Origin of the sequence: Pseudomonas protegens CHA0 (assembly GCF_000397205.1) — a bacterium.
Classification (GTDB): Bacteria; Pseudomonadota; Gammaproteobacteria; order Pseudomonadales; family Pseudomonadaceae; genus Aquipseudomonas; species Aquipseudomonas protegens.
This window is the reverse complement of record NC_021237.1, coordinates 6,730,405-6,785,417: the sequence shown is the minus strand read 5'-3', so window position 1 is coordinate 6,785,417 and position 55,013 is coordinate 6,730,405. Positions and strand designations below refer to the sequence as shown.

The following is a 55,013-nucleotide window of genomic DNA, read 5'->3' as shown; positions in this document are numbered from 1 at the left end:
CAACTACTCGATCAAGCGCAAACCCGAAGAGCTGGCCCTGGCCATCGCCGCCGCCATTGCCGCCCACGCAGGCCTGTGAGGAATAAAACAATGTCCAAGAAGATTCATGTAACCGACACCATCCTGCGCGACGCCCACCAATCGCTGCTGGCGACCCGCATGCGCACCGACGACATGCTGCCGATCTGCGACAAGCTCGACAAAGTCGGTTACTGGTCCCTGGAAGTCTGGGGCGGCGCCACCTTCGATGCCTGCGTGCGCTTTCTCAAGGAAGACCCCTGGGAGCGCCTGCGCAAACTGCGCGCCGCGCTGCCCAACACCCGCCTGCAGATGCTCCTGCGCGGCCAGAACCTGCTGGGCTACCGCCATTACAGCGATGACGTGGTCCGGGCCTTCGTGGCCAAGGCGGCGGTCAATGGCATCGACGTGTTCCGCATCTTCGACGCCATGAACGACGTGCGTAACCTGCGGGTCGCCATCGAAGCGGTGAAAGCCGCCGGCAAGCACGCCCAGGGCACCATCGCCTACACCACCAGCCCGGTGCACACCATCGAGGCCTTCGTGGCCCAGGGCAAGCAGATGGAAGCCATGGGCTGCGACTCCATCGCGATCAAGGACATGGCCGGCCTGTTGACCCCTTACGCCACCGGCGAGCTGGTCAAGGCGCTGAAGGCCGAGCTGTCGCTGCCGGTGTTCATCCACTCCCACGACACCGCCGGCCTGGCTGCGATGTGCCAACTCAAGGCCATCGAGAACGGCGCCGACCATATCGACACCGCCATCTCCAGCTTCGCCTGGGGCACCAGCCACCCGGGTACCGAGTCCATGGTCGCAGCCCTCAAAGGCAGCGAGTTCGACACCGGCCTGGACCTGGAACTGCTGCAGGAAATCGGCCTGTACTTCTACGCCGTGCGCAAGAAGTACCACCAGTTCGAAAGCGAATTCACCGCCGTGGACACCCGGGTGCAGGTCAACCAGGTGCCGGGCGGGATGATTTCCAACCTGGCCAACCAGCTCAAAGAGCAGGGCGCCCTGAACCGCATGAACGAAGTGCTGGCCGAGATTCCACGGGTCCGTCACGACCTGGGCTACCCGCCGCTGGTGACCCCGACTTCGCAGATCGTCGGTACCCAGGCGTTCTTCAACGTCCTGGCTGGCGAGCGCTACAAGACCATCACCAACGAAGTGAAGCTCTACCTGCAAGGCGGCTACGGCAAGGCTCCGGGGGAAGTCGACGAGAAACTGCGGCGCCAGGCCATCGGCAGCGAAGACGTGATTGACGTGCGTCCCGCCGACCTGCTGAAGCCGGAAATGACCAAGCTGCGTGGCGAAATCGGCGCCCTGGCGCATTCCGAAGAAGACGTGCTGACCTACGCCATGTTCCCGGACATCGGGCGCAAGTTCCTCGAAGAGCGTGAGGCCGGCACCCTGGTTCCGGAAGTGCTGCTGCCGATTCCTGAAGCGGGCGGCGTGAGCAAGCCGGGCGGTGAAGGCGTGCCCACCGAGTTCGTCATCGACGTCCACGGCGAGACCTACCGCGTCGACATCACCGGCGTCGGGGTCAAGGCCGAAGGCAAGCGCCACTTCTACCTGTCCATCGACGGCATGCCGGAAGAGGTGGTGTTCGAACCTCTCAACGAATTCGTCGGCGGTGGTGGCAGCAAGCGCAAGCAGGCGAGCGCCCCGGGCCATGTCAGCACCACCATGCCGGGCAACATCGTCGATGTGCTGGTCAAGGAAGGCGACACGGTCAAGGCCGGCCAGGCGGTATTGATCACCGAAGCCATGAAGATGGAGACCGAAGTCCAGGCAGCCATCGCCGGCAAGGTCGTGGCGATCCACGTGGCCAAGGGCGACCGGGTCAACCCGGGCGAGATCCTGATCGAGATCGAAGGCTGAGTTCAGGCCTTCATCTGCAACGCTTTACCTCGGGGAGGCTACGGCCTCCCTTTTTTTGTCCACGATTTGCCTGAGTGCATTTTAGTGCACTTATTGTCTGCAAAAATTGGCTGTATCTGCATTACAATGCATTTCGCAGAGGTAATGACGCACCAAAAGTGCATTAAATTGCAGGTAATGAATGCTACAGCTGACTTTACAGGTCCATCGCGCCGGGACGTGGAGCGATGCGATGACCCTGATTTTCGAGCATCCCGAGCAGGGCTTCACCAGCCCTTGCCGTCTGGGTTATGAGCAGTCGTACCTGGCAGGCAATCTGGAAGCCTTTGCCACGCCGCTGGCGGGATCGGTGAGTGTGCGTCTGCCGCTGACCTGGGAACTGCTGCGCAGTCCGGGCGCCCCGGCGTTCCTGTATGACATTGCGCCGACGCTCACCATGCAGCGTTTTTTGGCCGAGCGCTCGGTGGACGCGCGCCCCGCCGGCATTGCCCCCGACTTGTTCCTGCTGGCCCGATCCAGCGCGGCCCCCATGGGCAATCTGCGGATCAAGGAGTCCCTTGCCGCCATGAATGAATGGCCGCTGCTGGGGTTCTCCCGGGCCGAGGTCAGCGCCCGCGACAACCGCTTTCTTGAATACGCCCATGAACAGGGAGCGGCAATGAGCGGTGCCACCGGTGCCGTTGGCGAGGCGACGAAGCTGCTGCTGACCCAGGGGCGAGACGGGTTGCTGTACCCCGATGCGCTGTTGGAAGACAGGTTGGCGGCGTGCCACTGGCTGGTGAAATGCCCGCCAGAGCAGGCGACGCCAAATGACTGCGACATGCTCAGAAGCGAGTTCCACTACTACCGGGCGCTGCAGCAGCTGGGCATCGATACGGTTCCCGCCCAAGGCCTGGCCCTGGAAGAGGAGCGGCAGCCGAGCCTGTGGATGCGACGCTTTGATCGTCGCCTGCACGGGCAGGGTGTGGAACGGCTGGCGCTGGAGTCCATCTATTCCCTGGCGGGGTTGCCCGGCCAGAGCCTGGGCATGCGGCACACCAAGGTCCTGGGGCTGCTGGCCGAACTCTGGCGAACCGCCGGGCAGGCCTCGGCGATCCCGGAGCTGGTGGCCGACTACCTGCGTCGGGACCTGCTCAACAAGATCCTTGGCAACTCGGCCAACCATGGGCGCAATACCTGGATCATCCGTCACGAGGGCCAGGTGCAGTTGGCGCCGATCCACGATCTGGCGCCGCGAGTGATGGATGACAAGGGCATTACCCGCAGCACCAAATGGCCCGGCCGGATGGAAGTGGCGGGTGATATCGACTGGCGCCAGGTGTGTGCCAGCCTCAAGCCGCTGATCGATCCCGATGCTGCGCTGACGCGCCTGCGCGAAGATGCCGAACGGCTACGGGCCCTGCCGGACCTGCTGAGTGCCGGGGGCTTGCCCGAGGCCACCCTGAATCACCCGCGCATTTACCTGCGTGACCTGGATCGACGCCTGCAGGAGTGGGGTTTGCGATGACTACGACCCTGGAACAGCGCGGCCTGCTGATCGATAACATCCGCCAGGAACTGGCCGCTGGGCGTTTGTCGGTTGGTGATGCGGTCAAGCGCCTGCGCACTGAAGTCACCGGGTTGCATCAGAGCCAGTTCGCCAGGATGTGCCGGATTTCCCTGCGTACCCTGATCCATATCGAACACGGCGACGGCAACCCGACCCTCAAGTCGCTCAACGCGGTGTTCAAGCCTTTCGGCCTGCAGATGGGAGTGGTTTCCCTGCGCCCTTGAGCTTCACCCGCGCTGAACGTAACCCTTGCCGTAATGCCTTTCCATCCGCGCCTGGATCAGTTCCAGGCCGATGGACAGCAGCCAGTAGATCAGCGCCGCGGTGCTGAGCATTTCGATATAGCGGTAGCTGGAACGGCCGTAGGACTGGGCCAGGAACATCACTTCCCAGACCCCCATTACCGAGATCAGCGACGAGTCCTTGAGCATCGAGATGAACTGGTTGGTGGCCGGCGGAATGATGGTGCGCATGGCCTGGGGCAGGGTCACCTGCCAGAAGATCGCGCTGTCGCTCATGCCCAGGGCCAGGGCGGCCTGGCGCTGGCCTTGGGGCACGCCGAGGATGCCGGCGCGGAAGATCTCGCTGAGGTAGGCGCCGTAGTTCAGCGACAGGGCGATGATCCCGGCGGTAATGGCGCCCGGCACCACCCCCAGTTGCGGCAGGCCGAGGTAGATCAGCAGGATCTGGATCAGCAGCGGCGTGCCGCGAAAGAACGAGGCGTAGAAGCTGGCAATCCCGAAAGCCACGGCGCTTGAAGACAGGCGTGCCAGGGCGGTGATGAAGCCCAGCAGCGACGAAGCGACGATGGAGCAGGCGCAAAGGAACAGGGTCAGCGCCGCGCCCTGGAGGAAACCACTGGGGGACAGGTGCAGGCCCAGCAGGTTCGGCAGCTTGTCGAGGATGATCGAGAACTTCAGGTCGAAGCTCAGGAAGAAGCTGGCGAACAGCACCAGCAACGCGGCCCAGGTCAGGTACAGGCGGGTGCGAAAGCCCAGCAGGCGCTTGAGCAGCGGTGCAGCCACCGATTGTGGTGGCTGCGGCGGTGGCGTGTAGGCGGTCATTGGCTGATGTCGGCGCCGATCCATTTCTGCGACAGCTTGCTCAGGGTGCCGTCCTGCTTCAGCTGGGCGAAGACTTCACGCACCTTGGCATTCCACTGGGCATCGCCTTTCTCGATGGCCACCGAGTTGGGCTCGGCGTACAGCGGCTCGCCGGCCAGCTTGAAGCGCGAGTCCTGGGTCAGGCGCGGCTGGGCGGTGACCAGGTTGGTGAGGATCGCATCCAGGCGCACGCCCGGGCCCAGGCCGAGGTCCTGGAAGGCCACGTTGTCGGTGTCGTAGGGAGCGATCTGCACATTCTCGAAGGGGTATTGCAGGTGGGTGTCCTCGGCGCCTTCGATCACCAGGTTCTTGTTCAGGTAGCCCTCGTAGCTGGAGGCGGCGGTGAGGCCGACCTTCTTGTCGCTCAGGTCCTGGGCGCCGTGGATCCGTTCATCCTTGGCGTTGACCACGATTACCGCCGGCGAGGCGTAGTACTGCACCGGGAAGTCGAAGACCTCGGCGCGGGCCTTGCTCGGGGTCATGGAGCAGATGCAGATGTCGTAGCGCCCGCTCCAGCGTCCGGCGGCGATCACATCCCAGGACGGGGTTTCCAGGCGCAGCTTGACGCCGAGCTTGTCGGCCACGGCCTTGGCCACGTCGACGTCGAAGCCGTCCAGCTGGTTCTGGTCATTGAGGAACGAGAAGGGCGGATAGCTTTCCATCAGCACTCCGACCAGCTCCTTTTTCTGCTCGATACGTTCCAGGGTGGCGCCGGCGAAGGCTTGGGAAGAGGCGGCGAGAAGGGTCAGGCCGAGGGCCAGCAGCGGTTTGAAATTCATCGGAATCCTGACTGAAAAAGAGTTGTTATTAACCGAATGGTGCGTATTTAATAGTTATAAGAACGACTCCGGTAGTGAGTTATTTTCATAAGCATATGAGTAAAAAGCATATGGGCGCAGGCAATACGGTAATTCTCGATGGCGGTATGGGGCGTGAACTGCAGCGTCGCGGGGCGCCGTTCCGGCAGCCTGAATGGTCGGCCCTGGCGCTGAGCGAGGCGCCCCAGGCGGTTGAGGCGGTGCACGCGGCCTATATCGACAGCGGTGCCAACGTGATCACCAGCAACAGCTACGCGGTGGTGCCGTTTCATATCGGCGAGGAACGTTTTGCCGCTGAAGGCCAAGCCCTGGCGGCTCTGGCCGGTGAGCTGGCGCGCCGCGCAGTAGAGGCCTCCGGCAAGCCGGTGCGGGTCGCGGGTTCGTTGCCGCCGCTGTTCGGTTCCTATCGCCCGGACCTGTTCGATGCGTCCCGGGTCGAGGAAGTGCTGAGCCCGCTGGTCAAGGGCCTGTCGCCTTTCGTGGACCTGTGGCTCGCAGAAACCCAAAGCTCCATCGCCGAGGCGCGGGCTATCCACGCCGGCCTGCCCAAGGACGGCAAGCCGTTCTGGCTGTCCTTCACCCTGAAGGACGAAGAGGTCGACGAAGTGCCGCGCCTGCGTTCCGGCGAACCGGTGGCAGAAGCGGCGGCAGCGGCGGCGCAGTTGGGCGTGCAGACCCTGCTGTTCAACTGCAGCCAGCCGGAAGTGATTGGTGCGGCAGTGGATGCGGCTCGTGAAACCTTCGAGCGCTTGGGGGTGCAGATCCATATCGGCGTGTACGCCAATGCCTTCCCGCCGCAGCCCGAGGATGCCACCGCCAACGATGGCCTGTGCCCGCTGCGTGAAGACCTGGACCCGCCGGGTTATCTGCAATGGGTGGCGGACTGGCACCAGCGCGGTGCCAGCCATGTGGGCGGTTGCTGCGGCATTGGGCCGGAGCATATTGCGGTGTTGGCGCAGAAGCTCGGTTGAGTCCTTCGCCGGCAAGCCGGCTCCTACACAGGCCTGTAGGAGCCGGCTTGCCGGCGAAAATCCCGCTTACCCGCGACACTCCGCCAGCGACTTGAGCTGCCCCGAGCCGCTCTGGTTCTCATCGCTGAGCCATTGCTCGAAACCCTTGGCAATCACCGGCCATTCCCCATCCAGGATCGAGAACCACGCGGTATCGCGGTTCTCTCCCTTGGCCACCATGTGCTGGCGAAACACCCCTTCGAAGCTGAAACCCAAGCGCTGTGCGGCACAGCGCGAGCGCTCATTGGCGTTGTTGCACTTCCACTCCAGCCGCCGGTAACCCAGGGCGAAAGCTTCCTTGGCCAGCAGGTACACCGCTTCCGTGCTCTTTGGCGAACGCTGCATGGGGGAGCCGAAGGTCACGTGGCCGATCTCGATGCGGCCCTGGGCCGGGACGATGGACATCAGGCTGATGATGCCCTGGGCCTGGCCGCTGGCGCGGTCGATCACGGTAAAGAAATACGGGTCGCTGGCGGCGGCATGGCCACTGAGCCAGGCATCGAACGCTGCGCGCTCGGGGAAGGGGCCGTAAGGCAGGTAGTTCCACAGCACCGGATCGGCGCCCGGGCCTTGCAGCACCTGGAACAGATCGTCGCCATGGCGCGCCGGGTCGAGCCTTTCCAAACGGATGAAGCGCCCATCAAGCAGGGTGGCCGAGGGGGCGGGAACGCCTTTCCAATCGGCGAGTGAAATCGACATGCAGTGGCTCCTTGGCAACTCAGAGGGGTTTGCGGAACTGGATGAAACCCGGGCGCTCGGCGATGCGCTCATACAACTGGATGGCCGTGGCATTGGTTTCGTGGGTCAGCCAATGCACCTTGGCACAGCCGTCCTGCTTGGCCTGGGCGTAGACGAACTCGATCAGCTGGCGGCCCACGCCGGTCCCGCGTTGGTCCGGGGTCACCAGCAGGTCCTGCAGGTAGCAGGAATTCTCGATGCTCCAGTTGGAGCGGTGGTAGATGAAATGCACCAGGCCCACGGCGCGCTCGCCGTCCCAGGCCAGGGCCGCGTGGGTGGGTTCGCTGGGGTCGAGAAAGCGCTGCCAGGTGCTCTGGGTCACGGCATCCGCCAGCTCGGTCTCGTAGAAGCGCAGGTAGGCCTGCCACAGGGGCAGCCAGGCGCTGTGGTCGGCGGCGGTAACGGGGCGGATCTGGATCTGGCGCATGAAAGCTCCTTTATTGTTCTGGACGAAAACCTAGCTCATCAGTCGGGACAGTTGCTGGTCGCGCAGGTCGGCGCTGGCCGCGAGGCCTTCGCGCACCCCGGCGATATCCTCGGCGCTGCGGTTCTGGCTGAGCTTGCGCTTGCCTTCCAGCCGCTGGATCGGCAAGGCAAAGCCGACGATTGCCCGGAGCATGCCCTCCAGGTAGTCGGCGGGGGCATCTGTCACTTGCCAGGGTTGGGGGCGGCCGGCTTCGTGACGCTCGGTCAGGCCCCCCACCACCTTGAGCAGCCGCTCCGGGTCGCTGAATACCTCAGGCTGGCCATAGGCGTGCACTGCCACGTAGTTCCAGGTCGGCACCACTTTGCCGTGCTCGGCCTTGCTTGGATAGAACGAGGGGCTGACGTAGGCATCCTCGCCCGTGAAGATCACCAGCGCCTCGGCGCCAGCGGCCAGTTCGGCGCATTGCGGGTTGGCCTTGGCCAGGTGCCCGTAGAGGGTGCCATTGGCCCCCTGTCCGGGGTCCAGCAGCAGGGGCAGGTGGCTGGCCTGCAGGCCCAGGGCGCCCCAGGTCACCAGGGTCGCCAGGCGGCTGCCCAGGATCAGTTGCTGCAGGCGGGCGAGGTCTTCATCGACGAAAGCGCGGGGTAGGTACATGTAAAAAAATCCTTGGCGAGTGGCTGCATCCTAGGCAGGCTAATGGTTCGTTGTAAGAGCCATCTCTGGTCTATTTTTTAGGTCCAATTGCCCGGGTGAACCTCGATGAACAGTGCCGTACCCCCGTTGTCCTTCAATCCGGCCGGCATCGAGCTGGACCGCCGCCAGGGCCTCAGTCGCCAGCTGTACCAGGCCTTGCGACAGCGGGTGCTGGACGGGCGCCTGGCCAGTGGTACGCGCCTGCCTGCCAGCCGCGACCTGGCCGCCGCCCTGGGGATTTCCCGCAACAGCGTGGTGCGGGCCTATGACCAGCTGTACGCCGAGGGTTTTATCGAAGGGCGGGTCGGTGACGGCACCTATGTGGCGCAATTGCCGGAAACCCGATTGCCGATCAAAAAACTATCCACAAAACTATCCACAGGGTTTTCAACAGGCTTACCCACAGGGTTATCCACAAAACAGGCAGAAATGGCTGGTGATTTATCCAGTAAAGTTATCCACAGCAGCGGCTGGCAGCGCCTGCAAACCCATCATTTGAGTACCCCGCCCAAGGGGCCGCCACGGGCTTTTCGGGTTGGCGTGCCAGCCTTCGATCTGTTCCCGTTCGAGGTCTGGGCCAAGCTGAATGCGGCTTTCTGGCGCAGGCCCGACCTCGGGCAATTGTGCTACGGGGACTCGGCGGGCGATCCGCGGCTGCGCAGCCTGATCGCCGCCTACCTGCGCAGCGCTCGGGGCCTGAACTGCACGGCTGAACAAATTGTGATCACCAGTGGCGCGCAGCAGGGCATCAGCCTTTGTGCACAGCTGCTGGTGGAGCCCGGCGACCGGGTGGCTGTGGAAAACCCCGGCTACCGCGCCGCGGGGCATGCCTTCGCCCTGGCGGGTGCGCAGTTGCAGGGCGTGGCGGTGGACCAGGAGGGCATCGACTGCCGCCAGCTGGAGCAGCTGGACAGCTGCCGCCTGGCCTATGTCACGCCGTCCCACCAGTACCCCACCGGGGTGATCATGAGCCTGGCCCGGCGCCTGGAGCTGCTGGCCTGGGCCGAACGCAGCCAGGGCTGGATCATCGAGGACGACTACGACGGCGAGTACCGCTACAGCGGTGCGCCCCTGGCCCCCCTGGCGGCGTTGGACCGCCAGGGCCGGGTGATCTACGTCGGGACCTTCGGCAAGGTCGCCTTTCCGGCCCTGCGCCTGGGCTACCTGGTGCTGCCGCCGACCCTGGTCCAGGCCTTCGCCCAGCGCCGGGCGGTGGACGTGCGCCATTCCGAGGTCAGTACCCAGGCGGTGATGGCCGAGTTCATGGCCGCCGGGCACTTCCAGCGGCATATCCGGCGCATGCGCCGGGCGGCCCTGAGCCGGCGCAACACCTTACTGGCGGCCTGGCCGCAGGCGATCGGCGGCGTCGGGCCGCTGCCCGGCGTGGCGGCGGGGCTGCACCTGACGGTGCGGGTGGACAGCCTGGCGCGGGAACAGGAACTGCTGGCCCAGGCCGCGAGTGTGGAGGTCGAGGTCGCCGGCCTGAGCAGCTACTGGCTGCCGCAAACCACCTTGCCCGAAGACCAGCGGGCCGGGCTGGTGCTGGGCTTCGCGGCTGTGCCGGAAGCCGACATACAGGCTGCGGTAAGCCGTTTGCGCCAGGCCTGGCGGGCCTGACGCGGTATACTCGCGAGCATTTCCCGCGCGAGAACCCCCATGAGCCAGACCCTCTCCCTGGCGCCTGAACGCAAGTTCGGCGCCCCGCTGTTCGCCTTGCTGATGCTGGTGGCCGGTGCTCTGTTCCTGCAAGCCCAGGTGGGTGCCCGCCAGGTGCTGCTGTTGCTGCTGGGCGCTGCCCTGGGGCTGACCCTGTACCACGCGGCCTTCGGCTTCACCTCGGCCTGGCGGGTGTTCATCCGCGACCGGCGTGGCGCCGGCCTGCGAGCGCAGATGGTCATGCTGGCCCTGGCGGTGCTGCTGTTCTTCCCCGCGCTGGGGGCGGGCAGCCTGTTCGGCCAGCCGGTGGTGGGGCTGGTGGCGCCGGCCGGTGTCTCGGTGATCTTCGGTGCCTTCATCTTCGGCATCGGCATGCAGCTGGGCGGCGGTTGCGCCTCGGGCACCCTGTTCACCGTTGGCGGCGGCAATGCGCGGATGCTGGTGACCCTGGCGTTCTTCATTTGCGGTTCGCTGATCGCCACCCATCACGTCGACTGGTGGTTTGCGCTGCCGTCGCTGCCGCCCATCTCTATCGTCCAGAGTTTTGGTGTAGGCCCGGCGCTGGGCCTGAGCCTGTGCCTGTTCGCGCTGATCGCGGTGCTCACCCTGACCCTGGAAAAGCGTCGTCATGGCAGCCTTGAAGCTCCGGTCACCAGCGAGCACCAGGGCTGGCGCCGGCTGCTGCGCGGCCCTTGGCCGCTGGTCTGGGGCGCGGTAGCCCTGGCTCTGCTGAACTTCGCCACCCTGGCCCTGGCGGGGCGCCCATGGGGCATTACCTCGGCGTTCGCCCTGTGGGGCGCCAAGGTTGCCAGCGGGCTGGGGGTAGACGTAGGCAGTTGGGTGTTCTGGCAGGGCGCGGCGAATGCCAAGGCGCTGGCGGCACCGGTGTGGCAGGACATCACCAGCGTCATGGACATCGGCATCGTCCTGGGTGCCTTGCTGGCGGCAGGGCTGGCGGGGCGTTTTGCCCCCAACCTGAGAATCCCCACCCGTTCCCTGGTGGCGGCGGTAATCGGCGGCCTGCTGCTGGGCTACGGTTCGCGCCTGGCCTATGGCTGCAACATCGGCGCCTACTTCAGCGGCATCGCCTCCGGCAGCCTGCATGGCTGGCTGTGGCTGGTGGCGGCCTTCATCGGCAACGGCGTGGGCGTGCGCCTGCGGCCCTGGTTCTTCGCCGAAGAGCGCAGCCCCCAAGGCCTCACCGGCTGCTAAACGCCACTGTGTAGGAGCCGGCTTGCCGGCGAACAGCGGCGACGCGGTCTATCACCCGCCGCGTCCTCGTCGTTCGCCGCCCACCAGAACACCGCCCGTGTGCTTGCGCCGGATCAGGTTCCGGACTTGATCTTGGTCCAGGCCCGGGTCCGCGCCCGCTCTGCATCACGGGGCAACGGCTGCAGCGTGTACAGGGTGCTCATGGCCGCTTCTGTCGGATACAGGTTGGGGTTATTGCGGATCGAAGGGTCCACCCGCTCGGTGGCATCCTTGTTCGGGTTCGGGTAACCGACAAAGTCGCTGACCGGGGCAATCACCTGGGGCTGCAGCAGGTAGTTGATGAAGGTGTAGGCATCTTCCGGGTTCTTCGCGCCCTTGGGGATCGCCAGCATGTCGAACCAGATCGGCGCGCCTTCCTTGGGCAGGCGCATGTCCACGGTCACGCCGTTCTTGGCTTCCTTGGCCCGGTTGGCAGCCTGGGAGAAGCTCCCCGAGTAGCCCACCGCCACGCAGATATCGCCATTGGCGATGTCGGCCATGTACTTGGACGAGTGGAAGTAGGTGATGTACGGCCGGATCTTCATCAGCAGCGCTTCAGCCTTCTCGTAGTCCGCCGGCTTCTTGCTGTTGGGGTCCAGGCCCAGGTGCTGCAGGGCCAGGGGCAGGATTTCCGACGGCGAATCCAGCAGGGCCACGCCGCACTGCTTGAGCTTGCTGATGTTCTCTTCCTTGAAGATCAGGTCCCAGCTGTCCACCGGCGCCTTGTCCCCCAAGGCGGCCTTGATCTTGTCCGGGTTGAAGCCGATCAGGATGGTGCCGTACATGTAGGGCACGGCGAACTTGTTGCCCGGGTCGTTGGCCTCGATCAGCTTCATCAGCTTGGGGTCCAGGTGGTTCCAGTTGGGCAGCTTGCTGCGGTCCAGGGGCTGGAACACCCCGGCCTCGATCTGCTTGGCCAGGAACACGTTGGACGGCACCACCACGTCATACCCGGAGTTGCCGGTGAGCAGCTTGGCCTCCAGGGCTTCGTTGGTGTCGAAGATGTCGTAGACCAGCTTCACCTGGCTGTTCTGGGCCTTGAAGTCTTCCAGGGCCTTGGGGGTGATGTAGTCGAACCAGTTGTACACCCGCAGGGTGCGTTCTTCGGCGTGGGCGGCGGTCCCCAGCAGGCTGGCGCACAGGGCGGGGATCATTAAGCGTTTGAGTCTTTGCATGATGCGAATCCCTCACTGGGCGCTTTGGAAGCCTTCGAGAACGTTGACGGCGTTGATGCCGATTTCCTCTACCGCATAACCGCCTTCCATGACGAACAGCGTCGGCTTGCCGAGGGCGGCGATGCGCTTGCCCATGGCCAGGTAGTCCGGGCTGTCGAGTTTGAATTGCGAGATCGGGTCGTCCTTGAAGGTGTCCACGCCCAGGGACACCACGATGATGTCGGCGTCATAGCGCTGGATTTCGTTGCAGGCCTGTTCCAGGGCCGCGCTCCACGCATCCCAGCCGCTACCGGCGGCCAGTGGGTAGTTGAAGTTGAAGCCTTCCCCGGCGCCTTCGCCGCATTCGTCGGCATAGCCCAGGAAGAACGGGAACTCGGCTTCCGGGTGGCCGTGGATCGAGGTGAAGAGCACGTCGCTGCGCTCATAGAAGATCGACTGGGTGCCGTTGCCGTGGTGGTAGTCGACGTCGAGGATCGCGACCCTCCTGTGGCCCTGATCGAGGAACGCCTGGGCAGCAATGGCGGCGTTGTTCAGGTAGCAGTAGCCGCCCATCAGGTCGCCGGCGGCGTGGTGTCCCGGTGGCCGGCACAGGGCGAAGGCACTGTGGGCGCCATTCTGGATATGGGCCTGGGCGGTCAGCGCCACCTGCGCCGCGCTATAGGCCGCCTGCCAGGTGCCGGCGGTGATCGGCGCGCCGCCGTCGAAGCTGTAGTAGCCGAGCTGGCCGTGGAGGCTGGTGGGAATCACGCTGCGCAAGGTACGCGCCGGCCAGGTGTAGGGCAGCAGGTCGCCGTCGATGCCCTGTGCCGCCCAGCGCGCCCAGGCGCCCTTGAAGAAGTCCAGGTAGGCCCGGCTGTGGATGCGCTCGATGGGCTCCAGGCCGAAGTCCTTGGGTGCCTCTACCGGCCCCAGGTTTTGATGTTTCACCCGATCCAGCACGTGGTCGGCCCGGGAAGGCATTTCGAAGCAGGGCATCAGTTGCCCGTCGATGAGTTCGCAACGGCCGTGGTGCAGGTGGTGATCGTCCGAGTAGATCGTCAGCATTTTCTTGTTCTCCGCAGGCTGATTCGGTGGATCACAGTCTTGCGGGGCGCGGGGTTTGGGAGAACGGCAGGAGCGGCCAAAAGGGGATTGATGTGGCCAAAGTGTTTGACCGAAATTCGCCCCTTAAAGAGGCATGGCGCCCCGTTGCGGGGCGCCATCCGGTTTCAGCTGGCAGGCGGGGTAGGGGCGTAGCGCTGCAGGACCTTGAGCATGTCCTCGCGTTTTTTCCGGGCAATGGCTTCCAGCAATATTGCGTAGCCCTTTTTCTCGCAGTGCTGGCCGACATTCGGGTCGGCGCCTTTCTCCAGCAGCAGGGTGAACATCTCCAGGGTGTCCTGCTGGCTGACGGAGGGCGACTGGGCGTCGGCGGAGGTCTTGTCGGCGACCAGGGTCAGCAGGCTTTCGCCGACGGGCTGGTTGTTGCAAACGGCACGGCCGTAGCTCAGGTTGAGGTTGGCGCCGGCCGCTATCAACTGCTTCATGGCCACGTAGTTGTTGCCCGAGAAGGCCCGGTACAGTGCGGTTTCGCCGTCATTCTTGTTGCGCAGGTCGAGGTTCTGCGGGTACTGCAGCAGCCAGCTGAAGCCTTGCAGGCTGCGCTTGTTCTCGGCCATCTGCATCAGTGGCGTCACGCCCTGGCTGTCGGGTTCGTCGATGGCCACGCCAGCCTCGATGAGGAACTTCAGGCGCCCGCCCTGGCTCAGGTCGGGGCTGTCGCCCAGGTCGCGGCGCATGGCCAGGGTCGCCAGGGTGGTCCAGTTGTACAGGCCGCTGGTGTGGGCGCCGTGCTCCAGCAGCAGCCGGGCGATATCCAGGTGCGGTGCGTCCAGGGCGTGCAACAAGGCGCTGCGGCCATCGTCGGCCATGACCTCGCCGCTGATGCCACTGGCCAGCAGGCGCTGCACTTCGCTCAGGTCGCCGGTATCCACCGCGTCCACCAGCGGCCAGAAGGCCTGGCAGTCCCGGGGATTGGCGGCGTTAAGGCCCAAGCGCTGCAGCACCCGGGGCGGGATGCTCATCTGGCGCTTCAGGCGCAGGCCGCAATACACCCGGTAGCCCTCGATGGCCCGGCCCTGGTGGATGTTGTCCTGCGTGCGTTGTTGGTAGATCGCCCAGTCCAGGTCCGCCAGGTTGAGGTAGGTCGGCATGCGCCCCGGGTCGCGGCGCAGCACCTCCTTGAGCCAGGGGCGGGCGGTTTGCAGCTGCCCGGCTTCGCTGGTCCAGTAGGCGATGTCGTTGAGCAGGCCGGCGTATTCACGGCGCTCGGTGGCGATGCTGCGAAAGTCATGGGTGACGAAGAAGTCTTCCACTTCGCGGATGCCCGGCAGTTTGTCCTTGGCCGTGCGCAGTTGTTCGTGCAGCGCGCGGAACTCTTTCCACAGGCTGTCCGGGGTCGAGGCTGGCGCTGGCACAAAGGCGTTGACGGTGATCGGCCCGCTGCCTTGGGTGAAGGGGCGGAACCACGGCGGGAAGGTCTCCAGGGCCTGCAACCACTGCCGCCCGGTTTCCTCGCTGATGGGTTGCAACGGGGTGAATTCCATCTGGCCAAGGTCCTGGCGGTGACTGATGGCCAGCAGCGGGTGTTGCGGATCGCGCTGGTCGATCAGCAGGTAGCGCCCGCTAAGTTGCCACTCGGATGGCTCCTTGCACTGGAAGCTCAGGGGCGTCAGGGTGATGCCGGGGACCAGGCTGTTGCTCGTGGGCCAGATGTCGTTGACCTGGATGTCATCGCCCGGGGACACACAGGCCCGCAGCTCTTCAGGGCTGAACAGAGCCATCGGCGGCGACTTGTAGACCCGCTGCCGGTACTGCAGGTCCTGATAGGCATTGAAGTAGAACAGCCCGCGGTACTGGCTCAGGACAATCCGCAGCGGCATCCGCGCCAGGCCCGGCAGGGGGAACGGCTTGAGCTCCAGGGTGGCGGTTTCCGGGTAGTCGAGGACGAAGTTGCGGCGCATTCCCGACCATTTGAACCAGGCCAGGTCCAGGTCGAAGGCCTGGGCCACGGGAGTGGCAGCCAGCAGTGTCAGCGCCAGGCCAAGCCCGCGAATGCCGATGCGCCGGGCGATGGCGCCTGAGAATAGCTTCAACGTTGCAGTCCCTTGCCGATAGAAAGCTCGGCAATGTAATGCAATCGGCACTGTTGTGCCGGGCTTTGTTTCAGAGGCGCAGCGGGTTCGGCGCCACGCCTCAAAGACGAAACGTCGTCGCCGGCGGTGGCGGCGCAAAGCCTTGCAGCACCTTGAGCATGTCGTCGCGCTTGCGCCGGGCCATGATCTCCAGCAGCCAGGTGTAGCCGTTGTTCTTGCAGTAGCGGCCGACGTTGGGGTCGGCGCCACGTTGTAGCAGCAGGGTGAACATGTCCAGGCTCTCTTGCTGGCTGACCCAGGGATTGATGACTTCGGGCGAGCCCTGTTCGGCGACGATCATCAGCAGGCTTTCGCGAATCGGCTGCTGTGCGCAGAAATCGCGGCCGTAGCTCAGGTTGAGGTTGGCACCGGCCGCCACCAGTTGCCGGGCAGCAGCGTAGTTGCCTCCCTTGAGCGCCAGGAATAGCGCGGTTACGCCGTCTGGCCCGCTGCGTTTGTCGAGGTCCTGGGGGTGCAGCAGCAGCCAGTTGAAGCGCTCGATGTCCTCGCGGTTTTTCGCCATTTCCTGCAGCGCGGTGCCACCCTGGGCGTCCTGCTCATCGATGGCGGCGCCGGCCTGCAACAGGAACCCAAGGCGCTTGGCCCGGTTCAGGTCGGGGTTGTCCTTGAGGTCGCGGCGCATGGCCAGGACCACCTGGGTTCGGCCGTTGTACTGGCCGTCGGGGCGGGCGCCATGGGCCAGCAACAGCCGGGCGATGTCCAGGTCTGGCTTGTCCAGCGCGTGCAACAGCACCGGGCGCCCGTCGGCGGCGATGACGTCGCCGCTCAGGCCGTTCTCCAGCAGGCGCCGGACTTCGCCCGCGTCACCCTGGTCCACCGCCGTCACCAGCGGCCAGGCGCTTTGGCAGGCCGGTTCGCTGGGTGCCTCAAGGTCCAGGCGTTGGGTGACCCTGGCAGGGACCCCAAGTTGGCGTTGCAGGCGCAGCCCGCAATACAGCCGATAGTTCTCCATGGCCCGGCCCCGGTGCCGGGTGTCCGCGGGCTGCTGTTCGTACAGGCGCCAATCCAGGTCCGCCAGATTGAGGTAGGTCGGCATGCGCCCCGGGTCGCGACGCAGCACGTACGCCAGCCAGGGGCGGGCGCTCTGCAACTGGCCGGCCTCGGTGGCCCAATAGGCGATGTCGTTGAGCAGGCCCGGGTAGTTACTGCGCTCGGGGGCGATCGCGCGAAAGTCATGACGGCTGAAGAACTCTTCCACCCGGGCGATGCCCGGGGCCTTGTCTTTGGCATCGCGCAATTGCGTGTGCAACTGGCGAAATTCTGTCCAGACCTGCTCCGCGCTGGGCGGCGGCGCATAGGGCTTGACGCTGAGCTGGCCGCTGCTGGCGTCAAAGGGTTCCAGCAGCTTCGGGTACTTCTGCAGGGCTTGCAGCCATTGCTGCTGCAGTTCGGGGCTGGTCGGTTGCTGCGGGGTGAAGTCGATCCGTGCCTCGCCCTGGCGCTGACCGATGGCCAGCAACGGCCGCTGGGGATCGCGGCTGTCCACCAGCAAGTAGCGATTGCTCAACTCCCAGCCTGGGCTCTGGCAGTCGAAACTCAGCTTGGTCAGGCTCAGGGCGGCTTCCAGTTGCTTGCTCGGCGGCCAGTTGTCGGTGGCCTCAACGGGTCGCTGCTCGGGCACGCAGACCTGTAGCGCCTGGGCATCGAACAGCGGCAAGGGCGGCGACTTGTAGACTCGCTGCCGGTACTGCCCATCCGCATAGCCATTGAGATAGAACAACCCTTGGTATTGGCTGAGGATCACTCGGGCCGGCGCCTGGGCCAGCCCGGGCAGGGGAAAGGGTTCGAGTTGCAGCGTGGCGGTTTCCGGGTCGTCCAGGAGGATGTCGCTCTGCATCTCCCACCAGCGGATCTTGGACAGGTCGAACGCCTGGGCGACGGGGACGCCAGCCAGCAGCACCAGTGCCAGGCAAAGCCTGCGAATGCCGATGGCGTCTGTGAATAGGTTCAAGCGTGCAGTCCCTTGCCGGTAGAAAGGTCGGCAATGTAATGCAATCGCCAGCGTTGTGCCGGGGTTTTTGTCAGGGCCGGAACTGGCTCGGCGCCACGCCGCTCCAGCGGATGAAAGCATGGCGAAAGCTCGCGGTTTCGCTGAAGCCCAGGGCCTCGGCGATGCGGTAGATGGGCATCTGGTCTTCGCAGAGCATCTGCTTGGCGCGCTCGAAGCGCAGCTCGTCCAGCAGTTCCTGATAGCTGCACCCCAGGTCCCGCAGGTGGCGGCGCAGGGTCCGGGCCGAGCAGTTCATCTGTTCCGCCAGCCCTTCCAGGCCCGGTGCGGCGTCCAGCTGCGCCGCCAGCAACTGGCGGATGCGCCCCAGCCAGGCCTGGCGCCCGGTGAACTCGGTGTTCTGCTTGCGGCAGCGTTCGGCCATGGCCTGGTGGGTGATCACGTCCGCCAGGGGCAGGGGCTGGTCCAGCCAGCGCTGGTCGAAGGCGAAGGCGTTGCTGCTGGCGTTGAATTGCAGCGGGCAGTCGAAAGGTTCGCGGTAGCGTTGCTGATAGTCCGGGGCCGGGTAGTCGAAGCGCGCGCCCAGTAGCGGCAGGGCGTGGCCCAGCAGGTCGTCGCAGATGACCTTCAGCGACACCAGGCAGAACTCGGTATTGAACGCGGCCAGGGCCGGGCTTTCGCGGTAGTCGGCGGCGGTCAGCCAGATGCGCGAACCGTCGGTTTCCAGGCTCAGTTCGAAAAGTGTTCCCATCAGCGCCGGATAGCGCAGCGCCAGGCGCAAAGCGTCACCTAAGGTGGCACTGGTGAGCAGGGCATAGCCGAGCATGCCGTAGGAGGAAACGTGCATGCGCCGGCCCAGTTCCAGGCCGATGTCCCGTTGCAAGGCCACGGCGTTGGCGCACACCAGCATTTCCTGGTTGGTGGTGATGCGAGTGTCGGCGCGGCTCAGGTCGGCGGGGTTTATACCGCTGCCGGCCAACAGCGCGCCGCCGGCCTGGCCCTGGTCCTTGAAGGTGTTGAGGATCAGGGAAACCGCATTGAGGGTGGTGAGGTGCGAGTGCAGCATGCGCAGATTCCAGCCTGGGAAAGACCCTTAACCGGAGCAAGTTGCATGCCGCCCGCGATCAGGCCTGCGGTTTGCCGGCCAGCGACATGCGGCATTCCCGGCGTTGTGTGGCTAGTGACTTGGCGCATTGATTGGTGCAACCTGCCTGCCATTCACCGCCTGAGGTGGCGGTGCAGCAACCCCGATAAAGGACTATGTATGACCCTCATTCCTGCGCGTTCCCTGCTTCTGGTCTCCGGCTTGCTCCTGAGTTCGCTGTGCCTGGCCGAGGCTGAGCCAGGCAGCGAAAGCACCATCAAGGACTCTGCCAAGTCAGCCGTCTCGTCAGCCATCTCGGCAGGCAAGAACCTCTTGGGCGGCGTCAGCGAAGGTGTGCTCGACGGTCGCCAATCGGCGCAAGGCGTCGACGGTGCCTCGATCATTTCCTCTCGCGAGCAAATGAAAGGCCGCGTCGACGTTCAGGTGTTGAAGACTGAAGCCGTCGGCGACAGCTTCAACGTTACCCTGGGCTTCAAGAACAGCAGCGACAGCCAGTTGCGACTGATCAACCTCAAGCAGACCGGCGCCCTGCTGGCGATTGACCAGGACGGTTACGCCAACAATCTGACTGTCAGCCTCGACAACCCGGACGAAGTCACCATCCCGGCCAAGGCGGCAGTGCGGCAGAAGTTCGTGTTTGAAGGGCCGATCGAGAGCTCGAGTTCGGTGCGGGTCTGGGGCCAGGATTACTCGGTCAAAAAGTAACCTGACAGCCACCCTCTGCTCGCCGTCGAGCCGGCAGCTACCGCAGTAGCCACCGGCTCCCGAGCGCGAGCTTCAGCTCAACTCGCCACACAGATCGAGTTCCACCAGGCGCCGCACTTCGGCGCTTTCCAGCCCGGCACCGAGCAGCGCATTGAGCTTGCCGAACGCCGCTTCGCGGGTCATGCCGCCACCGGACAGCACGCCCACGCCGCGCAGGCGGCTGCCGGCTTCGTAGATGTCCAGCTCCACACCGCCTTCATGGCACTGGGTCACCGCCACCACCACGATGCCTTGCTCCTGTGCGCGCTTGAGACTGGCCAGGAACGCCGGGTTGTCGCTAGGACCGGTGCCGCTGCCGAAGCATTCCAGGACCAGGGCCTGGATGCCGCTGTCGAGCACGCCGTCCAGCAGCTCGGCGCCGATGCCGGGGAACAGCGGCAGTACGCCGACCTTGGCCAGTTGCCTGGCTTGGCGGTAATCCAGCCCGGCGGGAATCGCCTCGGCCCTGGCGCCGCCGCCATTGCGCTTCAGGGCGGCGAACGGGTGACGGCCGAAGCTGCGGATTTTCGCGCAGCGGGTCGGTGCCAGCAGCTCGCCGTGGAAGTACAGGTGCACCCCCGGGGCCAGGCCCTGGCCCAGGGCCGACAGGGCGCCGCTGAGGTTTTCCCAGGCATCGCTGTCGGGCACACCCGCTGGCAGCATCGAGCCGGTGAACACCACGGGCGCCGGCAGGCCCAGCAACTGGAAGCTCATGGCGGCGGCGCTGTAGGCCAGGGTATCGGTGCCATGGAGGATCAGCACGCTGTCGCAGCCCTGGTCCACGGCTTCGACCACCGCTTCACGCAGGCGCTGCCAGTAGTCGGGGGTCATGTTGGCGCTGTCGATCAGCGGCGCCATCTCGCGAAAGCGCCAGGCCGGCAGCACCAGCCCGGGCTGGCTGTCGAGGTAGGCGCGCATGCGCACGTCGAAACCCGAGGCCGGGGCCAGGCCGTCGGCGCTGGCCTGCATGCCGATGGTGCCGCCGGTGTAGAGCACCATGACGTGCTGGGCGCCAGGGTAGGTCGAAGGGGTCATGGGATTCTCCGAAACGGTGAGTACCTGTGGGAGCGGGCAAGCCCGCTCGCACATTTATCGCACTGTAACCGACGGGTGCAGAGGATGCGCCCGTCGTTCACCCGTCAGCGTTGCGCTGCGGGCACGCCTTGCGGCTCGGCCTCGGCGGTGGCCGAGGGTTCGGCGGGCCAGGCCTTCAGGTCCAGGTCCAGATCGGCGAACTTGCGCGAGTCGAACACCGGCTGGGCGACGCCGGCGCGGCGCTGCTCGTCGTAGTCGCGCATCACCCGCAGGCCGACCTTGAACAGCATGGCCAGGGCCACCAGGTTGACGAAGGCCAGGCAGGTCATGGTGATGTCGGCGAAGGCGAACACGGTCGAAAGGTCCTGCATCGAACCCCATACCACCAGCGCCAGCACCAGGCCGCGGAACAGCATCAGCACGGTGCGGTTGCGGGTGAGGAACTGCAGGCTGTTCTCGCCCAGGTAGTAGTTGTAGAGGATGCAGGTGAAGACGAACAGCGACAGCGCGACGCTGACGAACAGGCGACCCCAGTCACCGACCACGGCGGCCAGCGAGTTCTGGGTCAGGACGATGCCGTCGCCTTCGAAGCCCGGGGTGTAGAAGCCCGACAGCAGGATCAGCAGCGCGGTGCAGGTGCAGATCACGAAGGTGTCGAGGAACACGCTGAAGGCCTGGACCACGCCCTGGGCGCCCGGGTGCTTCACGGCGGCCACGGCGGCGACGTTGGGCGCACTGCCCAGGCCCGCTTCGTTGGCGAACACGCCACGCTTCACGCCCATGACGATGGCGCTGCCGAGCAGGCCGCCGAAGGCCGGGTCGAGGCCGAAGGCGCTCTTGATGATGGTCTCCAGCATGGCCGGCACTTGTTCGATCTGGGTGCCGATCACGTACAGGGTCACGGCGATGTAGGCCAGGGTCTTGATCGGGACCAGCAGGTCGGACACTGCGGCGATGCGCTTGATGCCGCCGATGAAGGTAATGGCCAGCAGCACCGCCAGGACGATGCCGGTGTGGCTTGGGTCGAAGGCAAAGGCATCCTGCAGCGAGTGCGTCACGGTGTAGGACTGTAGGCCGATGAAGGCGAAGCCGTAGGTGACCAGCAGCAGGATGGAGAACACCACCGCCATGCCTTTGCGCTTCAGGCCGTGCTCGATGTAGTAGGCCGGGCCGCCGCGGTACAGGCCGTCGCCGTCGGCGCGCTTGTAGACCTGGGCCAGGGTGCATTCGAAGAAGCTGCTGGACATGCCGACCAGCGCGGTCACCCACATCCAGAACACCGCGCCCGGGCCACCCAGGGTCACGGCGATGCCGACGCCTGCAATGTTGCCCGCGCCGACCCGGCCGGCGAGGCTGAGCATCAGCGCCTGGAACGAGCTGAGCTGGCCGCCGCTGCTTTTCAGGCTGTCGCGGAACACCGCGAACATGTGGAGGAAGTGGCGCAATTGAACGAAACGCGAGCGGATCGTGAAGTAGCTGCCGAGCCCGACAATGAGCACGATCAGCACTTTCCCTGAGAGGAAGTCGTTGATGACTTCGAGCATGGATTATTCCTCGCTGTTTTTTGTGTAGGCAAAAGCAGAGCAGACGGAAACATTCTGTTACACCGCTGACTGCACGCACGGCAAAGCGGTGGGGCGATTGTTCGTCCCGGTTCTCTATTCGCGGGTTGTTATTAGTTCGGGTTTCCCATGGGTTTGAGCCTCGTTACCGACGGCTGCCCACGTGAAGAGGGGGCGCACTATACCGGTGCGCGGGCTCGCCGTCTGCATGTAGCGCGTCGAGCCGAGGAACGGCAGGCTGGACGGGAGGCTGAATCGGTTCTTGTCACGCCCCGCAAAACCCCGCGAACAGAGGCCCGCATCATCCCTTTGATATCGCTGCCAAGCCGTAGGAGCTGGCTTGCCAGCGAAGGGGCCCGTTTGAGCGGCGCCGGTCTTGAGGGCCTGTTCGCCGGCAAGCCGGCTCCTACGGGATTACAGCCAGAATTCCTCTCGGCGTTCTTGGAAGTCGTGCATTTCACCTTGCTCCAGCAACTGGCGAATCCACGGCCCGAGCAGATCCAGCGAGCTGTCCAGAGGGGTGGGCCGGTGCCAGCGTAGCGGCACCGTGGCAAAGCGCTGCTGGTTGGCGCTGACTTTTTCCAGGATCTGCCGGTCCTGTTTGAGGATCACCTTGAACAAGGGTTGCAGCACAGCGCGCTTGAGCCAGCCCGGCAAGCGGCCGCGGGCCGTGGCGATGCGCGCGAACAGGCGCAGTTCGCCCTCGGCAGTCGGGCTGAGCCAGGCGCTGACCAGCAGGTTGAGCCGGCCCTGGCGGTCGCGGTATTCGATTTCCGCCAGCCCCGGCAGGCGAAAGCGCCCCATGCTGAGGCCGCGTTCGCCTTCGAACAGCCGCGATATCAGCCCGGATTGGGTGCCTTCTTCGCTGTACTGCGCTTCGACCCCGTCTTCCAGCTGATGCACCCAGGCACGAATCCGCTGGCGCTGGCGGTCGTGGCGGATCCAGCCGGCGTGCACGAAATGGGTGTGGAAGCCGTCGAGGAAGTTCTCCGCGGCGTCCTGCAAGCTGCACTGCACCCGGTCGCTGATCCAGAACACATCCAGGGCCTGGGCCTGCTCGGCGGCGGCCACCGGCGGGGCATTCGGCCGCTCGCTGGCGAGGCTGGCCCACACCAGCCCCTGGGCTTCGCAGCTGTGCAGCGGTTGCAACAAGGGCTGGCTGCACCGCTGCTGCTCCTGGCCGGGCAGCTGAGTACAACGGCCCTGGGGGTCGAAGCGCCAGCCGTGGTAGGGGCACTGGAGCTGCCCGTCGCGCACCCGGCCGGCGCTCAGTGGCGCAAAGCGGTGGGGGCAGCGGTCCGGCAGCACGGCGGCGGCGCCGTCGGCATCGCGAAACAGCACCAGCGGTACGCCGTGCAGGGTGCAGGCCAGGGGCTGCTTGTGCAGCTGCCGGCTCAGGGCGACGGGCCACCAGCCCGCGTGACTGTTCACAGTTTGAGCTTCCTCATCAGCGGTACGCCGATTCGTTGCAGCAGCAGGCCCATCAGTTGCCACACCAGGCGCCGCGACCAGGGCAGGTGGGCGACGTGGATCAGGCTGTATTCGATTTCGGGCTGGCCGCCGCGCAGGCGCTTGAAGGCGGCGGCGCCGGAGCTGAAATTGAGCACCTGACGGCGGTTCACCGCCTCTTGCAGGCACAGCCTGGTCAGTTGCCGGTACAGGCCGGCGCGCTGGGGCAGGGCGGTGTCGTAGCCGACGATGGGGGTGCTGATCAGCGCGCTGTTGGCGAACCAGCCCAGGGCGCCGTCAATGCGCCCTTCGGCGTTGCGCAGGGCGCGCACATCCAGCCAGCCTTCGGCCTGCCCGCGTTGCAGCCATTGGGCGCTGTAGTGGGGGTTCAGGCGGCTGTATTTGTCCAGGTAGAGCAGGTTGTACAGCTGCTCGATGCGCTGGAAGTCGGCTTCGCTCAATTCGCTGCCGGGCACCACCGTATAAGGGCTGCGGCGCAGCAGGGTGGCGTCCAGGCGGGTGTTGTGGTGGCGCAGGAAGGCTGAATGTTCGCCCTCGCGGCCGTCGAACAGGTACACCTGACGGCTGGGGATCGCCAGGTAGCCCAGGGCTTGCAGGCGCTTGCGCAGTTCGAGGTTGCTGAAGTCGTTGAGCGAGCGAAAGCCAAAGCCGTGGTCGGGAAACTGCCGGCGCAGCAGTTCGGTGATCGCCGGCAAATCCGAACCATCCCAATCGGCGGGGTAGAGGTTGGTCGACAGCAGCCAGTTGTTGACCTGCACCAAACGGTCGACCTTGGCCGCGCTCAGTAGCCGGTCCACGCCCTGGGTCAGCAGCTTCAAGGGCCACGCCAGCCAGGGCCGTTTCAGGCGCTGCAGTTCTTCCCGGGCATAGCCGCTGTAGGCGGTTTGCGGAGAGACCACGTAACAGTTATCCACAGGGTCGTGGCCGTGGTTGATGCTCACCGGGAACTGCTGGCGGCCGGTGTCCAGCAGGGCCAGGGCGGTGCTGACATTGCCGATCAGCGCGCCGCCGGCGCAGGTGCGCACGTACTGCCGGGCGTGGCTGTCGCCAATGCTCGGGGGCTCAAGGGCCAGTTGCTCGGGCAGCAACAGTTTCATCGGCGCGGCGCTCCCAGGGGCTGGCCGTTCCACTCGATATCGGCGGTGGAGGCGGCCAGCAGCCCGCAACGGCGGGTCAGGGCGCGGCCGATGATCTCGCTCAGGCTCAGCAGCTGGGCGGTCAGCGGGCCGCGATCGCCGTCCTGGACGATCACGTCCCGGGCTTGTTGGTAGTCGTGCCAGAACGTGCGGCTCAAGGCCCGTTGCGGCGCCGCCAGAAGCAGCATGGCCAGGGCGATCATCCGGGGTTCCAGGGTCGCCTCCAGCGCTGCGTCGGCTTCGCTGCCCAGCGCCGCTACCAACTGCACGCGCTGGTCGTCGAACAGGTGCACGCCGCTGGTGGCCCTGGGGTTGCACTCCAGGACATGGAAGCGGCCCTGCTGGTCTTCGATGAAGTCGAAACCCACCTGCCCGGTGTAGCCGGTGGCCCGGCCGAACTGTTCCAGAAACGCACGGATCGGCGCCGGGGCACAGCTGTGGAAGTAGATCCCCGAGCCGCGCCCGACCCGGTAGCGCGGCTGGTAGCTGCTGTGGGCGCGCAACTGGCCGTCCATCAGCACGCTGAAGCTGCAGTACTCCTGGCCGGGGACAAACTGCTGGGCCACCCAGGGCGCCTCGGCGCTGGGCTGGACCTTGGCCAGTTGCGCCGGGCTCGGGCGGATCAGGGTCTGGGAGGCGAAGCGCGAATAGGCCGGCTTGAACACCAGGGCATCGTGCTCTGCCGCCAGTGCTTGCAACGCGGCCGGGTCATGCAGCACCCGGGTCGGCGGCGCGGCCACATCCCAGCCCTGGGTCATGGCGGCGAAATCGCCCTTGTGATGCAGGCGGTGCAGCAGCTCGAAGTCGCTGGTGAACACCCGACACAAAGGCCGCAGGCGCTCCAGGCCGTGGGCCAGGTAGAACACCTCTTCGCAGGTGGGCAGCAGCAGGTCGATGGCCTGTTGGCGGATGACCCCCGCCAGGGCTTCGATCCAGGCCTCGGGGTCGTGGCGGGGTTCCGGCAGGCGCACGAAGTGCTCGGCGGCGCGGCTGAAGCGGCTCAGGGGTTGGGCCAGGGAATCGGCCACGGTCACCGTCCAGCCGGCTTGGCTAAAGGCCCGGGCCCACTCCAGGCAGGCCGGGGCCCGGGCGCCGAGAATCAATACACGCATGGCAGTCCCTCGGGTAGTTGCAGCATCAGCAGGCGGCGTCTTTTTGTTTGTGGCGGTGGTGCCTGCCAGTGGCCGAAGCTCAGCTGCGGCGCCTGCAGCCCTTGTTGCGCGCAGAGTTCGGCCAGGGCTTCGCTCAAGCGCTGGCACAGCCCGTGGTAGTCGCCCGAGGTACGCAGGTTGGCCTGCCAGAGCAGCCCGCGCTGGTGAATCTGGTATTCCTCCAGTTCCGCCCCCAGCATCAGCAGGGCCCGGCGCAATACGTCAGGGTAGAGCGGTGCCAGCTGCTGGCCGTCGAGCCGGGGCAGCCAGAGGATCTCGTCGGCGCGGCCTTCCACGGCGGCGATGGCCCGCTCCGCACGGCCACAGGGGCAGGGCGCGCTGGCCACCCGCAGGATGTCGTTGAGGCGATAACGCACGATCAGCTGTGTACGCCGGGAAAAGTCGGTGATGATCGGCTGGAAGCGCGTGCGCTCAGGGTCCAGCCATTGCGGCTCGATGTGCAGGTGGCTTTCATTCAGGTGCAGGGTGCCGGCCTCGCAGGTGTAGCCGAGAAAGCCTTCACTGGCCTGATAGATCTGCTGCGGCTTGCGCCCGAAGGCTTGCTGGACCAGCTCGGCGTCGGTGCTTTCCAGCACTTCGGCCACCGACAGGATGTGCCGTGGGCGGATCGTCAGCTGCCCGGCCAGGGCCGCCTGGGCCAGCCCCCGCAGCACCGTGGCCGGGGCCACCAGCACGTCCGGGTTCTGCTGGTTGAGGCGTTGCAGGGACGCGGCCAGGCCCAGGGTCAGGTCATGAAAGGCGAAGTCGATGCGGCGGCTGGCCAGGGTGGTGTACAGGCGGCTGTTGGCCCGCAGGAAGAAGGCGATCCGCAGCGGCGCCAGCCAGGGGCACAGCAGCCGTGGCAGCAGGGCCCGGGGCAGGGTGCGCGCCAGCAGGATGCCGGCCCAGCGCTGGCGTTCCACGCTGCTGACCAGGAACACCCCCTGGGCCCCCGAGGTGCCGCTGGACAGGCCCACGGTGATGTCCCCCAGGGTCGGGCTGAAGTCCCGGGAACGCTCGGCCTGCAGGGCCACCGGCAACACCTGCTCCAGGCTCAGGGCGCGGGTGTTGAAGGCGGCGAAGTCGCTCATCAGGGCGGCTTTGTCCATGAGCGGCAAGCTGTGCAGGCCGTCTTGGGTCAGCCCGTTGAAGCGCTGGCCACGGGGCAGGACTTTGGCCATGAAGTGCCGCAGGCGCCGGGCCTGCCAGGCTTCCAGCCGCTCGCGGCGGCGAAAGCGCAGGGCGTAGCGGCTGAACACGAATGAACCGATGCTGCGCAGAGTGCCCAGCAGGCGCTCACTGTTCATTGGCGAACGCCTCCCAGGCCTGGGTGCAATGGGACGGCAGCACCGCCACCGCCGGTTCGCGGCGAATCAGCTGGCCCAGGCCGCTGTAGGTGCGCACGTATTGCTGACGGTCGGCGCTGGCAAACCACAGTGCCGGTGCAGCGGGCAGGCGCTCGGCGCGGCAGGCCGGCACCGACCAGCAGGCGTCGGCCACCAGGAACACCGGCCGGCCCTGGGCGTCGGGGATGAACAGGCCCAGCTGGCCGGCGCTGTGCCCCGGCAGCGGCACGCCGATCAGGCTGCCATCGCCGAACAGGTCCAGGCCTTGCTCGAACGGCGCCATCCAGCTTGGCAGCGCACAGCTGGGACTGGCTTCGGCCAGGCGCAGGCGGGCGCTGAAGTCGTCCGGCAGCAAGCCCGGCAGATGGCCGCCAAGGGTGGCGCGCCAACGCTGGCCGCGCAGGCTGTCGATATGCCGGTAATCGGCTTCCAGGGCGATAAAGCGCGCATTGGCAAAATCCCGCAGCCCGGCGATATGGTCGGCGTGGAAGTGGGAAATGATCACGTAGCGGATATCCCCCGGGCCGATGCCCAGCTCATGCAGCTGCGCGCCCAATTGCTCGACCACCGGCAACTGCACCGGCACCGCACTGCGGTACAGGCGCTCGGGCAGGGCCCGGGTGGCCTGGAAGAAGTGCTCGGCGTAGCCGGTGTCGTACAGAATCCAGCCGTGGTCCGGGTGCTGGATCAGCCCGCACAGCGCCGGAAATTGCACCGGCGCCAGGCGCCCGCCACGGTCGGCCATGCATTCCAGGTGCTGGCACCAGCCGGCCCGGAGGATCTTCAAGCTCACGCTGCGGCTCATGGTTTTTGTCTCTGTTGGGCCAGCCACCATTGGGCGTGCTGGGCAATGCCCTGGTCCTGGCTGATCACTGGGTGGTAGCCCAACTCGCGCTGGATGGCGCTGATGTCCAGGGTCTGACTGAAGGCCAGGACGCCTGCGCCGTAGCGGGTGATCAAGGGTTCGGCGCCGTTGCCCAGGCGTGCCTTGAGCTCCAGCAGGCGCGCTAGGCCATGCACCAGGGGCCAGGGCAGGCGACGGGTGCGCAGGGGCAGGCGAAAGTGCTCGGCCATCTGTTGCAGCAGGTCCTTGAAGGCCAGGGGTGTGCCGTTGCTCAGGTTGTAGACGCACAGCGGGCGCGGCAGGGGCCGGGTCAGGGCCAGCCACACCGCGTGCACCAGATTGTCGACGCAGGTCAGGTCCAGCTGTGCCTGGCCGCCGCGCATCAGCGGAATCGCCCCCCGTTGCATCACCCGCAGCAGGCGCGGCATCAGGGTTGCGTCCCAGGGGCCGAACACCGCCCGGGGGCGCAGGATCACGCATTCGGGCAGCTTGGCGTCTGCCAGCAGGGTTTCGGCCTGGGCCTTGCTGCGGGCGTAGTCATTCACCGGTGGTGGCAGCGGCTGGTCTTCGCGGATGCCCAGGCGATCACTGAAGTTGAAATACAGGCTGGGGGTGGAGATATGCACCAGCCGCGGGATGCGGTTCTTGCCGCAGGCGTGGATCACCTCGGCGGTGGAGTCGAGGTTGGCCCGGGCAAACGCTTGGGGCGAACCCCAGGGTGAAGACAAGGCGGCGCAATGCACGATGGCGTCATGCTCGCGGCTGGCATCGGCCAGCAGGCGTTTGGCCAGCGGGCTGCCGTGCTCCAGGGGCAGCCAGCGCACGGGCGCCGGGCTGTGGGCAATGACTTGCGCCGCCGCCTCGGGGTTGCGCCCGCTGAACTGCACCTCGCAGCCTTCGGCGGCCAGCTTCCAGACCAGATGCCGTCCGATAAAACCGGTACCGCCGGTGACCAGGATCTTCATCAGTACTCCAGGATCATGCCGCCGAGGGACAGGCCCGCGCCGGTGCCGATCAGCATCAGGGTTTGTCCGCGTTGAATGCGCCCGTCGCGCACCGCGATGTCCAGAGCGGTGGGCAGCGAGGCCGCCACCTGATTGCCATGCTGGGCAAAGATATCGACGACTTTCTCCGGCCCCAGGCTCAGGCGTTTGGCCGCATGCTGCATGGCCTGCTGACTGGCTTGATGGGGGATGATCCAGTCGATCTGCGCAAGGGACAGTGCGGCTTGCTGCAGCAAATCGTCCATCAGTTCGGGCAGGTGCTTGGCCGCTAGGCGGAACACGCCCTTGCCCTGCATGGTGAAACTGGTCAGGGGCTCGAACGGCACCTGGATGCGCCGCGGATGAAAGCGCGAACCGCCGGCGGGGATCTGGCACAGCGCGGCGCCTTCGGCGTAGGTCCTGAGGCGCGAGGCGAGGATCTTCGGGCCGCCGTCGCCCGCTTCCAGCACCACCGCTGCCGCGCCGTCGCCGAAGATGCCGCAGACTTCCACCTGCTGCCAGTCCAGGCCGCAGGAGGCAATGTCGGCGCACACCAGCAGCACGCGCCGGTAATGCCCGGCCTGGATCGGCCAGGACAGGGTGTCCAGGGCGGCGATAAAGCCCAGGCAGCTGGCGTTGATGTCCATGGCCGCAATGCCCGACTGCCCCAGGCCCAGCTCCCGTTGCAGCAGCGCGGCGTTGCAGGGCATGCCCTGGTCCATGGTGCCGCTGGCGCAGACGATCAGGTCCAGTTGGCCAAGTTCCAGGCCCGCCGCGTGCAGGGCCTGGCGCGCGGCGCTGGCGCCGAGGCTGGCGGCGGTGTCCGCAGGGTCGGCGACGTGGCGCTGCTGCACTCCGCTGATGCGCGCCACGCTGCCGGCTTCCAGGCCGAGCTGGCGGTCCAGCTCGGCGCTGGTGACCACTCGCTGTGGCAGGGCGTGGCCGGTGCCGAGGATGGCCAGGGCGCGGGCCGGGCGAGGGGAGGACGCTGATGTGTGCATGCAAATTCCGTGTGTGTGGGCGTCGGGGCTGGCGTTGAGAGAGGCGGTTAGTGCGCTGGCAGTGCCGCCGGGCATTGGCTCAGGAAGGCTTGCAGCCCCTGCTGGTAGGCCTCGGTGGGCATCAGGTCAGTGTGTTTGGCGATGAAGCAGGCCACGCCTTGACGCTCCATATCGGCGTCCGCCACGAGGTAGAAGTCGGGAATTTCCTGCACGCTTGCGATCTGCTTCCAGGCCAGGCTGCTCTGACCTCCGCGGGTGTTGAGCAGGGTGAAGCCCTGGTCGTCGAAGTTCAGGCAATAGGTGCCTTCGACGGCCCGCAACCGGGTTTCGATCAGGCGCTGACTCAACCCGCGCAGCGGCGCTTGGGGCTTGATCGGGGTGGCGGCAATCCGGGCTTGCAGGTGCTTGATCCAGCGCCCGGAAAATCGCCACCACAGGGGGATGAAGATCAAGGCGAACGCCACCATGGCGATGACCTTCTCCGGGGTGAAGGTTCGCTCGGGGAAATAGATCGACAGGCAGCCGCCAATCAGACACAGGGCGAACATCACGGGACCGATCAAGCGGCCTTGCCACCGGGCAAATGTGGTCATGGCTTGGACATGCTGCTGATCATCCTTGAGCAATTCCTGCTTCAGCGGTTCGGCAATCCAGGCGTCGGTGTGGGCGGGGGTGATGCGGTAGTGCAATTCCATGGGGGCTGAATCCGAGGTCCGTGTTCGGTGAGGGCGGCAGTCTACCGGCTTCTGGGGTGTGTTGAGCAGCGGCGTGTGCGCCAACGCCAAGCGGCTGTTCAGGCTGGAAACTGCTCCAGGTGTTGCTCCACCCACTGGTACAGGCGCTCGTCCAGCTGCGGCCGCTGCTGGTTGAAGTGGTCCTGGCAGCGGTTGAAGAACGGGTCCTGGTTGATGCGCATGGCCAGATCGACAGGGCCTTCGCTCCCGGCGTGGGCGGCTCGTAGCTGCTGCTGGCGCTGATCGGCCTGCTCCAGGGTGTCCGCCAGGGCGTCCAGATGCAGGAGCCTGAACTGAGCGATGGCCTGGGGCAGGTGAAAGTGCAGGGCGCTGTCGAAACCCTCCCAGTCCTCGAAGGCCAGCCACTCGTGGAGCACCATGAAGCAGCGCAGCGCCGGGGCCAGCGCCTCCAGTCGTTGCAAATCCAGCCAGTACTGACGCGGCAGCTGCTCGGCGGTTTCGATGGCCTGGGCGATCAGGTCCAGGGCCTGGCCCGGGTCCCGGTGGTGCTTGCGCAGGATGCGCTGGGTCAGGGTGAAGCGCGCTTCTTCTATAGCGTGCAGGGCGCAGTTCAGGTCGTAACCGGCGTTGAGCAAGTGTTCTCGTGCTTGCTCGGGGGGCAGGCCGGATTTGTCTACCAGCACCTGCAACAGCTCGGCTTTGTAGAGCTCGGCGGCTTGCTGCGGATTATTGGCGCAGCGGGCGAGCAGGGCCTGGGCATGGCGCAGGCCGATGGGGATCAGCTTGCGTAGCTGTTGCAGAGCTTGGGTGTGCGTCGGGTCCATCGACTGCGGTGCCTCGGGGATGGCGGATGTTTGAGAGAGGCGATTATCCACTGCGGGCGATGGATTGTGCTGGTTTAAAACAAGGGACCATAACGCTCGCAAGACCTGTAGGAGCCGGCTTGCCGGCGAAGGCGTCGGCCGGATTTCGGTGAAGGCAGGGCAGGCCTCTTCGCTGGCAAGCCAGCTCCTACGGGGCGGTGTTTAGGCGGGGCTGGGGCGGGCGCCGTCGAGCAGGGCGTCCACCACGGCGCGGGCCATTTCCACGGAATGCACCATGGACCAGATCAGTCCGCGTTCGATGCCGCTGGCCCGTTCGGTGATTTCATCGGACACCTCTTCGGCGCATTTGAGCAGTAAGGAGACGTGCATCAGGGCGTCTTCGGCATTCACCTGGGGTTGCACGGCGAACAGCGGGTGGCCCCGGCCATCGCGCAGGCCGAAGGGGCGATGACGGGTGCCGTGCAAGGCGGCCAGCAGGTTGGCGTTGGCGCGGTCCAGCTCCGGGTCGCGGCGCGGATGATCGGTGGGCAAGGGTGGATCGGGGACGAGCTTTTTCATGACGGTCACTCACTCAGTAGTTAACGGACTGCCGAGCTCACTTCCACATGAGGGGTGGCAGTTGTGCGAGGGTGTGGAAGACCGGGACTGAGTAACCCAGCACACCCGAAGGTGTCCCGCGCACAACCGCCATAAAGCGATGCCAACGAAAATACGTCGAGCCATGCTCATGAGCGCTCATGCTTACTCAGGTCCGAACTTCCACATCCGGGCCGCTGATTTGGCAGCGGCACCGGGAGACTGCCTGATCGTTCGAAGGGGTACAAGGCGCTCAAAGGCGTGGGGGATTCTCTCGGATTTGCCCTACAAAACAAAGCGAATCCGCTTCGATGCCGGGCGGCATCCCCTTACAAGCTCTGCTTTTCTCCAGGCAAAAAAAAGGGCCTGGAGACGAAGCTCCAAGCCCTCAAAAGGTGAGAGGTGTCTAGTCCCTCAACCTGGTGAGCGGTGTTGCGTGTTTCGGTGTTGCGCCGGTTACGCCTTCAGCGGAACCAGACGCGGGGCAATCATGTTTTCCGGACGCAGGATGTCGTCGAGCATGGCGTCGTCCAGCAGGCCTTCTTCGCGCACCAGTTCCAGTACGCCACGGCCACTTTCCAGGGCGATGCGGGCGATACGGGTGGCGTTTTCATAGCCGATGTACGGGTTCAGCGCGGTGACCAGGCCGATGGAGTGCTCCACCAGTTCGCGGCAACGGGTTTCGTTGGCGGTGATGCCGGTGATGCAGTGCTCGCGCAGCATGTCCATGGCGCGTTGCAGCAGGCGGATCGAGTCGAAGATCTTGAAGGCGATCAGCGGCTCCATCACGTTCAGTTGCAGCTGGCCGCCTTCGGCCGCGATGGTCAGGGCCAGGTCGTTGCCGATGATCTGGAACGCCACTTGGTTGACCGCTTCCGGGATGACCGGGTTGACCTTGCCGGGCATGATCGAGCTGCCGGGCTGACGCGCTGGCAGGTTGATTTCGTTGATGCCGGTGCGTGGGCCGCTGGACAGCAGGCGCAGGTCGTTGCAGATCTTCGACAGCTTGACCGCGGTGCGCTTGAGCATGCCGGAGAACAGCACGAAGGCGCCCATGTCGGAGGTGGCTTCGATCAGGTCGGCCGCCGGTACCAGCGGCTGGCCGCTGATGGTGGCCAGGCGTTGTACGGCCAGGTGCTGGTAGCGCGGGTCGGCGTTGATGCCGGTACCGATGGCGGTGCCGCCCAGGTTGACTTCGGTCAGCACTTCCGGCGCCAGGGTCTTCAGGCGAGCCAGGTCTTCACCCAGGGTGGTGGCGAAGGCGTGGAATTCCTGGCCGAGGGTCATCGGCACGGCGTCTTGCAGCTGGGTACGGCCCATCTTCAGGACGTGGCTGAATTCCTGGCCCTTGGCGGCGAACGCCTGGATCAGGCTGTCGAGGCTGGCCAGCAGCGCGTCGTGACCCAGCAGCAGACCCAGGCGGATCGCGGTCGGGTAGGCGTCGTTGGTGGACTGCGCCATGTTCACGTCGTTGTTCGGGTGCAGGTACTGGTATTCGCCCTTGCTGTGGCCCATGGCCTCCAGCGCGATGTTGGCGATGACTTCGTTGGCATTCATGTTGGTCGAAGTGCCAGCGCCGCCTTGAATCATGTCCACCACGAACTCTTCGTGGAAGTCGCCGCGGATCAGGCGGGCACAAGCCTCGCTGATGGCTGCATGCTTGGCTTCGCTCAGATGACCCAGTTCGCGGTTGGCGTCAGCAGCTGCCTGCTTGACCATTGCCAGGGCCACGACCAGTTTTGGGTAGTGCGAAATCGGAACGCCGGAGAGGCGGAAGTTGTTCACCGCTCGCAGGGTCTGGATGCCGTAATACGCTTGAGCCGGTACTTCGAGTACGCCAAGCAGGTCTTTTTCTGTGCGGAAAGATGCAGCGGAGGACATGACGGAGATCATCTCGGTAGGGACCCGGTCTGTGCCGGGAACGCTGCGAATCCTAGGCCGAAGGGATTTTTTGGGCCAATGCTGTTAAACACTGGGCTATGCATATTCGGCATAATGCCGGTGTGACGCCGGGTTGCCGGCGAGCGTGTGACCTAAAATGGTGCGTGTCCGGGAGGACGTGATGAATCTGGAAAGCAAATGGCTCGAGGACTTCAGTGCCCTGGCCGCCACCCGCAGCTTTTCCCAGGCTGCCGAGCGACGTTTCGTGACCCAGCCGGCCTTCAGCCGGCGCATCCGCAGCCTGGAAGCGGCCCTGGGCCTGACCCTGGTCAACCGCTCGCGCACGCCGGTGGAGCTGACGGCAGCGGGGCAGTTGTTCCTGGTGACCGCGCGCACCGTGGTCGAACAGCTCGGCGAGGTGGTGCGTCACCTGCACCACCTGGAAGGCGGGCAGGGCGAGGTGATGCAGGTGGCGGCGGCCCACTCCCTGGCGCTGGGTTTCTTCCCGCGCTGGATCGCCCAACTGCGCAACGAAGGGCTGAACATCGCCACGCGGCTGGTGGCCACCAACGTCGGTGATGCGGTGCACGCCCTGCGCGAAGGCGGTTGCGACCTGATGCTGGCCTTCTATGACCCGGACGCAGCCTTGCAGATGGACTCGGAAATCTTCCCCTCGCTGCACCTGGGGCACACCGAGATGCTCCCGGTGTGCGCCGCCGATGCCCAGGGCAAGCCGCTGTTCGACCTGGAAGGCGAGGCCAGCGTGCCGTTGCTGGCGTACAGCGCCGGGGCTTTCCTCGGGCGTTCGGTGAACCTGCTGCTGCGCCAGCGCAACCTGCGTTTCACCACCGTCTATGAAACCGCCATGGCCGACAGCCTCAAGAGCATGGCCCTGGAAGGCCTGGGCATTGCCTGGGTGCCGCAACTGAGCGTGCGCGCCGAGCTGGCCCGGGGCGAGCTGGTGGTGTGCGGCGGGGCGCAATGGCATGTGCCGCTGGAGATTCGCCTGTACCGCTGCGCCCTGGTGCGCAAGGCCAACGTACGCTTGCTGTGGCGCAAGCTGGAAGGCGCTGCCGCGCAAGCTGCGGCCACGTAGGAGCCGGCTTGCCGGCGAAAGCGTCGGCCGGGAGGGTGGTGATCGCAGGGTGGGTCTCTTCGCTGGCAAGCCAGCGCCTGCGAGGGGGACGGGATTGACCTGGGAGTCAATAAAACCGGGGTTTTGCGCCGGAAATACTTTGTTTTGCAGATGGTCGGCGAAAGTGCGTTTAACGCGCCTTTTTCGGTATACTGCGCGGCCTTCGGCCGGTTCGCCTGGCCATAATTCGTACAATTTAAGCCACGCATTTCGCGTGGCTTGTTGTTTTTGACGCGCCTGCGGGCGCCCAGAGAGAAGAGGCACGACGATGAGTGCACTGGTTGGCGTGATCATGGGCTCCAAGTCCGATTGGTCCACCCTTAGCCACACCGCCGATATGCTGGAAAAGCTCGGCATCCCTTACGAGGTGAAGGTGGTTTCCGCACACCGCACCCCGGACCTGCTGTTCCAGTACGCCGATGAGGCTGAGGCGCGAGGCATCGAGGTGATCATCGCCGGTGCCGGCGGCGCGGCGCACCTGCCGGGCATGTGCGCGGCCAAGACCCACCTGCCGGTGCTGGGCGTGCCGGTGCAGTCGTCGATGCTCTCGGGCGTGGATTCGCTGCTGTCCATCGTGCAGATGCCGGCCGGCATCCCCGTGGCCACCCTGGCCATCGGCAAGGCGGGCGCGATCAACGCGGCCCTGCTCTCGGCGAGCATCCTGGGCGCCAAGCACCCGCAGTTCCATGCGGTGCTGAAAAAATTCCGTGCTGAACAGACAGACAGCGTCCTGGACAATCCAGACCCGCGCGTCGCCTGAGGTTGTTGACGATGAAGATCGGTGTAATCGGTGGCGGCCAGCTGGGCCGCATGTTGGCCCTGGCGGGGACTCCGCTGGGAATGAACTTCGCTTTCCTCGACCCGGCGCCGGACGCCTGTGCCGCCCCTCTGGGCGAACACCTGCGGGCCGACTACGGCGACCAGGACCACCTGCGCCAGCTGGCCGATGAAGTGGACCTGGTGACCTTCGAATTCGAGAGCGTGCCGGCGGAAACCGTGGCCTTCCTCTCGCAGTTCGTGCCGGTCTACCCGAGCGCCGAAGCCCTGCGCATCGCCCGCGATCGCTGGTTCGAGAAGAGCATGTTCAAGGACCTGGGGATTCCTACCCCGGAGTTTGCCGACATCCAGTCCCAGGCGGATCTCGACGCCGCCGTGGCGCGCATCGGCCTGCCGGCGGTACTCAAGACCCGCACCCTGGGTTACGACGGCAAGGGCCAGAAGGTCCTGCGCAGCGCCGCCGACGTCGCAGGCACCTTCGCCGAACTGGGCAGCGTGCCTTGCCTGCTGGAAGGCTTCGTGCCCTTCACCGGTGAAGTCTCGCTGATCGCCGTGCGCGCCCGAGACGGTGAAACCCGTTTCTACCCGCTGGTGCACAACACCCACGACAGCGGCATCCTGCGCCTGTCGGTGGCCAGCAGCGACCACCCGTTGCAGGCTCTGGCCGAGGACTACTCCAGCCGCGTGCTCAAGCAGTTGGATTACGTCGGCGTCATGGCTTTCGAGTTCTTCGAAGTGGACGGCGGCCTCAAGGCCAACGAGATCGCTCCGCGGGTGCACAACTCCGGGCACTGGACCACCGAAGGCGCCGAGTGCAGCCAGTTCGAAAACCACCTGCGGGCGGTGGCCGGCCTGCCCCTGGGCTCCACGGCCAAGGTCGGTGAGAGCGCCATGATCAACTTCATCGGCGAAGTGCCGCCGGTGGACAAGGTCATCGCTATCGACGACTGCCACCTGCATCACTACGGCAAGGCCTTCAAGGTCGGTCGCAAGGTCGGCCACGCCAACCTGCGCTGCGCCGATCAGGCGACCCTGCAATCGCAGATCCTCAAGGTGCAAGCGCTGATCGCCGAGTAACAAATCCTCTGGCTGGCGGGAACCTTCGTTTCCCGCCGTTCTCTGATAGCAGGATGCCAAAGTGCTGGCTAGGCTTTGGCTTGAACCCCCCTTACAGAGGAACAGCCATGGGCATTATTGGAACCATTTTCATCGGCTTGATCGTTGGTCTGCTGGCGCGCTTCCTCAAACCGGGCGACGACAGCATGGGCTGGATCATGACCATCCTGCTGGGTATCGGCGGTTCGCTGGCGGCCACTTATGGCGGCCAGGCGCTGGGTATCTACCAGGCTGGCCAGGGCGCCGGTTTCATCGGTGCGCTGGTGGGCGCGATCGTCCTGCTGGTGATCTACGGCTTCGTCAAGAAGAGCTGAACCACGCTACAAGCCCCCTCTGCCGTCCGCGCGGAGGGGAGCCTTTTTCTTCATCTGAAACTTCAACGCATCTGACGGTCTGGGCACTAGAATGCCCGGGTTTTCCCGTCCTTCCCTTTTGACCGAGCCACCCTCACATGCGCCGTCTTCTATTGACCTTTGTTCTGCTGGGCTGCGGCCTGGCCCAGGCTGGCGAACTGCCGGAAACCGATTGGCTGGAGCTGATGCCCAAGTCGGACCAGAAGGCCCTGGAGCAGATGCCGGAAATCGACCACAACTCCCCGGAAGCCAATGGCACCTTCACCGAAAAGGGCGGCCTGAAGCAGAGCAAGGGGTTGCCGGCGGTGATGTATTCCACCAAGACCGTGCCGGCCATGAATGACAAGCAGATCCGCATCGGCGGTTATCCGGTGCCGCTGGAAGCCGATGCCAAGGGGCGCAGCACGCTGTTCTTCCTGGTGCCGTACCCGGGCGCCTGCATCCACGTGCCGCCACCGCCGCCCAACCAGCTGGTGCTGGTGCGTTTTCCCAAGGGCTTGAAGCTGGACGACATCTACACGCCGCTGTGGGTGACCGGCACCCTGAAGATCGAGAAAGTCAGCAACGACCTGGCCGATGCCGCCTACGCCCTGGATGCGGCGAAGGTGCGGGTGGTCAAGGAATCGGATCTCTGAAGCGGCGCATTTGAACGCCGCTGAACGGTAGGAGCCGGCTTGCCGGCGAACGCGGTCTTGAGGGCCTCTTCGCTGGCAAGCCAGCTCCTACGGGGCAGGTGGGGGTCAGAGCGGGGCGGCGCTGATGCTGACGCTCAGGGTGTGGCTGGCGCCCGGGGCCAGGGTGACGATGTCGTCCATCACGTTGGCGGTCTCGATGCACAGCATGCGCTGCCAGCCGTCGTCGGCCATGTCGCTGAATTGGGCGGCGCGGTCGATCCAGGGGTTCCAGATCACCGCGGTGCGCGAGCCTTCGCTGCGCAGGCGGATCCGTCGTTGCCAGTCCGGATCGACGATCTCCAGCTGCGCCGGGGCGTTCAGGTAGATGCGGTCGGTCTCGCCGGTAAAGTGCAGGCTGCCGCTCTGGACCTTGGTCTTCCAGTCTTCCAGGGTTTCGATGTAGCTCAGCCCGTCCACGCCTTCGACCTGCACCTGGCGCACATCGCTGACCGCGAAGTAGCTGTGCAGCGCCTGGCTGATGCTCACGCTTTCAGTGCCCAGGTTGTGGCTGCTGAGGCTGATGTGCAGTTGCTGGTCGAGGCGGATGCTCAGGCGCGGTTCCACTTGATGGGGCCAGCCGGGAAAACCACCCGCGGGGCAGGGCAGGCGCAGCTCCACCAGCAGGCTGTCACCCTGGCTTTCGATGCCCAGCAGTTCCCAGTCGGTGGCCCGCACCAGGCCGTGGGCCGGCGCCGGGTCAGTGCCTTGGCGCATGGCCTGCACCGCCTGCGGGTTGCGGGCAAAGTTGCCGAACCAGGGCCAGCACACCGGCACCCCGGCGCGGATGCTCTTGCCGCGCTTGAACACGGCCTCGTCGTTGAGCCAGATCAGCGGCTGTTGCCCGGCCACTTGATAACTGAGGATGTGCGCGCCCTGCTGGGCCACCAGCAGTTCGGCGTCACCGTGGCGGATGCGCCAGCAGTTCAGTTCATCCAGTTTTACCGTTTCGACCTGGGGCGTAGGCATGCTGCTGTTCTCGTTCGCAAGGTGTGGGCTGCTATGGACCGCAGAACGGTCATCAGGTTTAGCGCGCGCGCGGCGGAACCGAGCGGGTGCGGCCACTGCCATCGATGGCGACGAATACGAACACCGCCTCGGTGACCTTGCGCCATTCGCTGGACAGGGGATCGTCGCTCCACACTTCCACCATCATCTGGATCGAGCTGCGGCCGATCTCCAGGGTCTGGGTATAGAAGGACAGCTGCGCGCCCACCGCCACCGGCACCAGGAACGCCATGCGGTCGATGGCCACCGTGGCCACCCGGCCACCGGCCACGCGGCTGGCCATGGCGGTGCCCGCCAGGTCCATCTGCGCGACCAGCCAGCCGCCGAAAATATCGCCAAAGCCGTTGGTTTCACGGGGCAGTGCGGTGATTTGCAAGGCCAGGTCGCCTTGCGGGATTGGATCTTCTTGTTCGAGTTCTATCATGCCGGGGGGCCTCTGACCCGTGACGCTTCATGGGTACTTCAGGTGAATAGCCGTCTTCAGGAAAAACGATTCAGCCCGAACATACTACGTTCGTCACGTTCTTTCTAAGGCGTGCTAAAGGGAAACTCTGCGAAATCGACTGGCGCTGGCCAGGGCCAGGGGCGCGCAGCAGCGTTTTCGCACAGCAACCCTTGCCAGAAGCGGCTTTGCGCTTCGAGGTCTGCGAGTATATCGGTCGATAGACTCCGCGACGACCCGTCCAGTTCGCAAATTTGTGAGTCATTTGTGCGCCGCTGTGTACGCATTCGAACAATTTGCTATCGTGCCGAACCTGCCAGGCCCCAACCAGCGCTGTTGCGGCTTCCAGAACCGACTAATAAGAGAAGCCCTTGCCATGACCACTGTGCCCTCGAGCGCCGCGCAGCCAGCGCAGCCCGCCCGTCCCTTGACCCGAAGTGACTACAAGACCCTGTCGCTGTCTGCCTTGGGCGGTGCGCTGGAGTTCTACGACTTCATCATCTTCGTGTTCTTCGCCACCGTGGTCGGCAAGCTGTTCTTCCCGGCGGACATGCCTGAGTGGCTGCGCCTGATGCAGACTTTTGGCATCTTCGCCGCCGGTTACCTGGCGCGGCCCCTGGGCGGGATTGTCATGGCCCACTTCGGCGACCTGCTGGGGCGCAAGAAGATGTTCACCCTGAGCATCTTCATGATGGCGGTGCCGACTCTGATCATGGGCCTGCTGCCGACCTACGCGCAGATCGGCCTGTGGGCGCCGATCCTGTTGCTGTTGATGCGGGTGATCCAGGGCGCGGCCATCGGCGGTGAAGTGCCCGGCGCCTGGGTATTCGTTTCCGAACACGTGCCCCAGCGGCATATCGGCTATGCCTGCGGCACCCTGACCTCGGGCCTGACCGCCGGGATTCTCCTGGGCTCGCTGGTGGCCACCGCGATCAACAGCATCTATACCCCGGTGGAAGTGGCGGACTACGCCTGGCGTATTCCGTTCCTGCTGGGCGGGGTGTTCGGTCTGTTCTCGGTGTACCTGCGCCGCCTGCTCCACGAAACCCCGGTGTTCGCCGAACTGCAACTGCGCAAGGCCCTGGCCGAAGAGCTGCCGCTGCGGGCGGTGCTGCGCGACCACCGTGGCGCCATCGTCATTTCCATGCTGCTGACCTGGCTGCTGTCCGCCGGGATCATCGTGGTGATCCTGATGACTCCTACGGTGCTGCAGACCGTCTATAAATTCCCGGCCATCACTGCCTTGGAAGCCAACAGCCTGGCGATCGTGTTCCTGAGTCTGGGTTGCGTCGCCTCCGGAGCCCTGGCGGACCGTTTCGGTGCCGGCAAGGTCTTCGTCTTCGGCAGCGCCTTGTTGCTGGCCACCTCCTGGACCTTCTATCACGGCCTGCTGGACAACCCGCAGTGGCTGTTCCCGCTGTATGCCCTGACCGGCCTGTTCGTCGGCACCATCGGCGCGGTGCCTTATGTAATGGTCAAGGCGTTCCCGGCAGCGGTGCGCTTCAGCGGCCTGTCGTTTTCCTACAACTTGGCCTACGCGATCTTCGGTGGCCTGACGCCGATGGTGGTGACCTGGCTGCTCAAGGAGAGCCCGATGGGCCCGGCCTACTATGTGGCAATCATTTGCGGCATCGGCCTGCTGGTGGGGCTGTACCTGTGGAAGAAGGGCCGCTGACAGGCTTGATGCCCATTTAGATGGGTTCGCCGGCCAACCGGCTCCTACCGACACAATAAGCAAAGGCCAGCTTCCGTTGAGGAATGCTGGCCTTTCATCTAATTGTCATATTCCGGACATAGAGTGTTCACACGGCCTACAGATACTTGGCCCCGACTTAACACACCCTATCTGCTAGGAGTAAGGCATGAAACTGAAGCGTTTGATGGCGGCAATGACCTTTGTCGCCGCTGGCGTTGCGACTGCCCACGCGGTTGCCGCTGTTGACCCTGCTATCCCGAGCTACACCAAGACCACTGGTGTGTCGGGCAACCTGTCCAGCGTCGGTTCCGATACCTTGGCGAACCTGATGACCCTGTGGGCCGAGAACTACAAAAAGGAATACCCGAACGTCAACATTCAGATTCAGGCCGCCGGCTCCGCCACCGCGCCACCCGCGCTGACCGAAGGCACCTCCAACCTGGGCCCGATGAGCCGCAAGATGAAGGACACCGAACTGGCGGCCTTCGAGCAGAAGTACGGCTACAAGCCAACCGCTATCCCGGTGGCCGTGGACGCCCTGGCCGTGTTCGTGCACAAGGACAACCCGATCCAGCACCTGACCATGGAACAGGTCGATGCGATCTTCTCCTCGACTCGTCTGTGCGGCGCCAAGGAAGAAGTGAAGACCTGGGGCGACCTGGGCGTGAAGGGCGACCTGGCCAACAAGCCGGTTCAGCTGTTCGGTCGCAACTCGGTATCCGGCACCTACGGCTACTTCAAGGAAGAAGCCCTGTGCAAAGGCGACTACAAGCCTAACGTCAACGAACAGCCTGGTTCGGCGTCGGTGGTGCAGTCCATCAGCTCCTCGCTGAACGGCATCGGCTACTCGGGCATCGGCTACAAGACCGCCAGCGTGAAGACCGTGGCCCTGGCCAAGAAAGGCAGCACCGACTTCATCGAAGACACCGAAGAAAACGCCCTGAACGGCAAGTACCCGCTGTCGCGCTTCCTCTACGTCTACGTCAACAAGGCCCCGAACAAGCCTCTGGCCCCGCTGGAAGCCGAGTTCGTGAAACTGGTCCTGTCCAAACAAGGCCAGGAAGTGGTCGTCAAAGACGGCTACATCCCACTGCCAGCCAAGGTGGCCGCCAAGGCACTGGCTGACCTGGGCCTGAAAGAAGGCGCATAAGCCGCCTCCGAAGGTCCGGGCTCCCCGGACCCTCTCGTTTTCGTAGGAGCTGGCCGGGCGGCGTTCCGCTTGCCAGGCAAAGCGCCCGAAATGGCGACCCAGGCTCAAGGCTGGTTCGTCGGCCTGCCGGCTCCTGCAACCTCATTTTCTGTCCGCTGCCGGCCCTGCCATGCGGCGGATTTGTTGCGTCACTGCATTGTCATCTTTCTGTCATACAGGATCGCTAGGGTGTGCGCATGAATGATCTGGCCAACTCCACCATGACTACGACTTCTCCCCCCAAGCGCATTGACTTCAATACGCCTGAACTGCAACGCAAGCGCCGCATCCGCGCGCTCAAAGACCGCCTGACCCGTTGGTACGTCCTTGTCGGCGGCCTCGCGGTACTGGGTGCTATCACCCTGATCTTCTTCTTCCTCGCCTATGTCGTTGCGCCGCTGTTCCAGGGTGCCGAGCTGACCGCCAAGGACCCTCTGACTCCCGCCTGGATGCAGGACGCCGGCAAGCCGCTGATGTTCTCCCTGGAAGAGCAGAACCAGGTTGGCATGCGTGTATCCGACAAGGGCCAGGCGCTGTTCTTCGACATCGACAGTGGCGCCGAGCTGCGCAAGGTCGACCTGCCGATCCCGGCGGGCGCCAGCGTCACCTCCATCGGCAAGGACCAGCCCGGCAACCCGCTGGTGGTGGTCGGCCTGTCCAACGGCCAGGCCCTGGTGTTCCGTCATACCTACAAGGTCAGCTACCCGGACGGCAAGAAGACCATCTCGCCGGCCATCGAGTACCCCTACGGCGAAACCCCCATCACCCTGAACGAGCAGGGCGGTGCGCTGGAGCACGTCAACCTCAATGCCACCGATTCGTCGCTGATCGTTGCCGGTTCTACCGCTTCGCAGTTGCAAGTGCTGAAGCTGACCCGCGAAGAAAACATGATGACCGGCGAGGTCACCAGCGAGCAGAGCCGCATCGAGCTGCCGCAGATGACCGAGCCGGTCAAGGCCATGTACATCGACCCGCGCCAGCAGTGGCTGTACGTGATCAACGGGCGCGCTCAGGCCGACGTCTTCAGCCTGCGGGACAAGAGCCTCAACGGTCGCTACAAACTGCTGGAAGACGCCGATACCGAAGTCACCGCCAGCACCCAGCTGGTGGGCGGCATCTCGCTGATCATCGGGACCTCCAAGGGCGGCCTGGCCCAGTGGTTCATGGCCCGCGATCCGGACGGCGAGCTGCGCCTGAAGCAGATCCGCACCTTCCAGATGGGCACCGCGCCCATTGTTGAAATCACCGCCGAAGAGCGTCGCAAGGGTTTCGTTGCCCTGGACGCCGCCGGCAAGCTCGGGGTGTTCCACAGCACCGCCCACCGCACCCTGCTGGTGGACCAGGTGGTAGACGGCCAGGGCCTGTTCGGCCTGTCGCCACGGGCCAACCGGGTAATCGTCGAGGCCGGCGGCAAGCTGCAGCCCCTGGTGCTCGACAACCCGCACCCGGAAGTGTCCTGGAGCGCGCTGTGGAGCAAGGTCTGGTACGAGAACTACGACGAGCCTAAATACGTCTGGCAATCCACCGCGGCCAACACCGATTTCGAACCCAAGCTGAGCCTCTCGCCCCTGACCTTCGGTACCCTGAAGGCGGCGTTCTACGCCATGCTGCTGGCGGCGCCATTGGCGGTGGCGGCGGCGATCTACACCGCCTACTTCATGGCCCCGGGCATGCGCCGCAAGGTCAAGCCGGTGATCGAGCTGATGGAAGCGATGCCGACGGTGATCCTCGGCTTCTTCGCCGGCCTGTTCCTCGCGCCCTATGTCGAAGGCCACTTGCCGGGCATCTTCAGCCTGCTGCTCCTGCTGCCGATCGGCATCCTGGTGGCCGGTTTCGCCTGGAGCCGCCTGCCCGAGTCGCTGCGCCTGAAAGTGCCGGACGGCTGGGAAAGCGCGATCCTGATCCCGGTGATCATTTTCGTCGGCTTCCTCTCGCTGTACATGAGCCCGTTCATGGAGAACTGGTTCTTCGGCGGTGACATGCGCATGTGGATCTCCCACGACCTGGGGATTACCTACGACCAGCGCAACGCCCTGGTAGTGGGCCTGGCCATGGGCTTTGCGGTGATCCCGAACATCTACTCGATCGCCGAAGACGCCGTGTTCAGCGTGCCGCGGGGTCTGACCCTGGGCTCCCTGGCCCTGGGCGCTACGCCGTGGCAGACCATGACGCGGGTGGTGATCCTCACCGCCAGCCCGGGGATCTTCTCGGCGCTGATGATCGGCATGGGCCGCGCCGTGGGCGAGACCATGATCGTGCTGATGGCCACCGGCAACACCCCGGTCATGGAAATGAACCTGTTCGAAGGCCTGCGCACCCTGGCCGCCAACGTCGCGGTGGAAATGCCCGAATCGGAAGTCGGCGGCAGCCACTACCGCGTGCTGTTCCTCTCGGCGCTGGTGCTGCTGCTGTTCACCTTCGTCATGAACACCCTCGCCGAGCTGATCCGTCAGCGTCTGCGCAAGAAATACTCGTCGCTTTAAGAAAGGTAGAAGTCTGTGAAACAGAACTCCCTAAAAGACTGGTTCAAGAGCGGCGCCCCTGGCGTCTGGATCAGCGGTGGCGCGGTGTCCATCGCGGTCATCATGACCATCGGCCTGCTGGCGGTGATCGCCGTGCGTGGCCTCGGCCACTTCTGGCCAGCCGACCTGGTGCACGCCAACTACGACGTTCCGGGCCAGGCCAACCACCTGGTCATCGGTGAAGTGGTGCAGAAGGAAGAAGTGCCCCGGGCGCGCCTGAAGAGTGCCGGCCTGCCGGTGCCCGACCAGGGCCCGGAGTTCATGACCCGCGAGCTGATCAAGGTCGGCAACCGTGACCTGAACGGCAACGACTTCACCTGGATCGTCGGCGAGTGGCTGACCAACCAGAGCTACCCCAAAGAGCTGATGGCCATCGAGCGCCGTGAGTGGGGCAACTTCTACGGCTACCTGGTCAACGTCAAGGAAAGCGGCAAGGTGATCGCCGAAGGCGAAGCCGCCTGGCCCGAGCTGCAAGCGCGGATCGACCGGGTGAACAAGCTGGCCGCCCAGCTCAAGACCCTGGAGAAATCCGACATCGGCGCCATCAACGCCGGCCTGGAACGCATCCGCCTGCACGGCCGCAAGCTGGAGCTGGACGGCAAGCTGGATGCCGCGGCCCAGGCCGACATGGATGCCGAGCGCGCCGAACTCAATGCCCGCTACCAGGACATCGAGGCGCGCCTGAGCGACCTGCACGCCCAGTTCAACCGCGACAGCCTGACCGCCCGTGATGCCAACGGCAAGGAAGTGGAGATCGGCCTGGGCAAGGTGGTACACGCCTACCAGCCGAACGCCATGGGCACTTTTACCAAGATCGGTTTCTACTTCAGCAAGGTCTGGGAGTTCCTCAGCGATGACCCGCGCGAAGCCAACACCGAGGGCGGTATTTTCCCGGCCATTTTCGGCACCGTGATGATGACCCTGATCATGGCCATGATCGTCACTCCGTTCGGCGTGCTGGCAGCGGTCTACCTGCGTGAATATGCCAAGCAGAACACCCTGACCCGGGTGATCCGCATTGCGGTGAACAACCTGGCGGGGGTTCCGGCCATCGTCTACGGTGTGTTCGGCCTGGGCTTCTTCGTCTACGTGCTGGGCGGCTCCGTGGACCGTCTGTTCTTCCCCGAAGCCCTGCCGGCGCCGACCTTCGGCACCCCGGGCCTGCTCTGGGCTTCCCTGACCCTGGCGCTGCTGGCGGTGCCGGTGGTGATCGTGGCCACCGAAGAAGGCCTGGCGCGGATTCCCCGCACCGTGCGCGAAGGTTCCCTGGCGCTGGGTGCGACCAAGGCCGAGACCCTGTGGAAGATCGTTCTGCCCATGGCCAGCCCGGCGATGATGACCGGGATGATCCTCGCGGTCGCCCGCGCTGCCGGTGAAGTGGCGCCGCTGATGCTGGTGGGTGTGGTGAAGCTGGCGCCGTCGCTGCCGCTGGACGGCAACTACCCGTACCTGCACCTGGACCAGAAGATCATGCACCTGGGCTTCCACATCTACGACGTCGGCTTCCAGAGCCCCAACGTCGAGGCGGCGCGGCCGCTGGTGTACGCCACCGCGCTGCTGCTGGTGCTGGTGATCGCCACCCTGAACCTGTCGGCGGTGTGGATCCGTAACCACCTGCGTGAAAAATACAAGGCACTGGACAGCTGATCGGCTGGCTTGTGTGGACGCTGGCTTGCGTAGGAGCTGGCTTGCCAGCGAAGGCGCCCACAAGGGCGACGCAGGGCTTCAAGGCCTCTTCGCCGGCAAGCCGGCTCCTACAAACAGAATGATGTCGCCGCTGGCCTGATGCCTGCGGTTCACGACAAACGAATTGGTAGCACAGGGAGCATCCCATGCAACACGAAGCACACACTCATGGCATCAACATGTCCGCCCTGGGCCGCGACAAGCAGAGCCTGAGCCTGGAACAGGAAACCGTGGCCATCGAAGTGCCCGGCCTGAGCCTGTACTACGGCGAGAAACAGGCGCTGTTCGACGTCAGCATGAACATCCCCAAGCAGCGCGTGACCGCCTTCATCGGCCCGTCCGGTTGCGGCAAGTCGACCCTGCTGCGGACCTTCAACCGCATGAACGACCTGGTGGACGGCTGCCGCGTAGAGGGTGCGATCAACCTCTACGGCAACAACATCTATCGCAAGGGCGAAGACGTGGCCGAGCTGCGTCGCCGGGTCGGCATGGTGTTCCAGAAGCCCAACCCGTTCCCCAAGACCATCTATGAAAACGTGGTCTACGGCCTGCGCATCCAGGGCATCAACAAGAAGCGCGTGCTCGACGAAGCCGTGGAATGGGCCCTCAAGGGCGCGGCGCTGTGGGACGAGGTCAAGGACCGCCTGCATGATTCGGCCCTGGGCCTGTCCGGCGGCCAGCAGCAGCGTCTGGTAATCGCCCGGACCATCGCCGTGGAGCCGGAAGTGCTGCTGCTGGACGAACCCTGCTCGGCCCTGGACCCGATCTCGACCCTGAAGGTCGAGGAGCTGATCTATGAGCTCAAGTCCAAGTTCACCATCGTCATCGTGACCCACAACATGCAGCAGGCGGCGCGGGTTTCCGACTACACCGCCTTCATGTACATGGGCAAACTGGTGGAGTTCGGCGATACCGACACGCTGTTCACCAACCCGGCGAAGAAGCAGACCGAAGACTACATTACCGGGCGCTATGGCTAGAAAGCAGCTGCCAGCCGCAGGTTTCACGCGGCGCAACAGAGGCGGTGCGCGACATCCGGATCACTATTTAACTGCTTGAAGCTTGCGGCTTGAAGCTTGCAACTTTCGCGGAGCGAACACGATGATTTCGAAGGAAGGCTTAACCCATCACATCTCCCAGCAGTTCAATGCCGAGCTGGAAGAAGTACGCAGCCACCTCCTGGCCATGGGCGGGCTGGTGGAGAAGCAAGTCAATGACGCGGTCACAGCGCTGATCGAGGCCGACTCCGGCCTGGCCCAGCAGGTGCGCGAGATCGACGACCAGATCAACCAGATGGAACGCAATATCGACGAGGAATGCCTGCGCATTCTCGCCCGTCGCCAACCGGCGGCCTCGGACCTGCGTTTGATCATCAGCATCTCCAAGTCGGTGATCGACCTGGAGCGCATCGGCGACGAAGCCACCAAGATCGCCCGCCGGGCCATCCAGCTCTGCGAAGAGGGCGAGGCCCCGCGTGGCTACGTGGAAGTGCGGCATATCGGCGACCAGGTGCGCAACATGGTGCGCGATGCCCTGGACGCCTTTGCCCGCTTCGATGCCGACCTGGCACTTTCGGTGGCCCAGTACGACAAGATCATCGACCGCGAATACAAGACCGCGCTGCGTGAGCTGGCCACCTACATGATGGAAGACCCACGCTCTATCTCGCGGGTTCTGAGCATTATCTGGGTGCTGCGCTCGCTGGAGCGGATCGGCGACCACGCGCGCAACATTTCCGAGCTGGTGATTTATCTGGTGCGCGGCACCGATGTTCGTCACCTTGGGCTCAAGCGCATGAAGCAGGAAGTTGAAGGTACCAGTGGCGAATCCGCTAATGTTCTGGATGAAACTGACGATAAGTAAGAGTGCCCGAGAAGAGCGCCCGGCCTTTTGGCCGGGCGTTTTTGTTTGTGCTCCTGGAAATTGAAAAGCAGCACCCGCGAACGAAAAGTCCCGGCGTGACTGAAGAGTTTTGGCAAAGTGCCATCAGCCAGCGTTATGCTTGCCGGGATTTTTAAAGGGGTGGTCGATGAGTAAGGTAAGTGTGTTGGTGGTGGATGACGCTTCGTTCATTCGTGACCTGGTGAAGAAGTGCCTGCGCAACTACTTCCCTGGCATCAAGATCGAAGACGCGATCAATGGCAAGAAGGCCCAGGCGATGCTCGCCCGTGAAGCCTTCGACCTGGTCCTGTGCGACTGGGAAATGCCGGAAATGTCCGGCCTTGAACTGCTGACCTGGTGCCGCGAGCAAGATGCGCTGAAGGCCATGCCGTTCATCATGGTCACCAGCCGGGGCGACAAGGAAAACGTGGTGCAGGCGATCCAGGCCGGGGTTTCCGGTTATGTGAGCAAGCCTTTTACCAACGAACAGCTGCTGACCAAGGTCAAGCAGGCGCTGAACAAGGTCGGCAAGCTCGACACCTTGATGAACAGCGCGCCGACCAAGATGAACTCGGCCTTTGGCAACGACTCCCTGAGCGCCCTGACTGGCGGCAAGCCGGCGGTGGTGGGGGCGGCTTCCGCTCCGGTCAATCCGTTCGCCAAACCGGCCGCCGCCCCGGCTCCAGCGGCAGCAGCGCCGGCCCGCGGCTTGCTCAACAGCCCTCCAGTCAAGGCCCCGGCGCCCGCGGCAGCGGTCAGTGGCGGTCGTGGCCAGGGCCAGCTGCGGCTGTCCAGCGGCAACCAGCAGTGTGTGATCAAGGCCCTGAGCATCAAGGAAGCCTTGCTGGTCGTGAAGCGCACCGACAGCCTGCCCCAGGTGCTGGAGAGCGCGGTGCTGGACCTGGAGCAGGGCGACAACGCCGAAGTGGCGCGGCTCAATGGCTACCTGCATGCGGTGGTGGCCTTTGAACCCAAGCCGGACAGCGAGTGGCTGCAGCTGACTTTCCGTTTCGTGGACCAGGATGCCCAGAAGCTCGACTACATCTCCCGCCTGATCGCCCGCGGCACCGCCCAGAAGCACTTCGTTCCAGGTGCCTGATCCTTGCCGGCCGCCTCGCTGTAGGAGCTGGCTTGCCAGCGAATGCGCCCGCAAGGGCAGCACAAGGCTTGAAGGCCTCTTCGCCGGCAAGCCGGCTCCTACGGTGGCAGGTGCGTAAGCCGCGAGAACACCCTCTTGCTGTGTAGGAGCTGGCTTGCCAGCGATTGTGCCCACAAGGGCAGCACAAGGCTTGAAGGCCTCTTTGCCGGCAAGCCGGTTCCTGCGGTGATGGGAGGCTGCGGAAATCTGCTGAAAACACTTTCCCACTGCGGGCTTTTGCCGGCCGCCGAGGCGGGCTGCTGCGTCATCCCGCTATCGAGCGAGCAACCCGCAACATAGGCTGTAACCCTCAAGCCACAAGGCGTGCTCCGCCCCCCTCGGTACTTTCTGCCGTACGTCAGATTAATTTCTGTGCGCTTGATTTATATCTGTTTGGATATAAATTTCAGGTGACGCGCTCTGTTGTTCACCCCTTGCGGCCATGCCTTGAAACAACCCGGCGCGACCGGTCCTGGCCGTGTTGATTAGCCTTGTTCCTGGTTATTAACAGGAGAGGTTCGATGCCCAGGCACAAGGATGTGGTGTTTGTCGGGAGCGCGCTGCGGGATCTCAGGGCGTTCCCTGAAGATGCCCGTCGGGCCGCCGGTTTCCAGCTGGATCTGCTGCAGCAGGGTGAACAGCCCTACGATTGCAGGTCGGTGAAAACCATTGGCCCGGGCGTTTTCGAGATCAGGATCCATGAGGATTCAGGGGCGTTTCGGTTGTTCTATGTGGTCCGGCGGGCCGCGGCCATTTATGTGTTGCACGCGGTGCGCAAGACCACCCGCAAGACCGAGGCGCGGGATATAGAGCTGGCTCGTGCCAGATATCAGGAAACAGGTTCACGCCATGACTGACCAACCGATCAACCAGCGCTTTGCCAGTGTCTGGGATGCCCTTGAAGCCACTCCCCAGGAGGCCGCCAACATGCGCCTGCGGGCCAAGCTGATGCTGGAACTGGGCAAGACCGTGCAGGCCTGGGGGGTGTCGCAGAAGGAGGCAGCCAGGCGCCTCAATATCACCCAGCCCCGGCTCAACGATGTGCTCAGCGGCAAGATCAACAAGTTCTCCCTCGATGCGCTGGTCAACCTCTGCGAGGCGGCGCAACTGGGGGTGGACATCCACTTCGACGCTGGCGGCATTGAACCCTTGGCGCCCGTCTGATTCATACAAGCTCCATATCAGGCTGCTAGCGTGATTCCACCCTCTGCCAAGAAGCTGCCGAATGTTTGTGCGCCTGCTGTTTTTCTGTGGATTGTCTTTAGCCGCCACGTCGCTGGCGGCGATGACTGTGTACAAGTCCATCGACGCCCATGGCGTGGTCTCCTACAGCGACCGGCCTTCGCCGGGGGCCCAGGAGTTCGTGTTCCGCGACCGCATGGTGGAGCACCTTGAGCGCCAGGTGCGCCTGGATATCCAGAAGCACAGGGGGGTGGATGCGGTGTATGTGCGCAATGACCTGTATGCCCCGGTGGAAGTGGAGTTGAGCTTTGCCGGGTTGAACAATGTCAGCGGCGCTCCGGGGCAGCCGATCCGCCAGGTGCTGCCGGCACGCAGCAGGCAGCGCCTGGCGCTGCTCACGGCGATTCGCGCCGACCAGCCTCTGAGCTATGCCCCCAGGTTCCGTTATTCCCTGGGGGATCCGGCAGGCGCCACCCAGGCCTATCGCTATCCGCTGCCCTGGCGTGGCGGGCCGTTTCGCCTGACCCAGGGCGCCAATGGCCAATACAGCCATTTCAGCCCCAAGAGCCGCTATGCGATGGATATCGCCATGCCGGTGGGGACGCCGATCATTGCCGCCCGGGGCGGGGTGGTGGTGAAGACCGAGAACGCCCAGAACGGGCGGGGCAATAACCCGGCGGGCAATTTCGTCCGGGTGCTGCACGACGACGGCACCATGGGCGTGTACCTGCATCTCAAGCAGGGTTCGGTCAGCGTGCGGGAGGGCCAGCGAGTGGCGGTGGGCAGCGCCCTGGGGCTGTCGGGCAACACCGGCAACAGCAGCGGGCCGCACCTGCATTTCGTGGTGCAGCGCAATACCGGGTTGGGGCTGGTGTCGATTCCCTATCAGTTCAACCAGCCCCTGGGGGATTTGCCGAATTTTGCCCTGGGCAACCAATAACCTGCCCGTAGGAGCCGGCTTGGCGGCGAAAGGGCCGTCAATCCAGCATCAGCACCTTGGCCAGGATGATCTTCGGTCCCTTCATCTTCTTGATGATGATGCGCAGGCCTTCGACCTCCAGTACTTCTTCCTCTTCCGGCACCCGTTTCAGGGTTTCGTACACCAGGCCGGCGAGGGTTTCGGCCTCGATATGGTCCAGGTCGATGCCCAGCAGGCGTTCCACCTTGAACAGCGGGGTGTCACCGCGCACCAGCAGCTTGCCCGGCTGGTAGGCCAGGATGCCGCGCTCGGTCTTGCGGTGTTCGTCCTGGATATCGCCCACCAGCACTTCAAGCACGTCTTCCATGGTCAGGTAGCCAATGACCTTGCCGTCGGCTTCTTCCACCAGGGCGAAGTGCGAGCCGCCCTTGCGGAACTGCTCCAGCAACTGCGACAGCGGCATGTGCCGGGATACGCGCTCCAGCGGGCGGGTCAGCTCGGCCAGGTTGAACGACTCGGGAATGTGGTCCAGGGCCGCCAGTTCCAGCAGCAGGTCCTTGATGTGCAGCAGGCCGACGAATTCGTTGCGCTCGCTGTCGTAGACCGGGTAGCGGCTGAACTTGTGGCGACGGAACAGGGCGAGGATTTCCTTGAGCGGCGCGTTGAACTCGACGCTGATCAGGTCTTCCCGGGAATTGGCCCAGTCCACCACTTCCAGTTCGCCCATTTCCACCGCCGAGGCCAGTACGCGCATGCCCTGGTCGCTGGGGTCCTGGCCGCGGCTGGAGTGCAGGATCAGCTTGAGTTCTTCTCGGCTGTAGTGGTGTTCATGGTGCGGGCCGGGCTCGCCCTGCCCGGCGATGCGCAAGATGGTGTTGGCGCTGGCGTTGAGCAGGTAGATGGCCGGGTACATCAGCCAGTAGAACAGGTACAGCGGCACCGCCGTCCACAGCGACAGCAGCTCCGGCTTGCGGATCGCCCAGGATTTGGGCGCCAGCTCGCCGACCACGATGTGCAGGTAGGAAATGATGAAGAACGCGGTGAAGAACGACACGCCGCGGATCACTTCCGGAGAGCTCACGCCCAGGGCGCCCAGCAGCGGCTCCAGCAGATGGGCGAAGGCCGGCTCACCGACCCAGCCCAGGCCCAGGGAGGCCAGGGTGATGCCCAGTTGGCAGGCCGAGAGGTAGGCGTCGAGCTGGCTGTGCACGGTGCGCAGGATCTGCCCGCGCCAGCCGTTCTTGTGGGCAATGGCCTCGACCCGGGTCGAGCGCAGCTTGACCATGGCGAACTCCGCCGCAACGAAAAAGCCGTTGAGCAGGACCAGGATCAGAGCAAAAAGAATCATGCCGAAGTCGGCGAAAAGAGACGCGAGGGTAAAACCAGGGGAAGGGTCCATGATGGAGTTTTGCGGGTTCCGTGTATTCGAAAAGGAAGGAAATGCGGTGCCTGAAAGGCAGGCACAAGTTACGCAATGTAGCGGCTGACAGGGCAATTGCCTAGGGGCGAGTGGCTGTCAGCGCTGGTCGGTCAGGCTCTGGGTGCGGTTTTTCTTCACTTGGGCCGGAACGAAATGGCAGGTGAAGGTGCTGCCGTGGCCCAGCACGCTGCTGATCTCCAGGCGCGCACGGTGGCGCAGCAGCACATGCTTGACGATGGCCAGGCCCAGGCCGGTGCCGCCGGTGTTGGAGTTGCGGCTCGAATCCACCCGGTAGAAGCGCTCGGTGAGGCGCGGCAGATGCTTGTTGTCGATGCCGATCCCCGAGTCCTGCACGCTCAGGTGCGCGCCCTGTTCGTCGCCCCACCAGCGAATGCGAATATTGCCTTCGGCCGGGGTGTATTTCACCGCGTTGAACACCAGGTTGGAGAAGGCGCTGCGCAGCTCGGCTTCGCTGCCCTTGAGTTGCACCGACGCGTCGGCTTCCAGGGTGATGCGCTGGTTGCGCTCCCCGGACAGCGCCTGGGCGTCGCTCTTGATCGATTGCAGCAGCACGTCGATGGGCACCGGCTGGTTGTCCGACGGGTAGTCCGTGGCCTCCAGCTTGGCCAGCAACAGCAGGTCGTTGAGCAGGGTCTGCATGCGCCCGCCTTGCTGCTGCATCTGCTGCAGGGCGCGGCTCCAGCGCGGGTTCACTTCCTCGACGTTGTCCAGCAGGGTCTCCAGGTAGCCGCAGATCACCGTCAGCGGCGTGCGCAGCTCGTGGGAGACGTTGGCGATGAAGTCCTTGCGCATCTGTTCCAGCTGGTGGATGCGGGTCACGTCGCGCACCAGCATCAGGTGCTCGTTGTTGCCGTAGCGGGTGATGTAGAGCTGGATGCGTACCCGGTCGTTGGCCGGGGAGGGGATTTCTAGCGGCTCGGCGTAGCTGTCCTGCTCGAAGTATTCCTTGAAGCGCGGATGGCGCACCAGGTTGGTCACCGGCTGGCCGCTGTCCTGGGGCGTCTTGAGCCCCAGCAGGGTCTCGGCGGCGCGGTTCCACCATTCCAGGTTGCCGTCGCTGTCGAGCATGATCACCGCGTCCTTAAGGGCCGCGGTGGACTCCTGGACCCGGTCGATCACCGCCTGCAGGCGCCCGCGCACCCGCTGATCGCGGCGTTGCAGGTGGTAGATGCTGTCGAACACCTCGCCCCACAGGCCATAACCGTCGGGGGGCGCTTCGTCGGGTTGATGCAGGCGCAGCCATTCGTGCAGGCGCAGCAACTGCTTGAGGGTCCAGGCCAGGTAGATGCCCAGGCCGGCGGCCAGGCTCCAGCCGTAGTAGCCGCTGATCAGGCCCACCAGCAGGCAGCCGGTGATCAACAGCAACATGTGGCGAATCAGGGTGCCATGCCAGTTTTGATTCACTTGAAACACGTCCGTGGAGGGTGGCGCAGCTCCAAGCTGCAAGTGTTGAAGCGGTCACTCATCGGCGTGCCGCTTGTCGCTTGCCGCTGCCGTCAGGCCTTGGTGGAAAAACGATAGCCGGTGCCGCGCACGGTTTGTACCAGATTCTCGTAGGCATCGCCCAGGGCCTTGCGCAGCCGGCGGATATGCACGTCCACGGTGCGTTCCTCGACGTACACATTGCCGCCCCAGACCTGGTCCAGCAGCTGGCCACGGGTGTAGGCACGCTCCTGGTGGGTCATGAAGAACTGCAGCAGGCGGTATTCGGTAGGGCCCATTTCCGCGGGCTTGCCGTCGATGGTCACCCGGTGGCTGATGGGGTCCAGCAGCAGGCCGCCGACTTCGATTGGCGCTTCGCCATCGGTAGGGCCGGCACGGCGCAGCACGGCCTTGAGGCGGGCCACCAGTTCGCGGGGGGAGAACGGCTTGGTGATGTAGTCGTCGGCGCCGACTTCCAGGCCCTGGATCTTGTTGTCCTCTTCACCTTTGGCGGTGAGCATGATGATCGGGATGTCCCCGGTCAGCTCGTCGCGCTTGAGGCGCCGCGCCAGCTCGATGCCGGAAGTGCCGGGCAGCATCCAGTCCAGCAGGATCAGGTCC

At 64.8% G+C, this 55,013-nt stretch carries 51 protein-coding genes (2 of these 51 only partly in view); 23 read left to right on the top strand and 28 right to left on the bottom strand.

All coding sequences use genetic code 11. The features are described from left to right. From PFLCHA0_RS30505 to PFLCHA0_RS30490, 4 genes are all read left to right on the top strand, one after another. Window positions 1-79, top strand: partial view of an acetyl-CoA carboxylase biotin carboxylase subunit gene (locus PFLCHA0_RS30505; protein WP_015637534.1) — the 3' end only. It extends 1,337 nt beyond the left edge of the window; the window shows 79 of its 1,416 coding nt (coding positions 1,338-1,416); the start codon falls outside the window, past its left edge; its stop codon occupies window positions 77-79. An 11-nt stretch (window positions 80-90) separates the two neighbouring features. Further along, a complete protein-coding gene (oadA, locus tag PFLCHA0_RS30500) occupies window positions 91-1,899 on the top strand; it encodes a sodium-extruding oxaloacetate decarboxylase subunit alpha (RefSeq protein WP_015637533.1) in 1,809 nt (602 codons plus the stop codon). 232 nt (window positions 1,900-2,131) lie between these two features. Further along, the gene (locus PFLCHA0_RS30495; protein WP_041752701.1) at window positions 2,132-3,406 is read left to right on the top strand and encodes a type II toxin-antitoxin system HipA family toxin; all 1,275 of its coding nucleotides are present in this window, start codon (window positions 2,132-2,134) and stop codon (window positions 3,404-3,406) included. Then, window positions 3,403-3,672 (top strand): helix-turn-helix domain-containing protein, encoded by a 270-nt coding sequence (locus PFLCHA0_RS30490; protein ID WP_011064320.1) that lies wholly within the window; start codon window positions 3,403-3,405, stop codon window positions 3,670-3,672. Before PFLCHA0_RS30495 ends, PFLCHA0_RS30490 begins: the two co-directional genes overlap by 4 nt. A 3-nt stretch (window positions 3,673-3,675) precedes the next feature. On the opposite strand, the gene PFLCHA0_RS30485 is transcribed toward PFLCHA0_RS30490, so the two are convergent. Beyond that, entirely contained in the window at window positions 3,676-4,512 is an 837-nt protein-coding gene (locus tag PFLCHA0_RS30485) for an amino acid ABC transporter permease (protein ID WP_015637531.1), read from the bottom strand. Next, the gene (locus PFLCHA0_RS30480) at window positions 4,509-5,330 is read right to left on the bottom strand and encodes an ABC transporter substrate-binding protein (RefSeq protein ID WP_015637530.1); all 822 of its coding nucleotides are present in this window, start codon (window positions 5,328-5,330) and stop codon (window positions 4,509-4,511) included. The genes PFLCHA0_RS30485 and PFLCHA0_RS30480 overlap by 4 nt, the downstream gene beginning before the upstream one ends. A gap of 110 nt (window positions 5,331-5,440) precedes the next feature. Here PFLCHA0_RS30480 and PFLCHA0_RS30475 point away from each other — a divergent pair, with 110 nt between their 5' ends. Then, the gene (locus PFLCHA0_RS30475) at window positions 5,441-6,340 is read left to right on the top strand and encodes a homocysteine S-methyltransferase family protein (RefSeq protein ID WP_041752699.1); all 900 of its coding nucleotides are present in this window, start codon (window positions 5,441-5,443) and stop codon (window positions 6,338-6,340) included. A 66-nt stretch (window positions 6,341-6,406) separates the two neighbouring features. Here PFLCHA0_RS30475 and PFLCHA0_RS30470 read toward each other — a convergent pair whose 3' ends face one another. From PFLCHA0_RS30470 to PFLCHA0_RS30460, 3 genes are read right to left on the bottom strand one after another with little or no spacing between them, the layout of a single operon-like run. Further along, the gene (locus tag PFLCHA0_RS30470; RefSeq protein WP_015637528.1) at window positions 6,407-7,078 is read right to left on the bottom strand and encodes a GNAT family N-acetyltransferase; all 672 of its coding nucleotides are present in this window, start codon (window positions 7,076-7,078) and stop codon (window positions 6,407-6,409) included. 19 nt (window positions 7,079-7,097) lie between these two features. Further along, a complete protein-coding gene (locus PFLCHA0_RS30465) occupies window positions 7,098-7,544 on the bottom strand; it encodes a GNAT family N-acetyltransferase (protein ID WP_015637527.1) in 447 nt (148 codons plus the stop codon). A 30-nt stretch (window positions 7,545-7,574) separates the two neighbouring features. After that, window positions 7,575-8,198: an FMN-binding negative transcriptional regulator gene (locus PFLCHA0_RS30460; RefSeq protein ID WP_015637526.1), complete on the bottom strand. Its 624-nt coding sequence runs from the start codon at window positions 8,196-8,198 to the stop codon at window positions 7,575-7,577. A gap of 105 nt (window positions 8,199-8,303) precedes the next feature. On the opposite strand from PFLCHA0_RS30460, the gene pdxR reads away from it, so the two are divergent. Beyond that, window positions 8,304-9,854, top strand: coding sequence for a MocR-like pyridoxine biosynthesis transcription factor PdxR (pdxR, locus tag PFLCHA0_RS30455; protein WP_015637525.1), 1,551 nt, complete (start codon window positions 8,304-8,306; stop codon window positions 9,852-9,854). A gap of 39 nt (window positions 9,855-9,893) precedes the next feature. Further along, complete coding sequence (locus PFLCHA0_RS30450) at window positions 9,894-11,105, top strand: YeeE/YedE family protein (protein ID WP_015637524.1); 1,212 nt, start codon at window positions 9,894-9,896, stop codon at window positions 11,103-11,105. A gap of 113 nt (window positions 11,106-11,218) precedes the next feature. Here the strand turns inward: PFLCHA0_RS30450 and PFLCHA0_RS30445 are convergent, their stop codons facing one another. The 5 genes from PFLCHA0_RS30445 to PFLCHA0_RS30425 form a co-directional block, all read right to left on the bottom strand. Next, on the bottom strand, window positions 11,219-12,319 hold the full coding sequence (locus tag PFLCHA0_RS30445; protein WP_015637523.1) for a polyamine ABC transporter substrate-binding protein: 1,101 nt from the start codon (window positions 12,317-12,319) through the stop codon (window positions 11,219-11,221). 12 nt (window positions 12,320-12,331) lie between these two features. Beyond that, window positions 12,332-13,363: a histone deacetylase family protein gene (locus tag PFLCHA0_RS30440; protein ID WP_015637522.1), complete on the bottom strand. Its 1,032-nt coding sequence runs from the start codon at window positions 13,361-13,363 to the stop codon at window positions 12,332-12,334. A 164-nt stretch (window positions 13,364-13,527) separates the two neighbouring features. Next, a complete protein-coding gene (locus PFLCHA0_RS30435; protein ID WP_041752697.1) occupies window positions 13,528-15,453 on the bottom strand; it encodes an ankyrin repeat domain-containing protein in 1,926 nt (641 codons plus the stop codon). A 100-nt stretch (window positions 15,454-15,553) separates the two neighbouring features. Next, complete coding sequence (locus tag PFLCHA0_RS30430) at window positions 15,554-17,464, bottom strand: ankyrin repeat domain-containing protein (protein WP_051167119.1); 1,911 nt, start codon at window positions 17,462-17,464, stop codon at window positions 15,554-15,556. Window positions 17,465-17,534: 70 nt separating this feature from the next. Further along, entirely contained in the window at window positions 17,535-18,527 is a 993-nt protein-coding gene (locus tag PFLCHA0_RS30425) for an AraC family transcriptional regulator (RefSeq protein WP_015637519.1), read from the bottom strand. A 198-nt stretch (window positions 18,528-18,725) separates the two neighbouring features. Here PFLCHA0_RS30425 and PFLCHA0_RS30420 point away from each other — a divergent pair, with 198 nt between their 5' ends. Beyond that, window positions 18,726-19,271 carry a hypothetical protein gene (locus tag PFLCHA0_RS30420; protein ID WP_041120452.1) on the top strand — a complete coding sequence of 182 codons (546 nt, stop codon included), beginning with the start codon at window positions 18,726-18,728 and terminating at the stop codon, window positions 19,269-19,271. Window positions 19,272-19,343: 72 nt separating this feature from the next. Here the strand turns inward: PFLCHA0_RS30420 and PFLCHA0_RS30415 are convergent, their stop codons facing one another. The 13 genes from PFLCHA0_RS30415 to aspA form a co-directional block, all read right to left on the bottom strand. Continuing rightward, window positions 19,344-20,345: an asparaginase gene (locus PFLCHA0_RS30415; protein ID WP_015637517.1), complete on the bottom strand. Its 1,002-nt coding sequence runs from the start codon at window positions 20,343-20,345 to the stop codon at window positions 19,344-19,346. Between the two features lie 104 nt (window positions 20,346-20,449). Beyond that, window positions 20,450-21,889, bottom strand: a complete 1,440-nt coding sequence (locus PFLCHA0_RS30410) for an alanine/glycine:cation symporter family protein (RefSeq protein WP_011064304.1) — start codon at window positions 21,887-21,889, stop codon at window positions 20,450-20,452. Window positions 21,890-22,321: 432 nt separating this feature from the next. Beyond that, window positions 22,322-23,338, bottom strand: a complete 1,017-nt coding sequence (locus PFLCHA0_RS30405; RefSeq protein ID WP_015637516.1) for an aromatic ring-hydroxylating oxygenase subunit alpha — start codon at window positions 23,336-23,338, stop codon at window positions 22,322-22,324. Continuing rightward, the gene (locus tag PFLCHA0_RS30400) at window positions 23,335-24,474 is read right to left on the bottom strand and encodes a hypothetical protein (protein ID WP_015637515.1); all 1,140 of its coding nucleotides are present in this window, start codon (window positions 24,472-24,474) and stop codon (window positions 23,335-23,337) included. Before PFLCHA0_RS30400 ends, PFLCHA0_RS30405 begins: the two co-directional genes overlap by 4 nt. Then, window positions 24,471-25,625, bottom strand: a complete 1,155-nt coding sequence (locus PFLCHA0_RS30395) for an ATP-grasp domain-containing protein (protein WP_015637514.1) — start codon at window positions 25,623-25,625, stop codon at window positions 24,471-24,473. The genes PFLCHA0_RS30400 and PFLCHA0_RS30395 overlap by 4 nt, the downstream gene beginning before the upstream one ends. Next, complete coding sequence (locus tag PFLCHA0_RS30390; RefSeq protein WP_015637513.1) at window positions 25,613-26,971, bottom strand: F390 synthetase-related protein; 1,359 nt, start codon at window positions 26,969-26,971, stop codon at window positions 25,613-25,615. The genes PFLCHA0_RS30395 and PFLCHA0_RS30390 overlap by 13 nt, the downstream gene beginning before the upstream one ends. Further along, complete coding sequence (locus PFLCHA0_RS30385) at window positions 26,961-27,815, bottom strand: MBL fold metallo-hydrolase (RefSeq protein WP_015637512.1); 855 nt, start codon at window positions 27,813-27,815, stop codon at window positions 26,961-26,963. Before PFLCHA0_RS30385 ends, PFLCHA0_RS30390 begins: the two co-directional genes overlap by 11 nt. Continuing rightward, window positions 27,812-28,819: an NAD-dependent epimerase/dehydratase family protein gene (locus PFLCHA0_RS30380; RefSeq protein ID WP_015637511.1), complete on the bottom strand. Its 1,008-nt coding sequence runs from the start codon at window positions 28,817-28,819 to the stop codon at window positions 27,812-27,814. The genes PFLCHA0_RS30385 and PFLCHA0_RS30380 overlap by 4 nt, the downstream gene beginning before the upstream one ends. After that, the gene (locus PFLCHA0_RS30375; RefSeq protein ID WP_015637510.1) at window positions 28,819-29,838 is read right to left on the bottom strand and encodes a beta-ketoacyl-ACP synthase 3; all 1,020 of its coding nucleotides are present in this window, start codon (window positions 29,836-29,838) and stop codon (window positions 28,819-28,821) included. Before PFLCHA0_RS30375 ends, PFLCHA0_RS30380 begins: the two co-directional genes overlap by 1 nt. A 47-nt stretch (window positions 29,839-29,885) precedes the next feature. Then, window positions 29,886-30,533 (bottom strand): hypothetical protein, encoded by a 648-nt coding sequence (locus tag PFLCHA0_RS30370; RefSeq protein ID WP_015637509.1) that lies wholly within the window; start codon window positions 30,531-30,533, stop codon window positions 29,886-29,888. 98 nt (window positions 30,534-30,631) lie between these two features. Continuing rightward, entirely contained in the window at window positions 30,632-31,357 is a 726-nt protein-coding gene (locus PFLCHA0_RS30365) for a hypothetical protein (protein ID WP_015637508.1), read from the bottom strand. A gap of 201 nt (window positions 31,358-31,558) precedes the next feature. Then, window positions 31,559-31,915, bottom strand: a complete 357-nt coding sequence (locus PFLCHA0_RS30360; RefSeq protein WP_015637507.1) for a DUF6124 family protein — start codon at window positions 31,913-31,915, stop codon at window positions 31,559-31,561. Window positions 31,916-32,389: 474 nt separating this feature from the next. Further along, complete coding sequence (gene aspA, locus PFLCHA0_RS30355; protein WP_041120431.1) at window positions 32,390-33,814, bottom strand: aspartate ammonia-lyase; 1,425 nt, start codon at window positions 33,812-33,814, stop codon at window positions 32,390-32,392. A gap of 181 nt (window positions 33,815-33,995) precedes the next feature. On the opposite strand from aspA, the gene PFLCHA0_RS30350 reads away from it, so the two are divergent. From PFLCHA0_RS30350 to PFLCHA0_RS30330, 5 genes are all read left to right on the top strand, one after another. Further along, complete coding sequence (locus PFLCHA0_RS30350; RefSeq protein WP_011064292.1) at window positions 33,996-34,910, top strand: LysR substrate-binding domain-containing protein; 915 nt, start codon at window positions 33,996-33,998, stop codon at window positions 34,908-34,910. A gap of 307 nt (window positions 34,911-35,217) precedes the next feature. Further along, entirely contained in the window at window positions 35,218-35,709 is a 492-nt protein-coding gene (gene purE / locus PFLCHA0_RS30345) for a 5-(carboxyamino)imidazole ribonucleotide mutase (RefSeq protein ID WP_011064291.1), read from the top strand. Between the two features lie 11 nt (window positions 35,710-35,720). Further along, window positions 35,721-36,803 (top strand): 5-(carboxyamino)imidazole ribonucleotide synthase, encoded by a 1,083-nt coding sequence (locus tag PFLCHA0_RS30340; protein ID WP_015637504.1) that lies wholly within the window; start codon window positions 35,721-35,723, stop codon window positions 36,801-36,803. Between the two features lie 107 nt (window positions 36,804-36,910). Continuing rightward, the gene (locus tag PFLCHA0_RS30335; RefSeq protein WP_011064289.1) at window positions 36,911-37,156 is read left to right on the top strand and encodes a GlsB/YeaQ/YmgE family stress response membrane protein; all 246 of its coding nucleotides are present in this window, start codon (window positions 36,911-36,913) and stop codon (window positions 37,154-37,156) included. 137 nt (window positions 37,157-37,293) lie between these two features. Then, window positions 37,294-37,830, top strand: coding sequence for a DUF3299 domain-containing protein (locus tag PFLCHA0_RS30330; RefSeq protein ID WP_011064288.1), 537 nt, complete (start codon window positions 37,294-37,296; stop codon window positions 37,828-37,830). 105 nt (window positions 37,831-37,935) lie between these two features. Here PFLCHA0_RS30330 and PFLCHA0_RS30325 read toward each other — a convergent pair whose 3' ends face one another. Continuing rightward, window positions 37,936-38,835 (bottom strand): D-hexose-6-phosphate mutarotase, encoded by a 900-nt coding sequence (locus tag PFLCHA0_RS30325; protein ID WP_015637503.1) that lies wholly within the window; start codon window positions 38,833-38,835, stop codon window positions 37,936-37,938. Window positions 38,836-38,893: 58 nt separating this feature from the next. Beyond that, window positions 38,894-39,298, bottom strand: a complete 405-nt coding sequence (locus PFLCHA0_RS30320) for an acyl-CoA thioesterase (protein WP_003229628.1) — start codon at window positions 39,296-39,298, stop codon at window positions 38,894-38,896. 394 nt (window positions 39,299-39,692) lie between these two features. Here PFLCHA0_RS30320 and PFLCHA0_RS30315 point away from each other — a divergent pair, with 394 nt between their 5' ends. From PFLCHA0_RS30315 to PFLCHA0_RS30270, 10 genes are all read left to right on the top strand, one after another. After that, a complete protein-coding gene (locus tag PFLCHA0_RS30315; protein ID WP_015637502.1) occupies window positions 39,693-40,991 on the top strand; it encodes an MFS transporter in 1,299 nt (432 codons plus the stop codon). Window positions 40,992-41,178: 187 nt separating this feature from the next. Then, the gene (locus PFLCHA0_RS30310) at window positions 41,179-42,162 is read left to right on the top strand and encodes a phosphate ABC transporter substrate-binding protein PstS (RefSeq protein WP_011064285.1); all 984 of its coding nucleotides are present in this window, start codon (window positions 41,179-41,181) and stop codon (window positions 42,160-42,162) included. A 488-nt stretch (window positions 42,163-42,650) separates the two neighbouring features. After that, window positions 42,651-44,684 (top strand): ABC transporter permease subunit, encoded by a 2,034-nt coding sequence (locus PFLCHA0_RS30305; RefSeq protein ID WP_169892551.1) that lies wholly within the window; start codon window positions 42,651-42,653, stop codon window positions 44,682-44,684. A gap of 15 nt (window positions 44,685-44,699) precedes the next feature. Next, on the top strand, window positions 44,700-46,370 hold the full coding sequence (gene pstA, locus PFLCHA0_RS30300) for a phosphate ABC transporter permease PstA (protein ID WP_011064283.1): 1,671 nt from the start codon (window positions 44,700-44,702) through the stop codon (window positions 46,368-46,370). Window positions 46,371-46,555: 185 nt separating this feature from the next. Continuing rightward, a complete protein-coding gene (pstB, locus tag PFLCHA0_RS30295; RefSeq protein ID WP_011064282.1) occupies window positions 46,556-47,389 on the top strand; it encodes a phosphate ABC transporter ATP-binding protein PstB in 834 nt (277 codons plus the stop codon). A 121-nt stretch (window positions 47,390-47,510) separates the two neighbouring features. Next, window positions 47,511-48,272, top strand: coding sequence for a phosphate signaling complex protein PhoU (gene phoU, locus PFLCHA0_RS30290; protein ID WP_015637500.1), 762 nt, complete (start codon window positions 47,511-47,513; stop codon window positions 48,270-48,272). A 166-nt stretch (window positions 48,273-48,438) separates the two neighbouring features. Then, on the top strand, window positions 48,439-49,389 hold the full coding sequence (locus PFLCHA0_RS30285) for a response regulator (RefSeq protein ID WP_015637499.1): 951 nt from the start codon (window positions 48,439-48,441) through the stop codon (window positions 49,387-49,389). 560 nt (window positions 49,390-49,949) lie between these two features. Then, window positions 49,950-50,285 (top strand): type II toxin-antitoxin system RelE/ParE family toxin, encoded by a 336-nt coding sequence (locus tag PFLCHA0_RS30280; RefSeq protein WP_011064279.1) that lies wholly within the window; start codon window positions 49,950-49,952, stop codon window positions 50,283-50,285. Next, entirely contained in the window at window positions 50,278-50,592 is a 315-nt protein-coding gene (locus PFLCHA0_RS30275) for a helix-turn-helix domain-containing protein (protein ID WP_015637496.1), read from the top strand. The genes PFLCHA0_RS30280 and PFLCHA0_RS30275 overlap by 8 nt, the downstream gene beginning before the upstream one ends. 61 nt (window positions 50,593-50,653) lie before the next feature. After that, window positions 50,654-51,550 carry a peptidoglycan DD-metalloendopeptidase family protein gene (locus tag PFLCHA0_RS30270; protein ID WP_015637495.1) on the top strand — a complete coding sequence of 299 codons (897 nt, stop codon included), beginning with the start codon at window positions 50,654-50,656 and terminating at the stop codon, window positions 51,548-51,550. A gap of 37 nt (window positions 51,551-51,587) precedes the next feature. Here the strand turns inward: PFLCHA0_RS30270 and PFLCHA0_RS30265 are convergent, their stop codons facing one another. The 3 genes from PFLCHA0_RS30265 to phoB all read right to left on the bottom strand — a co-directional run. Then, window positions 51,588-52,928 (bottom strand): hemolysin family protein, encoded by a 1,341-nt coding sequence (locus tag PFLCHA0_RS30265; RefSeq protein ID WP_011064276.1) that lies wholly within the window; start codon window positions 52,926-52,928, stop codon window positions 51,588-51,590. A 117-nt stretch (window positions 52,929-53,045) separates the two neighbouring features. Then, window positions 53,046-54,338: a phosphate regulon sensor histidine kinase PhoR gene (gene phoR, locus PFLCHA0_RS30260; RefSeq protein WP_186355251.1), complete on the bottom strand. Its 1,293-nt coding sequence runs from the start codon at window positions 54,336-54,338 to the stop codon at window positions 53,046-53,048. Between the two features lie 128 nt (window positions 54,339-54,466). Beyond that, window positions 54,467-55,013 carry the 3' portion of a phosphate regulon transcriptional regulator PhoB gene (phoB, locus tag PFLCHA0_RS30255; protein WP_003177195.1) on the bottom strand. 143 nt of this gene lie beyond the right edge of the window, so the window shows 547 of its 690 coding nt (coding positions 144-690); its start codon lies off the right edge, out of view; it ends in the stop codon at window positions 54,467-54,469.

Excerpts from the sequence above, each read along its gene's own strand:
- PFLCHA0_RS30445 (WP_015637523.1), bottom strand. The coding sequence starts at position 12,319 with ATGCAAAGACTCAAACGCTTAATGATCCCCGCCCTGTGCGCCAGCCTG.
- PFLCHA0_RS30495 (WP_041752701.1), top strand. The coding sequence starts at position 2,132 with ATGACCCTGATTTTCGAGCATCCCGAGCAGGGCTTCACCAGCCCTTGC.
- PFLCHA0_RS30365 (WP_015637508.1), bottom strand. The coding sequence starts at position 31,357 with ATGGACCCGACGCACACCCAAGCTCTGCAACAGCTACGCAAGCTGATC.
- PFLCHA0_RS30360 (WP_015637507.1), bottom strand. The coding sequence starts at position 31,915 with ATGAAAAAGCTCGTCCCCGATCCACCCTTGCCCACCGATCATCCGCGC.
- PFLCHA0_RS30460 (WP_015637526.1), bottom strand. The coding sequence starts at position 8,198 with ATGTACCTACCCCGCGCTTTCGTCGATGAAGACCTCGCCCGCCTGCAG.
- PFLCHA0_RS30470 (WP_015637528.1), bottom strand. The coding sequence starts at position 7,078 with ATGTCGATTTCACTCGCCGATTGGAAAGGCGTTCCCGCCCCCTCGGCC.
- PFLCHA0_RS30315 (WP_015637502.1), top strand. The coding sequence starts at position 39,693 with ATGACCACTGTGCCCTCGAGCGCCGCGCAGCCAGCGCAGCCCGCCCGT.
- PFLCHA0_RS30275 (WP_015637496.1), top strand. The coding sequence starts at position 50,278 with ATGACTGACCAACCGATCAACCAGCGCTTTGCCAGTGTCTGGGATGCC.
- PFLCHA0_RS30320 (WP_003229628.1), bottom strand. The coding sequence starts at position 39,298 with ATGATAGAACTCGAACAAGAAGATCCAATCCCGCAAGGCGACCTGGCC.
- PFLCHA0_RS30480 (WP_015637530.1), bottom strand. The coding sequence starts at position 5,330 with ATGAATTTCAAACCGCTGCTGGCCCTCGGCCTGACCCTTCTCGCCGCC.
- aspA (WP_041120431.1), bottom strand. The coding sequence starts at position 33,814 with ATGTCCTCCGCTGCATCTTTCCGCACAGAAAAAGACCTGCTTGGCGTA.
- pdxR (WP_015637525.1), top strand. The coding sequence starts at position 8,304 with ATGAACAGTGCCGTACCCCCGTTGTCCTTCAATCCGGCCGGCATCGAG.
- PFLCHA0_RS30410 (WP_011064304.1), bottom strand. The coding sequence starts at position 21,889 with ATGCTCGAAGTCATCAACGACTTCCTCTCAGGGAAAGTGCTGATCGTG.
- phoR (WP_186355251.1), bottom strand. The coding sequence starts at position 54,338 with ATGTTGCTGTTGATCACCGGCTGCCTGCTGGTGGGCCTGATCAGCGGC.
- PFLCHA0_RS30280 (WP_011064279.1), top strand. The coding sequence starts at position 49,950 with ATGCCCAGGCACAAGGATGTGGTGTTTGTCGGGAGCGCGCTGCGGGAT.
- PFLCHA0_RS30305 (WP_169892551.1), top strand. The coding sequence starts at position 42,651 with ATGCAGGACGCCGGCAAGCCGCTGATGTTCTCCCTGGAAGAGCAGAAC.
- PFLCHA0_RS30270 (WP_015637495.1), top strand. The coding sequence starts at position 50,654 with ATGTTTGTGCGCCTGCTGTTTTTCTGTGGATTGTCTTTAGCCGCCACG.
- PFLCHA0_RS30485 (WP_015637531.1), bottom strand. The coding sequence starts at position 4,512 with ATGACCGCCTACACGCCACCGCCGCAGCCACCACAATCGGTGGCTGCA.
- PFLCHA0_RS30325 (WP_015637503.1), bottom strand. The coding sequence starts at position 38,835 with ATGCCTACGCCCCAGGTCGAAACGGTAAAACTGGATGAACTGAACTGC.
- PFLCHA0_RS30330 (WP_011064288.1), top strand. The coding sequence starts at position 37,294 with ATGCGCCGTCTTCTATTGACCTTTGTTCTGCTGGGCTGCGGCCTGGCC.
- PFLCHA0_RS30375 (WP_015637510.1), bottom strand. The coding sequence starts at position 29,838 with ATGCACACATCAGCGTCCTCCCCTCGCCCGGCCCGCGCCCTGGCCATC.
- pstB (WP_011064282.1), top strand. The coding sequence starts at position 46,556 with ATGCAACACGAAGCACACACTCATGGCATCAACATGTCCGCCCTGGGC.
- PFLCHA0_RS30380 (WP_015637511.1), bottom strand. The coding sequence starts at position 28,819 with ATGAAGATCCTGGTCACCGGCGGTACCGGTTTTATCGGACGGCATCTG.
- PFLCHA0_RS30465 (WP_015637527.1), bottom strand. The coding sequence starts at position 7,544 with ATGCGCCAGATCCAGATCCGCCCCGTTACCGCCGCCGACCACAGCGCC.
- PFLCHA0_RS30425 (WP_015637519.1), bottom strand. The coding sequence starts at position 18,527 with ATGCTGCACTCGCACCTCACCACCCTCAATGCGGTTTCCCTGATCCTC.
- PFLCHA0_RS30285 (WP_015637499.1), top strand. The coding sequence starts at position 48,439 with ATGAGTAAGGTAAGTGTGTTGGTGGTGGATGACGCTTCGTTCATTCGT.
- purE (WP_011064291.1), top strand. The coding sequence starts at position 35,218 with ATGAGTGCACTGGTTGGCGTGATCATGGGCTCCAAGTCCGATTGGTCC.
- PFLCHA0_RS30265 (WP_011064276.1), bottom strand. The coding sequence starts at position 52,928 with ATGGACCCTTCCCCTGGTTTTACCCTCGCGTCTCTTTTCGCCGACTTC.
- PFLCHA0_RS30390 (WP_015637513.1), bottom strand. The coding sequence starts at position 26,971 with ATGAACAGTGAGCGCCTGCTGGGCACTCTGCGCAGCATCGGTTCATTC.
- PFLCHA0_RS30420 (WP_041120452.1), top strand. The coding sequence starts at position 18,726 with ATGACCCTCATTCCTGCGCGTTCCCTGCTTCTGGTCTCCGGCTTGCTC.
- PFLCHA0_RS30340 (WP_015637504.1), top strand. The coding sequence starts at position 35,721 with ATGAAGATCGGTGTAATCGGTGGCGGCCAGCTGGGCCGCATGTTGGCC.
- PFLCHA0_RS30395 (WP_015637514.1), bottom strand. The coding sequence starts at position 25,625 with ATGCGTGTATTGATTCTCGGCGCCCGGGCCCCGGCCTGCCTGGAGTGG.
- PFLCHA0_RS30350 (WP_011064292.1), top strand. The coding sequence starts at position 33,996 with ATGAATCTGGAAAGCAAATGGCTCGAGGACTTCAGTGCCCTGGCCGCC.
- PFLCHA0_RS30440 (WP_015637522.1), bottom strand. The coding sequence starts at position 13,363 with ATGCTGACGATCTACTCGGACGATCACCACCTGCACCACGGCCGTTGC.
- PFLCHA0_RS30400 (WP_015637515.1), bottom strand. The coding sequence starts at position 24,474 with ATGAAACTGTTGCTGCCCGAGCAACTGGCCCTTGAGCCCCCGAGCATT.
- PFLCHA0_RS30450 (WP_015637524.1), top strand. The coding sequence starts at position 9,894 with ATGAGCCAGACCCTCTCCCTGGCGCCTGAACGCAAGTTCGGCGCCCCG.
- phoU (WP_015637500.1), top strand. The coding sequence starts at position 47,511 with ATGATTTCGAAGGAAGGCTTAACCCATCACATCTCCCAGCAGTTCAAT.
- PFLCHA0_RS30310 (WP_011064285.1), top strand. The coding sequence starts at position 41,179 with ATGAAACTGAAGCGTTTGATGGCGGCAATGACCTTTGTCGCCGCTGGC.
- PFLCHA0_RS30490 (WP_011064320.1), top strand. The coding sequence starts at position 3,403 with ATGACTACGACCCTGGAACAGCGCGGCCTGCTGATCGATAACATCCGC.
- PFLCHA0_RS30385 (WP_015637512.1), bottom strand. The coding sequence starts at position 27,815 with ATGAGCCGCAGCGTGAGCTTGAAGATCCTCCGGGCCGGCTGGTGCCAG.
- PFLCHA0_RS30335 (WP_011064289.1), top strand. The coding sequence starts at position 36,911 with ATGGGCATTATTGGAACCATTTTCATCGGCTTGATCGTTGGTCTGCTG.
- PFLCHA0_RS30415 (WP_015637517.1), bottom strand. The coding sequence starts at position 20,345 with ATGACCCCTTCGACCTACCCTGGCGCCCAGCACGTCATGGTGCTCTAC.
- PFLCHA0_RS30370 (WP_015637509.1), bottom strand. The coding sequence starts at position 30,533 with ATGGAATTGCACTACCGCATCACCCCCGCCCACACCGACGCCTGGATT.
- oadA (WP_015637533.1), top strand. The coding sequence starts at position 91 with ATGTCCAAGAAGATTCATGTAACCGACACCATCCTGCGCGACGCCCAC.
- PFLCHA0_RS30475 (WP_041752699.1), top strand. The coding sequence starts at position 5,441 with ATGGGCGCAGGCAATACGGTAATTCTCGATGGCGGTATGGGGCGTGAA.